General features: G+C 61.0%; 38 protein-coding genes and 2 tRNA genes. 21 read left to right on the top strand and 19 right to left on the bottom strand.

The genetic code is table 11. The features are described from left to right. Window positions 1–222 precede the first annotated feature (222 nt). Genes RGM2987_RS10125 through RGM2987_RS10135 form a run of 3 tightly spaced genes read left to right on the top strand, consistent with a single transcriptional unit; the run spans window position 223 to window position 3,788 of the window. Entirely contained in the window at window positions 223–882 is a 660-nt protein-coding gene (locus tag RGM2987_RS10125; RefSeq protein WP_245140385.1) for a paraquat-inducible protein A, read from the top strand. Continuing rightward, a complete protein-coding gene (locus RGM2987_RS10130; protein ID WP_245140465.1) occupies window positions 869–1,492 on the top strand; it encodes a paraquat-inducible protein A in 624 nt (207 codons plus the stop codon). The genes RGM2987_RS10125 and RGM2987_RS10130 overlap by 14 nt, the downstream gene beginning before the upstream one ends. Next, entirely contained in the window at window positions 1,485–3,788 is a 2,304-nt protein-coding gene (locus RGM2987_RS10135) for an MlaD family protein (RefSeq protein WP_245140388.1), read from the top strand. Before RGM2987_RS10130 ends, RGM2987_RS10135 begins: the two co-directional genes overlap by 8 nt. A 227-nt stretch (window positions 3,789–4,015) precedes the next feature. Here RGM2987_RS10135 and mksF read toward each other — a convergent pair whose 3' ends face one another. The 3 genes from mksF to mksB are packed head-to-tail and all read right to left on the bottom strand — an operon-like array spanning window position 4,016 to window position 8,824. Beyond that, entirely contained in the window at window positions 4,016–6,856 is a 2,841-nt protein-coding gene (mksF, locus tag RGM2987_RS10140) for an Mks condensin complex protein MksF (protein ID WP_245140390.1), read from the bottom strand. Continuing rightward, a complete protein-coding gene (gene mksE, locus RGM2987_RS10145) occupies window positions 6,853–7,554 on the bottom strand; it encodes an Mks condensin complex protein MksE (protein ID WP_245140392.1) in 702 nt (233 codons plus the stop codon). The genes mksF and mksE overlap by 4 nt, the downstream gene beginning before the upstream one ends. Next, window positions 7,544–8,824 carry an Mks condensin complex protein MksB gene (gene mksB / locus RGM2987_RS10150; RefSeq protein WP_245140394.1) on the bottom strand — a complete coding sequence of 427 codons (1,281 nt, stop codon included), beginning with the start codon at window positions 8,822–8,824 and terminating at the stop codon, window positions 7,544–7,546. The genes mksE and mksB overlap by 11 nt, the downstream gene beginning before the upstream one ends. A 180-nt stretch (window positions 8,825–9,004) precedes the next feature. Between mksB and RGM2987_RS10155 the strand changes: the two genes are divergently transcribed. Next, complete coding sequence (locus tag RGM2987_RS10155) at window positions 9,005–9,790, top strand: energy transducer TonB (protein WP_245140396.1); 786 nt, start codon at window positions 9,005–9,007, stop codon at window positions 9,788–9,790. Further along, window positions 9,783–10,235 (top strand): ribosomal protein S18-alanine N-acetyltransferase, encoded by a 453-nt coding sequence (gene rimI / locus RGM2987_RS10160; protein WP_245140399.1) that lies wholly within the window; start codon window positions 9,783–9,785, stop codon window positions 10,233–10,235. The genes RGM2987_RS10155 and rimI overlap by 8 nt, the downstream gene beginning before the upstream one ends. Window positions 10,236–10,360: 125 nt before the next feature. On the opposite strand, the gene RGM2987_RS10165 is transcribed toward rimI, so the two are convergent. Further along, complete coding sequence (locus RGM2987_RS10165; protein ID WP_245140401.1) at window positions 10,361–10,765, bottom strand: serine kinase/phosphatase; 405 nt, start codon at window positions 10,763–10,765, stop codon at window positions 10,361–10,363. A gap of 132 nt (window positions 10,766–10,897) precedes the next feature. Between RGM2987_RS10165 and can the strand changes: the two genes are divergently transcribed. Then, entirely contained in the window at window positions 10,898–11,542 is a 645-nt protein-coding gene (gene can / locus RGM2987_RS10170) for a carbonate dehydratase (protein ID WP_041023284.1), read from the top strand. A gap of 10 nt (window positions 11,543–11,552) precedes the next feature. On the opposite strand, the gene RGM2987_RS10175 is transcribed toward can, so the two are convergent. From RGM2987_RS10175 to RGM2987_RS10185, 3 genes are all read right to left on the bottom strand, one after another. Then, window positions 11,553–12,080 carry a lysine methyltransferase gene (locus RGM2987_RS10175; protein WP_245140404.1) on the bottom strand — a complete coding sequence of 176 codons (528 nt, stop codon included), beginning with the start codon at window positions 12,078–12,080 and terminating at the stop codon, window positions 11,553–11,555. 176 nt (window positions 12,081–12,256) lie between these two features. Continuing rightward, a complete protein-coding gene (locus RGM2987_RS10180; protein ID WP_245140406.1) occupies window positions 12,257–13,417 on the bottom strand; it encodes a hypothetical protein in 1,161 nt (386 codons plus the stop codon). 111 nt (window positions 13,418–13,528) lie between these two features. Beyond that, entirely contained in the window at window positions 13,529–14,947 is a 1,419-nt protein-coding gene (locus RGM2987_RS10185; RefSeq protein ID WP_245140409.1) for a TIGR00366 family protein, read from the bottom strand. Window positions 14,948–15,169: 222 nt separating this feature from the next. On the opposite strand from RGM2987_RS10185, the gene RGM2987_RS27540 reads away from it, so the two are divergent. The 3 genes from RGM2987_RS27540 (at window position 15,170) to RGM2987_RS10205 (ending at window position 17,375) form a co-directional block, all read left to right on the top strand. Then, window positions 15,170–16,486, top strand: a complete 1,317-nt coding sequence (locus RGM2987_RS27540; protein ID WP_280639884.1) for a PAS domain-containing methyl-accepting chemotaxis protein — start codon at window positions 15,170–15,172, stop codon at window positions 16,484–16,486. Between the two features lie 93 nt (window positions 16,487–16,579). After that, window positions 16,580–17,134: a DUF2975 domain-containing protein gene (locus RGM2987_RS10200; RefSeq protein WP_245140412.1), complete on the top strand. Its 555-nt coding sequence runs from the start codon at window positions 16,580–16,582 to the stop codon at window positions 17,132–17,134. Between the two features lie 7 nt (window positions 17,135–17,141). Then, on the top strand, window positions 17,142–17,375 hold the full coding sequence (locus RGM2987_RS10205) for a helix-turn-helix transcriptional regulator (protein ID WP_245140415.1): 234 nt from the start codon (window positions 17,142–17,144) through the stop codon (window positions 17,373–17,375). Here RGM2987_RS10205 and ggt read toward each other — a convergent pair. From ggt to RGM2987_RS10220, 3 genes are all read right to left on the bottom strand, one after another. Further along, a complete protein-coding gene (ggt, locus tag RGM2987_RS10210) occupies window positions 17,357–19,201 on the bottom strand; it encodes a gamma-glutamyltransferase (RefSeq protein WP_245140418.1) in 1,845 nt (614 codons plus the stop codon). The two genes, RGM2987_RS10205 and ggt, sit on opposite strands and share 19 nt — an antisense overlap. Window positions 19,202–19,362: 161 nt before the next feature. After that, window positions 19,363–19,439, bottom strand: a tRNA-Met gene (locus RGM2987_RS10215). A 103-nt stretch (window positions 19,440–19,542) separates the two neighbouring features. After that, complete coding sequence (locus tag RGM2987_RS10220; RefSeq protein ID WP_245140420.1) at window positions 19,543–21,600, bottom strand: methyl-accepting chemotaxis protein; 2,058 nt, start codon at window positions 21,598–21,600, stop codon at window positions 19,543–19,545. Window positions 21,601–21,931: 331 nt separating this feature from the next. Here RGM2987_RS10220 and RGM2987_RS10225 point away from each other — a divergent pair, with 331 nt between their 5' ends. Next, window positions 21,932–23,149, top strand: coding sequence for an MFS transporter (locus RGM2987_RS10225; RefSeq protein WP_245140422.1), 1,218 nt, complete (start codon window positions 21,932–21,934; stop codon window positions 23,147–23,149). A gap of 304 nt (window positions 23,150–23,453) precedes the next feature. Next, window positions 23,454–25,025 carry a TerC family protein gene (locus RGM2987_RS10230; protein WP_245140424.1) on the top strand — a complete coding sequence of 524 codons (1,572 nt, stop codon included), beginning with the start codon at window positions 23,454–23,456 and terminating at the stop codon, window positions 25,023–25,025. Here RGM2987_RS10230 and gcvA read toward each other — a convergent pair. Beyond that, window positions 24,973–25,872, bottom strand: coding sequence for a transcriptional regulator GcvA (gene gcvA / locus RGM2987_RS10235; RefSeq protein ID WP_245140426.1), 900 nt, complete (start codon window positions 25,870–25,872; stop codon window positions 24,973–24,975). The two genes, RGM2987_RS10230 and gcvA, sit on opposite strands and share 53 nt — an antisense overlap. Window positions 25,873–25,990: 118 nt before the next feature. Here gcvA and RGM2987_RS10240 point away from each other — a divergent pair, with 118 nt between their 5' ends. The 4 genes from RGM2987_RS10240 to RGM2987_RS10255 all read left to right on the top strand — a co-directional run bounded on the left by RGM2987_RS10240 (window position 25,991) and on the right by RGM2987_RS10255 (window position 29,935). Then, on the top strand, window positions 25,991–26,599 hold the full coding sequence (locus tag RGM2987_RS10240; RefSeq protein ID WP_245140430.1) for a LysE family translocator: 609 nt from the start codon (window positions 25,991–25,993) through the stop codon (window positions 26,597–26,599). A gap of 94 nt (window positions 26,600–26,693) precedes the next feature. Beyond that, window positions 26,694–27,137: a DUF3592 domain-containing protein gene (locus RGM2987_RS10245; protein ID WP_245140432.1), complete on the top strand. Its 444-nt coding sequence runs from the start codon at window positions 26,694–26,696 to the stop codon at window positions 27,135–27,137. Window positions 27,138–27,140: 3 nt separating this feature from the next. Beyond that, window positions 27,141–27,728 (top strand): hypothetical protein, encoded by a 588-nt coding sequence (locus RGM2987_RS10250; protein ID WP_245140434.1) that lies wholly within the window; start codon window positions 27,141–27,143, stop codon window positions 27,726–27,728. 143 nt (window positions 27,729–27,871) lie between these two features. Then, the gene (locus RGM2987_RS10255; protein WP_245140436.1) at window positions 27,872–29,935 is read left to right on the top strand and encodes a calcium-binding protein; all 2,064 of its coding nucleotides are present in this window, start codon (window positions 27,872–27,874) and stop codon (window positions 29,933–29,935) included. Window positions 29,936–30,087: 152 nt separating this feature from the next. On the opposite strand, the gene ychF is transcribed toward RGM2987_RS10255, so the two are convergent. The 8 genes from ychF to RGM2987_RS10295 all read right to left on the bottom strand — a co-directional run bounded on the left by ychF (window position 30,088) and on the right by RGM2987_RS10295 (window position 37,006). Beyond that, window positions 30,088–31,188, bottom strand: coding sequence for a redox-regulated ATPase YchF (ychF, locus tag RGM2987_RS10260; protein WP_245140438.1), 1,101 nt, complete (start codon window positions 31,186–31,188; stop codon window positions 30,088–30,090). 21 nt (window positions 31,189–31,209) lie between these two features. After that, the gene (gene pth / locus RGM2987_RS10265) at window positions 31,210–31,794 is read right to left on the bottom strand and encodes an aminoacyl-tRNA hydrolase (protein ID WP_122564708.1); all 585 of its coding nucleotides are present in this window, start codon (window positions 31,792–31,794) and stop codon (window positions 31,210–31,212) included. 166 nt (window positions 31,795–31,960) lie between these two features. Further along, window positions 31,961–32,563 carry a 50S ribosomal protein L25/general stress protein Ctc gene (locus tag RGM2987_RS10270; RefSeq protein WP_245140440.1) on the bottom strand — a complete coding sequence of 201 codons (603 nt, stop codon included), beginning with the start codon at window positions 32,561–32,563 and terminating at the stop codon, window positions 31,961–31,963. 142 nt (window positions 32,564–32,705) lie between these two features. Beyond that, window positions 32,706–33,647: a ribose-phosphate pyrophosphokinase gene (locus RGM2987_RS10275; RefSeq protein ID WP_003171603.1), complete on the bottom strand. Its 942-nt coding sequence runs from the start codon at window positions 33,645–33,647 to the stop codon at window positions 32,706–32,708. Window positions 33,648–33,694: 47 nt separating this feature from the next. Beyond that, window positions 33,695–33,769, bottom strand: a tRNA-Gln gene (locus RGM2987_RS10280). A gap of 37 nt (window positions 33,770–33,806) precedes the next feature. After that, complete coding sequence (gene ispE, locus RGM2987_RS10285) at window positions 33,807–34,658, bottom strand: 4-(cytidine 5'-diphospho)-2-C-methyl-D-erythritol kinase (protein WP_245140443.1); 852 nt, start codon at window positions 34,656–34,658, stop codon at window positions 33,807–33,809. Window position 34,659: 1 nt separating this feature from the next. Beyond that, window positions 34,660–35,277: a lipoprotein insertase outer membrane protein LolB gene (lolB, locus tag RGM2987_RS10290; RefSeq protein WP_245140445.1), complete on the bottom strand. Its 618-nt coding sequence runs from the start codon at window positions 35,275–35,277 to the stop codon at window positions 34,660–34,662. Between the two features lie 4 nt (window positions 35,278–35,281). Beyond that, the gene (locus tag RGM2987_RS10295; protein WP_245140448.1) at window positions 35,282–37,006 is read right to left on the bottom strand and encodes a tetratricopeptide repeat protein; all 1,725 of its coding nucleotides are present in this window, start codon (window positions 37,004–37,006) and stop codon (window positions 35,282–35,284) included. 172 nt (window positions 37,007–37,178) lie between these two features. On the opposite strand from RGM2987_RS10295, the gene hemA reads away from it, so the two are divergent. The 6 genes from hemA (at window position 37,179) to RGM2987_RS10325 (ending at window position 42,560) form a co-directional block, all read left to right on the top strand. Beyond that, on the top strand, window positions 37,179–38,468 hold the full coding sequence (gene hemA / locus RGM2987_RS10300) for a glutamyl-tRNA reductase (protein ID WP_245140450.1): 1,290 nt from the start codon (window positions 37,179–37,181) through the stop codon (window positions 38,466–38,468). Beyond that, the gene (gene prfA / locus RGM2987_RS10305) at window positions 38,465–39,547 is read left to right on the top strand and encodes a peptide chain release factor 1 (RefSeq protein WP_245140452.1); all 1,083 of its coding nucleotides are present in this window, start codon (window positions 38,465–38,467) and stop codon (window positions 39,545–39,547) included. Before hemA ends, prfA begins: the two co-directional genes overlap by 4 nt. Before the next feature lie 14 nt (window positions 39,548–39,561). Then, window positions 39,562–40,392: a peptide chain release factor N(5)-glutamine methyltransferase gene (prmC, locus tag RGM2987_RS10310; protein ID WP_245140455.1), complete on the top strand. Its 831-nt coding sequence runs from the start codon at window positions 39,562–39,564 to the stop codon at window positions 40,390–40,392. Further along, window positions 40,386–41,141, top strand: coding sequence for a molybdopterin-synthase adenylyltransferase MoeB (locus RGM2987_RS10315; protein ID WP_245140458.1), 756 nt, complete (start codon window positions 40,386–40,388; stop codon window positions 41,139–41,141). Before prmC ends, RGM2987_RS10315 begins: the two co-directional genes overlap by 7 nt. After that, window positions 41,134–41,925, top strand: a complete 792-nt coding sequence (murI, locus tag RGM2987_RS10320) for a glutamate racemase (RefSeq protein WP_245140460.1) — start codon at window positions 41,134–41,136, stop codon at window positions 41,923–41,925. Before RGM2987_RS10315 ends, murI begins: the two co-directional genes overlap by 8 nt. Before the next feature lie 116 nt (window positions 41,926–42,041). After that, window positions 42,042–42,560 carry an acyloxyacyl hydrolase gene (locus tag RGM2987_RS10325; protein ID WP_245140462.1) on the top strand — a complete coding sequence of 173 codons (519 nt, stop codon included), beginning with the start codon at window positions 42,042–42,044 and terminating at the stop codon, window positions 42,558–42,560. The last annotated feature ends 81 nt before the right edge of the window (window positions 42,561–42,641 follow it).

Consider the following 42,641-nt stretch of genomic DNA (forward strand, 5'->3'; position numbering starts at 1 on the left):
CGAACTCAGAAGTGAAACGATGCATCGCCGATGGTAGTGTGGGGTTTCCCCATGTGAGAGTAGGTCATCGTCAAGATTAAATTCCGAAACCCCTATCTGCTGATGCAGGTAGGGGTTTTGTTTTGCCTGCTATAAACATGCGAAAGTTCGTGACAAATTTGCACACTTATTTTTGAGCCGCAGCACTAGAATAGCCCCACCTTAGTTGAGCCAGAGCGCTATATGTCCGATCCGTCAGACGTTGATAGGTTGTCAGATCTGCCCCTGAACGATCTGGTGGCCTGCCATGAATGCGACCTGTTGATGCGCAAGCCCCACCTGGCTCGCGGCGAGAAGGCCGAATGTCCTCGTTGTGGGTATGAGCTTTATGCTCACCGTCACAACGTAGTCGAACGCAGCCTTGCCTTGGTCATCGCTGCTCTTCTGTTATACGTGCCAGCCAATTTTTTACCCATCATGCAACTCAACCTGCTCGGACAGTCCTCCCAGGACACCGTGTGGAGTGGCGTGGTCGGCCTGTTCGATACGGGCATGCAAGGCGTATCGGTGGTGGTGTTCCTGTGCAGCATGGGCGTTCCGCTGCTCAAGCTGCTTTGTCAGTTGGCGGTGCTGCTGGCTATTCGCCTGGGTGTCGGCCTTAGCTACGGTTTATTGCTGTATCGCATTTATCATCATTTACGAGACTGGGGCATGCTTGAGGTGTACTTCATGGGCGTGCTGGTGGCCATCGTCAAGCTGGCCGATATGGCCTCCATCACCGTAGGTCTTGGCCTGGTGTGCTTTGTCAGTTTATTGCTGATCCAGGTTTGGCTCGAAGTGGTGATGTCACCGCATCAGATCTGGCAGGCGTTATCAGGAGAGGATGCCCATGCGGGCAATTGATGCGGGCATTCTGGTTTGTACCGAATGTCATGAGTTGAATCGACGGGATCCCGAGCTCGACCGCCAGACCTGTACTCGCTGCGGCGCACGGGTTCATCCTCGGCGCCCGAACAGCTTGATGCGCACCTGGGCGCTGTTGCTCACTGCGGCGATTCTTTATATCCCGGCCAATCTGCTGCCGATCATGACCATCAACTCGCTGGGCCAGGGCGCCCCGAGCACCATCATGGCCGGTGTCATCGAGCTGGTACACCACGGCATGATTCCTATCGCCGCCGTCGTGTTCATCGCCAGTATCCTGGTGCCCACTTTCAAACTGGTGGGCATCGCGTTGCTGCTGTTTTCCGTGCAGCGACACCAGCCCATGTCGGCGCGTCAACGCATCCTCATGTACCGTTTCATCGAGTTCATCGGCCGGTGGTCGATGTTGGATATTTTCGTGATCGCCATTCTTGTGGCCGTGGTGAATTTTGGCCGGCTCGCCAGTGTCGAAGCCGGGCTCGGCTCGATTGCTTTTGCCAGCGTAGTGATTTTGACAATGATTGCCGCAGTAACCTTTGATCCCCGACTGATTTGGGATAACACGGAGTCGGATAACGACCATGACTGAATTGCCTACCGCTAAAACCCGACCGGCTTCGAACTGGTCGGCCATCTGGGTCCTGCCGCTGATTGCCTTGATCATCGGCGGCTGGCTTGGCTGGCGGGCTTATAACGACACCGGAATCGAGATCAGTGTGCGCTTTGAGAGCGGCGAAGGCATTCAAGTCAACAAGACTGAAATCGTCTACAAGGGCATGACCGTCGGTAAGGTGAAGAATCTGACGCTCGATGACGAAGGTAGCACCAAAGGGGTGATCGCCACTGTCGAGATGAACAAGGACGTCGAACAGTACCTCAAGACCGGTACCCGTTTCTGGCTGGTCAAGCCGAGCGTCTCGTTGGCCGGGATCACTGGCCTGGAGACCCTGGTCTCGGGCAACTACGTGGCGATCAGCCCGGGCGAAGGGGAATCGACGCGCAAGTTCAAGGCGCTGGCCGAAGAGCCGCCGCTCTCGGACGCCAAGCCAGGATTGCACCTGACCATCAAGGCCGATCGCCTGGGCTCACTGGACCGTGGCAGTCCGGTGTTCTACAAGCAGATCCAGGTCGGTCAGGTGAAGAGCTACACCTTGTCCGAGGACCAGAGTACGGTTGAGATCAAGGTCTTCATCGAACCGACCTACGCCAGCCTGGTGCGTAAACACACGCGTTTCTGGAACGCCAGCGGCATCAGCATTGATGCCAACCTGTCGGGCGTCAAAGTGCGCAGTGAGTCGCTCGCCAGTATCGTGGCCGGTGGTATCGCGTTTGCCACGCCGGAAAGCCGCAAGGACAGCCCGCCCACCGACCCGAGCCTGCCGTTTCGTCTTTATGAAGACTTCGACGCCGCCGCTGCCGGGATCCGCGTGAAGGTCAAGCTCAGCGACTTCGAAGGTTTGCAGGCCGGCCGCACCCCGGTGATGTACAAAGGCATCCAGGTGGGTAGCTTGAAAAACCTCAAGGTCGACCCGGACCTGTCCAGCGCCACTGCCGAATTGACGATGGACCCACTCGCCGAAGATTACCTGGTAACGGGCACGCAGTTCTGGGTCGTCAAGCCATCGATTTCTCTGGCTGGCATCACAGGCCTGGAAGCCTTGGTGAAGGGCAACTACATCGCCGTGCGCCCGGGTGACAAGGGCAGCGCACCGCAGCGCGAATTCGAAGCCAGGGCCAAGGCGCCACCGCTGGATTTGCGTTCACCGGGGCTGCACCTGGTCCTGCTCACCGAGAATCTTGGATCGCTGGAAGTCGGCAGCCCGATTCTCTATAAGCAGGTCAAGGTCGGCTCGGTGCAAAGCTACCAGTTCTCCCGCAAGAAAAAGCAGCTGATCATTGGCGTGCACATCGAGAAGGAATACGAAGGACTGGTGAATGGCTCGACACGCTTCTGGAACGCCAGCGGCATCACCCTCACCGGCGGTTTGACGGGCGGGATCCAGGTCAAGAGCGAATCGCTGCAGAGCCTGATGGCCGGCGGCATCGCCTTCGAAACGCCGGAGCCCAACGTGCCGCTGAAACGGCGTATCCCCAGGTTCCGGCTGTTCGAGGATCGTGAAGCCGCGCAACAGCGTGGCACCGTTGTGACGATCAAAGTCGACCGCGCCGACGGCTTGCGCAGCGGTACGCCAATCCGTTTCAAAGGGCTGGATGTGGGCAAGATAGAGGACGTGGATCTGAGTGCCGATATGCAATCGGTCCTGGTCACGGCGCGTATCACCGAGGTGCCGGAGCGCATCGCCCGGGTCGGTTCGCTGTTCTGGGTGGTCAAGCCGGAACTGGGCTTGATGAAGACCTCCAACCTGGAGACCTTGGTCACGGGCCAGTACATCGAAGTGCAGCCTTCGGCGAAGAACCTGGGGCCGCAGAAGAACTTCGTGGCGCTGGACAATCCGCCGCAGAGCGCGGTGCCGGAGGCAGGCCTGAGTTTGGTGCTGAGCGCGGCTCGCCGTGGTTCGTTGAAGATCGGTGTGCCGGTGACTTATCGCGAGATTACCGTGGGCAAGGTCACCGGGTATGAGTTGGGCCAGACGGCGGACCGCGTGCTGATCCATATCCTGATCGAGCCCAAGTACGCGCCATTGGTACGTAGCGGCACGCGATTCTGGAACAGCAGCGGTTTCGGTCTGGACTTCGGTCTGTTCAAGGGGGCGACCGTGCGGACCGAATCGCTTGAGACCTTGATCCAGGGCGGTATTGCGTTCGCGACGCCGGATGGCGAAAAGATGGGCAACCCGGCACGACCGGAGCAGACGTTCCCGCTGTTCGATAAATTCGAGGATGAATGGCTGACCTGGGCGCCGAAGATCAAACTCGATAAATAAAGCTGGAGGCGCTATTTGTGCCTGTCCAGGGACCGCGTCGCCGCCTTCGCGAGCAAGCCCGCTCCCACACTGATTCTTCAGTGGAAACAAAGGTCTGCGCACACCGCAGATCTACTGTGGGAGCGGGCTTGCTCTCGAAGAGGCCAGTGAAATCAACAAACAGTCGGCATAAATGAAAAAGGCCGCGATCCATCTGGATCGCGGCCTTTTCATGCCCGGCTTTCAGCTTACACAGAATCCAGTTCCGGCTCATCGGCCTGCACATTCACCGTGGCTTTCACTGCATCGTGACGACGGATGTATTTCCAGTCCGCTTCGTCGATGTAGATGCCGTTCGGTCCGCTGCCGCCTTCCAGGTCGATGGCAACACTGGCGCAGACCTGCGGCTTGACGCTGGCGAGGATCGGCACGAAGCCCAGTTGCAAGCTGGTTTCCAGCAACGCTGCCTGGTTCTTCTCGTCGATGTCCGCGGCTTCGTCCAGGTAGTACGGCAGACGCACGCGGCCGGCCTGTTCGCGGTCCATCAGGTGCAGCAACAAGTACATGTTGGTCAGCGCCTTGATGGTCATGGTGGTGCCGTTGGATGCCGCGCCGTCGATGTCGGTGTGGATCACCGGCTGGCCGTTGACCTTGGTGATCTCGAACGCCAGTTCGAACAGGTCCTTGAGGCCGAGCTGGTTGTGGTTCGCCGCCACCAGCCGCGCCAGGTACTCCTTGGCTTCTTCGTTCTTGTTGTCCTGCTCGGCGCTCTGGCTGAGGTCGAACACCGACAGGGTCTCGCCTTCCTCGTACTGGCCGGCGCTGTGGATGATCTGGTCGATGTGCTTGAGCGCTTCTTTGTTCGGCGCCAGGACGATGCGGAAGCTCTGCAGGTTGGACACCTGGCGTTTGTTGATCTCGCGGTTGAACAGCGCCAGTTGGTGCTCGAGGCTGTCGTAGTCGCTGCGAATGTTGCGCAGGGTCCGGGCGATGTCGGTGACCGCCGCACGGCGTGCCTTACCCAGGGTCAGGGCTTCATCGGTGCGGTGGGCGTAGGCGTTGATCAGCAGTTGCAGACGCCGCTCCATGTCGTCTTCGCTGTCGAACTTGGCCACGCCCTTGAGACGTACCTGGGCGTACAGCGCTTCGATCTGGCCGTCGATGCGCAACAGGCCTTGCCAGCTGTCCTGGTAGTCGTTGAGCAATGGCAGCAGGTTGTCCATGGAGTCGTCGACCGGGTCCATGAATGGCGTGCCGAACGGCAGGTCCGCCGGCAGCAGTTGCCGACGGCGCAAGGCGTCGTCGAGGGTGCGCTGCTTGGCTTCCATGTCGGCGATCTGCCGGCCAACCAGCTGCAACTTGGCGGACAGCTGCTGGACGCGTTCGGTGAAGGCGTCGCTGGAGCGCTTGAGTTCGTCCTGGGCCGCTTCCATCTGCGCCAGTTGCTCAAGCTTCTCGCCTTCTTCGGCGCTCAAGGTCTGGGTGCGACGGAAATCTTCGAGGGCTTTCTGCGCGTCCAGTACCTGCTGGTACAGCGCTTCGGTCTGGGTCTTGCTCGCCGCGCGGTCGGCGGCCACGGCTTGCTGGGTCTTGAGCTGCTTGAGTTCTTTTTCCAGGCGTTCCTTCTGGTCCCGCAGGGCGGCGCGGTCGGCCAAAGCTTGCAAGGCGGGCGGCTCAATGTGAGACAGGTCGATGGACAGGCCCGGCACTTCGAAACGCTCACCTTTAAAGCCGTCGAGGATCAGTTCCATGGACTTGACCCACTCGCCGTTCTCGTCCAGCGCGATGCCATGCTCGCCCAGTGGCAGGCTGAACAGGGCGCTGTTGAACAGGCGCATCAGGCGTTCGACGTCCTGCTGCGAGAACTCTTCGCGCAGGCGGGCGTAGCTGTTGTTGTCGGCGTGATCGAGTTGCTGCTTGACCGACTTCAGGCGTTTTTCCAGATCCCGCAGGCGCTCCTCCAGGTCTTCGGCGCTGAACTGCCGGGACTGGGCCAGGGCGCCGGCCAGTTCGTCGTGGGCGTCCTTGGCGGCAAGCAATTGTTGCTCCAGGACTTTCACGTCATCGACCAGGGCGAAGCGATGCTTGAGCACCGACAGTTCGCCGAGCCAGCGCTGGATGCCGCTGATTTCCCGTTCCAGGCGCATCAGTTCCTGAGTGCCGCCGCGCTGGTCGTTCTGCAGCGAATCCTGTTCGTTGCGGTAGTGTTCGGCCTGGATGGTCAGCTCTTCCTTGCGCGCACTGGCGTAGTCCGACCAGGTGCCCAGCAGCGAGTCGAGCAGCGGCGACAGGCGATGCAACTTGCCGCGCAGGATATCGCGCTGCTTTACGCCGTTGGCCAGGGCTTCCACCAGCGGACCGGCCGCGACCAGAGAGTTGTAGTCCTGCTCCATGCGTCGTACGTCGCGGAAGGCTTCTTCGCACGCGGCGATGTAGTCCACGCTGCCGGAACGCAAGCTGTGCTCGAAGGCATCGAGGAACAGTTGCTTGAGCTTGGCCGCGGTGATTTCGCGCATGTGCAGCAGGTTGATGAACAGCGCACGGAACGTCTTGAGGCTTTGTTCGCTGGTGGAGCGCAGCGGAATCAGCGTCAGGTCCAGTGGGATTGAGGTGTGGCCACCCACCAGCAGGCGTCGCAGTTCATCGGGCTTGAGCTCATAGGCCTTGAGGCCTTCGCGCTCAAGGTTGGTGAACAGTTCTTTCTGACGCAGGCAGGTGTCGTTTTTCTGGTAATGGGCCAGGTCCAGTTTGCCGGCGTAGGCAAAGAACTGGTGACCGAAACCGCCGCCGGGGCCGCGTCCGACCACGCCAATCACATGAGGACCGTGGGGCAGGGCGACTTCCACCAGGATGTAACTGGTGTCCGAGGCAAAATAGAACCGCCGGGACTGTTCCAGGCTGTACTTGCCGAAGCTCATGTCTGACATGCGCGCCAGGATCGGGAACTGCAAGGCGTTGATCGACGCGGATTTACCCAGGTTGTTCGCACCGTACACCGACAGCGGTTCTTCCAGCGGGAACAGGCCGAGGCTGTAGCCGGCGGTGTTCAAAAGGGCAAAGCGGCGGATGCCGTAGCGTTCCTTGCTCATGCGTCGGTCTCCTGTTCTTCGGCAATGGCGCGGGCCAGTGCGTCTTCTTCGCTTTCGTCTTCAAAAGGTGCCAGGTCGAGCGGGTCGTCGGTTTGCAGCAGGTTCTCGTCGCTGTCTTCGTCGATGATTATCGGCGCCGGCAATGGCAGGACGCTGTGCACGCTGGCGGCCAGGTCGCGGTCCTGCTGGACCGACAGGCAGACGTCGAGGAAGCGGTGCATCGGCGGCAGGAAACGGTACACGCCGTTGTCTTCGCTGGCGAAGCCCAGTTGAGTCATGCGGCGCATGATTTTTTCTTCCAGCTCTTCCTGGGTCTGCACTTCGGCCTGGATGAACAGGTCGCGGTACTTTTCCAGTAGCGACGGCAGTTCGTCACGGCCCAGGCTGCCACCGTCGAGCACGGCAATCGGGTCGCGACCCTGGTCGGCCAGGTGTTCGACAAGGATGAAGGTGAACAGCGCCAGGCGCTGGGCGGTCTTGTTCACCGCGGCGGCGGCCAGGTCCGGCACGAAGTAGTAGAAACCACGGGTGTCGCACACCAGTTCGAAACCCAAGGCCTTGAACAGTGTGCGGTACTGGTCCTGGAAGTTCGACAGTTGCGCGTACAGCTCCGGGTCGCGGCGGCTGACGTGGTAGCCCTTGGACAGCTCGCGAAAGATCGGCGCCAGTTGGGACAGTTCGGAAAGATCAAGATGCATTTGGGATGCTCGCAGAATCCTCGGCGGCGCTGTCGCGGGCCGAGAGCAGGGCGAAGGAGCGCAGGCTGACCTGATGCTCGTGAGTGTGATAGTCGCGGCGTTCCAGACGCTCGCGCTTGAAACGTTTTTCCCGCGACAGGCGCGAGAACCAGTACAGCAATTCGTCGGTGGCGCCGTCCGGCTCCTGCTCCAGCAGCCAGGTCATCAGGTCCGGCATCGGCAGGGCGTCTTCGCAGCGCTCGACCATCTCGCGCACGGTGCGCGGCGCCCGTGGGGCTTCGCCGCCCTTGTGGGTCTTGTGGGCTTTGGGGAAGCGCGCCGGTTTCGGTTCGAAACGGGCCAGGGCGTAGACGTAGGCCTCAACCTGGCTGGCACTGCCGAGGAAGGTGCTTTGCGGCCGGGTGAACAGCGGCATGGCTGCCTGCGGCACGGCATCGATGCCTTTGCGGCGAATGGCGGCTAGGGCCAACGCCGCGCCACGGGTCACGGCGTTGTGGCGACGGGCTTCCTCGCGCAGGGGCAACAGCAGTTCACGGGCATGGCGCAGAGTCAGTTGGGCACTGGTCTGCATCTCGAGGATGCGGGCGTGGGTGCGCAGCAGCATGTCGTCGTCCACCAGGTGGCCGAGGCGCTGCTGCTCGGTGAGCATGCGCAATAGCACGTTCTCGACCTTGCGCACGCCTTGCTCGAATGCGCCGTCGGCGTTCACCAGTTGGATCATCGGTTCGACGTATTCGTCCCAGGTTGCCAGGACTTCGGCGTAGCGCTGACGCAGCGGGATCTGCCGGTCGCTGGTCTTGGCCCGTTCAGCCACGGCCACCAGGGCCTGCTCGTCATTGGCGAGTTTCTTCAGGACGTCGCGCACGCGCATGTCCAGCAGGCGCAACTGGCGGGCGAGGTCGTTGCCGTCGCGCACGTCAAACGCATCCTGGATGTAGCCGGCCAGGCGCTCGAGGTGACGCAGGTAGGCTTCGATCTCCAGGCACAGGCCCAGGCGGTGTTCGCGGCGCAGGTAGGCGAGGAAGTCATGGATCTGGGCGTTGAGCTCGAAGCGGTTCGGGCTTTTCGCCACCGGCACCAGGATGTCCAGGCGGATCCACACGTCCAGCAGGCTGGTGATGTCCTGGGGCGTGCTGTCCAGTTGTTGGGCGGCCAATTGTGAACGCAATTCGTTGAGGCTCAGGGTGCCCTGGTCGAAGTGCTCGCACAAAGGTTCCAGCAATGCCCAGTGTTCAGCGAGGGCGCGCAACACGCGCTTGGGTTCGATCATCGCAGTGGCCGTCGGGTTGGCAATTAAAAGCGGCGATTGTACTGCATCGGGCCGGTTGCGATTCACCCCTGAGACGGACTGTCGTCGCTATCGGCCAACTATTGATTCAACAGGGAAGCGATCCGCGTCGAAGGACGGTAGAATCCCTCCCACTTTCAGTTATCCACAAGTGGCCGACCCTTGCTTATCGAGTCCCGTCGCCGCGCCTATCTGACCGCCATGCAGGTGGTCAACTGGCTGCCGCGCACCGAATTGCCGTTCGCCGCCCCGTCGCGGCCCGAGCTGCTGGTTATGCCCGAGCCGGTGGAGACCGTCCCGATTCCGGCGGTGCCGGTGGCCCGGACCGTCGCCGAGCCGTCGGCGCCTGCGCCTGAGCGGCCGAAAATCGAAGTGCCGCGGCCAAGCCTCGCTTCGACCCGGACCAATGCCAAACCGGTGGAAGAGGCCGAGCCGGAGCCGGCCCCGGTCAAGGTCCCCCACATCCCGCCGCCGCGCTTCGCCCTGCAGCTGCTGCGGGCCGGGCGTTGCCTGCTCCTGGTGGAGTTGCCCACGGGCGAGCCGTTCCAAAGCCGCGATCCGGCGTACTTGCTGCTCAAGGACATGCTGCGCGCCGCCGGCCTGCCAGACAGCCCGCAGATCGTCGGCGAGCCGGTGCGCTGGCCGCTGTTGTCCCGCGGCACTATGGATCAGGGGCCGGAGGCGGCGCGGGATTTCGTCCAGGGTTTTGTCTCGGCGCGGCTCGAAGACGAGCCCTGCGTATGCCTGTGGCTGATCGGCCTGCCGGCGGTGAAGTTCGCCGGCGAGGCGGATGCCGAAGCGTTCAACCGCGAACTGCAGGTCGAAGGCCTGGGCTCGGCCTGGGCGCTGCCCGGCCTGGAACTGTTAATGGAAACGCCACAGCACAAGGCTGAAGTCTGGCAAGCCATGCGCCGGCTGATGGCGCGTTGGAAAGAATCGAATGAGTGACGCTGTATCGTTCCGCCCGATGACCGAGGCGGACCTCGACGCTGTGCTGAAGATCGAATTAGCGGCCTACAGCCATCCCTGGACCCGGGGGATCTTCCTCGACGGACTGGGCAAGTACCAGATCTGGTTGATGTTCGAAGGCCAGCAGCAAGTGGGCCATGGCGTGGTGCAGATCATTCTCGATGAAGCGCACCTGCTCAACATCACCGTCAAGCCGGAGAACCAGGGCCGTGGCCTGGGTTTGCGCCTGCTGGAGCACCTGATGTCGATTGCCTACAAGGCCGAGGCCCGGGAGTGCTTTCTCGAAGTGCGCGACAGCAACCGCAGCGCGTTCCGCCTGTATGAACGCTACGGTTTCAATGAGATCGGCCGGCGACGCGATTACTACCCGGCGGTGGGTGGGCGTGAAGATGCGGTGGTGATGGCCTGCACTTTGGTGGACTGAGTTTCGCCCCTGTGGGAGCGGGCTTGCTCGCGAAGGCGGCGTCACATGTTGCAAAGATGCAAGCTGACCCACCGTTTTCGCGAGCAAGCCCGCTCCCACAAAGGATTTGCTGCGACTGTCGGAATCTAGCGCTTGCCATCCAGCGGGTCGAGATCCGCCAGTTCCGCCTCGTCCAGCCCGTCACCCCCACCGATATCATTCTCATCGACGATACTCAGGTCCCAATCGGCCTGTTCATCATCACCGGCCTCGTGGGCATCACGGGCGCCGTCTTCGCGGATCAGGGTTTCCGGGCTCAGGTCGTCGTCGGTCGGTTGCCGATCGTCCATGGACGCACCCGTCAGGCCTGCTTCGCGTACCCGTTCAGGCGGCATCAATTGCTCGCGTTCGTCTTCCGGCAACTCGTCACCGATCTTTGCGCTGGGCTGTTCGTCGTCGAACTCCAACTCATGCATCGAGCCCATGCGGTCCTCGTTGTCGTCGATCGGTTCCGGCTGCGTGGCATCGAAGGGGCGTCGTGAATCATTCATGGTAATTCCTCTGACTATGGGCCTTACTGGGTGGACCCGCAGCGCTGCCAGGAATTCCAACGACGTCATCGAAGTGACCTCGGCAGACGGTCCGTTGTCAAAGTTGCGCACTATTCTCGAGGGCTAGACAGCATGAACGAATTACAAGATCTGATTGATAACAACGCGCGCTGGGCCGATGCGATCAAGCAGGAGGATCCTGACTTCTTCGCCAAGCTGGCTCGCCAGCAAACCCCGGAATACCTATGGATCGGCTGTTCCGATGCGCGAGTGCCGGCCAACGAAATCGTCGGCATGCTGCCGGGCGACCTGTTCGTGCACCGTAACGTGGCGAACGTGGTGCTGCATACGGACCTCAACTGCCTGTCGGTGATCCAGTACGCCGTGGACGTGCTCAAGGTCAAACACATCCTGGTGACCGGCCACTATGGCTGCGGTGGCGTGCGTGCGTCGATGCAGGACCGTCAGTTGGGCCTGATCGACGGCTGGCTGCGCTCGATTCGCGACCTGTACTACGAACATCGCGAGGCGCTGGCCCAACTGCCGACCGAAGAGGAGCGCGTCGACCGCTTGTGCGAACTCAACGTGATCCAGCAGGTGGCCAACGTCGGGCATACCAGCATCGTCCAGAACGCCTGGCATCGCGGGCAGAAGCTGTCGATCCATGGCTGCATCTATGGCATCAAGGACGGACGCTGGAAAAGCCTGGACACCACGATCAGCGGCTTCGAGCAATTGCCGCCGCAGTATCGGCTACGTCCGGTCGGCGCGCCCTGAGTCCGTTTGATCAGTCGCGGTGACACTGATGACGCCAGTGCCGCAGGAATTTCATCCCCTGTTCGTTGGGCGGCTCGTCATAGCCGGTGATCCAGCCATGACAGTTGGACGAGCCGCACCGGCAAGCGAACTGCCGGTATAACTTCTGTTCGGTACTGGCGTAATCCATCGTCAGGCAGTCGCCTTTGTGGATGTGGGTCAATGCCCACAGCCACAATTCGCTCATGTCCAGGAAGACATTCGGGTTGCAGGAGTGGCGAAGCAACCCGGCGAAGCGTGGGTCATACATGTGGATGTCCGGCAGGATCTGCACCGTGTACAGACGCCGTCGGCTCACGAGCAGCCCGGAGACCCGGCACATCCGCTCCATGGCGGCGAATTTTTTCAAAGCCACGATCCCGACGCTGCGCCCGTTGGCTGCGTGCAATATTTCGAAATTGTGCACGGACGGATAACCCAGGCGGGTGCTGAGCTGTTTTTCCGGATAGATGCAGTCCGGGTCCAATGAACTGGCTGTGTCGGTCACATAAGCGGTCATGACGGTCCCTGTCGGTGCTGGACACTCGACTTGCTGACGTTGGCGTCCTGCCAACGTGGGTGATTGACCCCATTAGCTTCATCCAAGTCGGGCGCGACATCTACTGTCAACTCTGACAGGCGCCGAAAGCGCTTTCCCGCGTGAGCATAGGCTTACGCGGGAAACACCTCTCAGGATCAGACCGCTTCAGCGGGCAACGGCATCGGCACTTTCAATTGTGGAAGTTGCGACTTGATGGACGGTGTCTCGCATTTTTTCGTCGCGTCAGCCGGCGAAAGGTCGCGGATCGAGGTGTAGAACAACTCGCAAGTCTGTTCCTTTTGCGTGACCTGCCAAGTCTGCGTGCACTGGTTCAACAAGGTGCTCGGATCGGTGCCCGGCTTGCTGCCCATGCCCGCCTGCCAGCAGGCGGCGCTCAAGTCCTGGCCCATGACTTTCAAGCCGGCGGCGTCAGCCTTGGCTTCGTCCCCATCGTAGTTGGTCTTGTCCGCTGCGTACCAGATATAGCTCGGGTGGTTCGAACCCAGCACCGGAACCTTGACGCCGCCGGCCGGAGTGATGGTCGCCAGGCCGAGCACGCCAACGGTCTGGCCATACTGGGTCTTGATCCAGTTACGCACCGGTGCTCCGAACGCCACCATCGGCAAGGCGGCCCCGCTGGCGTTCTGGGTGACCTGCTTGACCATGGTGGTCTGGTAATCGTTGAAGTAATCGTAGAGCCCTTCCAGCGTCTGGCCGGCATTGGACGGGGCGGCAATCGGGGCGATGTCGATGATGGTCTGGTAGCCTGGCGTCTGGTCGGCGGCAATGCCGTTGGCGGTCAGCAGTGTGGCCCAGCGGTCGGTGGTGGCTGACTCCAGGTAGTCCTGGGCCTGGGTCAGAGAATAGTCCGGCGGGAAATGCAGCAGTTCGACGCTCTTGCGGTTTTCCAGGGCCATGCCCAACGGCAGGAACAGGTACCAGTTGTACGACCATTTTTTGTCGCTGTTGAGTTTGGTCGCGCCGTTGTACGCCAGGTCCCCGGCGTTGAGCAGCGCAGTCAGCGGTTGACCGTAGCTCTTCGGCACACCGCTGATGCTGGCGTAGACAATGTTGTTGTCGGTCTTGACGCTGACCTTGGCGGCGCCGTAGCCGTCGCGCTGCACGCTTTGGGTCAGGTAATGCTCGACGGTCTGTTCCAGGGTCCAGTTACGAAAGCAAATGACGTTGCAGTTGTTGGGATAGGCGAAGAGGCGGGTAACGCGTTCGGTGCTGCCCAGCTGGACATCGATGTCGTTGGCGTGTGCGGCGGCACTGAAGGCCAGCGCGGCAAAAGACAGTACGGCGAGTTTGGACATGCTCAGTTCCTTTTCAGCGTGTGGACCCCTCGAACAGGGTGTATCCATACTGAAACAGTCTGAGCCGAAGAAAAAGTGGGCCGACAGAAATATCGGCCCTTTTTTATGGCTTTATGGCATCACTGGCGGCAAATAGCTCAACGTTGTTCCCAGTGCCCACAACAACGCCAGCACCAGAGGCGTGTGTACCAGCAACTGTACGAAGGAAAAGCCGATCAGGTCCCTGGCTTTGAGCCCCAGCACACCGAGCAGCGGCAGCATATAGAACGGATTGATCAGGTTCGGCAGCGCCTCGGCGGCGTTGTAGATCTGTACCGCCCAGCCCAGGTGATAGTTGAGGTCATTGGCCACCTGCATGACATAGGGCGCCTCGATGATCCACTTGCCGCCGCCCGAGGGAATGAAGAAGCCCAGCACCGCCGAATAGATGCCCATCAACAAGGCGTAGGTGTCATGGGATGCGATCTGTACGAAAAAGGTCGAGATGTGGTGGGCCAGTGTCTGCGCGTCGCTGCCCTTGACCGTGGTCAGCAGCGCGGCGATCGAGCCATACAGTGGAAATTGGATCAACACGCCGGTGGTGGTCGGCACCGCACGGGCCACGGCATCCAGGAAGCTTCGCGGGCGCCAGTGCAGCAGCGCACCGAGCATCAGGAACAGGAAGTTGTAGGTGTTGAGTCCGGAGATGGCGCTGATCGCAGGCTTGGTCGAGAACTCATGGAACAGCCAGCCGGCCGCCAGCAATACCAGGGCGATGGTCAGCAGCGGGCTGTGCTCCAGCCATTCGCCGGGTCGGGTGCGCGGTTGCAGGGCAGGCATGCTGAAGCTGGGATCGATCCCGCAGGCCGTCGCATCTCGGGCGCTGTTCGGCCCCGGGGCGGTGGCGTAGGCGATGATCACGGAAATCACGATCAGGGCCAGCAGCATTACCCCGGACTGCCAGAGGAAAATGGTCTGGGTGAACGGAATGACACCGGTGATCGACAGGATCGATGGCGGCAGGCTCGCCGGGTTGGCCTGCAATTGCGCCGCCGATGAAGACAACCCCAAGGCCCACACCGCGCCCAGGCCCAGATAGGCGGCGGCGCCGGCGGCGCGATAATCCATCTTCAGATCGGTACGCCGGGCGAGGGCGCGCACCAGCAAGCCGCCGAATACCAACGATAGGCCCCAGTTGAGCAATGACGCGACCATCGAGATCAACGCCACCCAGGCCACCGCAGAACGGCCATTGCTTGGGATGCGCGCCAGGCGATCGATCAGCTTGACCGCCGGTGGCGAGCTGGCGACGACGTAGCCGCCGATCACCACGAAAGCCATTTGCATGGTGAAGGGGATCAGGCTCCAGAAGCCGTCGCCGAACGCCATCGCGGCCGCCGTCGGCGTTGCGCCGATCAGTTGGGTCGCCACGGCGACCACCAGCACCGCCAGCGCGGCGAACACCCAGGAGTCGGGGAACCATCGCTCGGCAAAACTGGAACAGCGCAAGGCAAAGCGGGCGGAACGGCTGTCTTCGATGTCGGTGGTCACGGCAATTACCTCGTTCTTATGGTTATGGGTATAGGTAGCGGCAAGGCTTCGGCGCTCACTTGCCAACGATAGGACAATCCCAATGACCCTGGCAGCGGATCGGGGTTCGAACTCCCCATCGGATTATTTCCTGGCTGACCCGCCACGCGCTTAAGAAAACTTCGGCAGGGCCGATGGCAAGGGAACAGCCCCCTTTAATTCTCCTGCTGTCGGAGCATGTCCATGTTCAATACCCGCTTGAAGCAGGAGCTCTTGGCTCTTCGCCAAGAACTGTCGAGCCTTGTACAAGTAAAAGAAAGCCTGGACCGCGAAATGCTTGGTCTGACACTGGACGCTGATGGGCGGATCCAGTCGGTCAATCAGAATTTTCTCGACGAATTACACTACAAGAGCCAGGACTTGATTGGCCGGTCAGTCGAAGAACTGGTCCCCGCCTATTTGAGAAGCAACGAATTCCAGCAGCGCTTCAGAACGGCAGTGACCCGTGGTGAGCATTTCTCCGGCGCCGTGCGCCTGCTGCGCGGTAACGGCAAGGAAGCCTGGCTACGTTCGATCCTGCAGCCAGTGCGCAATGCCGAGGGGCGCATTCGCTATTTTTCAATGTATTCCAACGACCTGACCCGTACGATCGAGAATTCTCGCGAGCACGAAAACCTTCTTGGCGCGTTGGTACGTTCGACGGCGGTGATTGAGTTCGACCTGTCCGGGCATGTGCTGACGGCCAACGACCGCTTCCTCAACGCGATGGGCTATAGCCTGGCGCAGATCAAGGGTAAGCATCACCGCACGTTTTGCGACCCCGAAGAATACAACAGCGCCGCTTACCAGCAATTCTGGAAGCGCCTGAACAGTGGCGAGTTCGTCGCCGGGCGCTTCAAGCGGATCGACAGCAATGGCCGGGAAGTGTGGCTGGAGGCTTCCTACAACCCGGTGGTCGACGCCAATGAGCGTTTGTACAAAGTGGTCAAGTTCGCCACCAATATCACCGACCAGGTCAACCAGGAAAAAGCCGTCGCCGAAGCGGCCAACATCGCCTACAGCACCTCGTTGCTAACCGATAACAGCGCTCAGCGCGGCACCACGGTGGTGACCCAGGCCGTGGATGTCATGCGCGACCTCGCCCGGCACATGCAGACCGCCGGCGAGGGCATCGAGGCCCTGAACGAGCAATCGCTGGTCATCGGTACCATCGTCAAGACCATCAGCGGCATCGCCGAACAGACCAATCTGCTGGCGCTCAACGCTGCCATCGAAGCCGCCCGGGCCGGCGAGCAGGGGCGCGGCTTCGCGGTGGTCGCCGATGAAGTGCGGCAACTGGCGTCGCGTACCAGCCAGGCGACGGATGAAATCGTCGGCGTGGTCCGCCAGAACCAGGACATGGCCCGCAACGCCGTGGCCCTGATGACCGACGGCCAGCACCAGGCCGAACAGGGCCTCGCCCTGGCAGCCGAGGCGGGAACGGTGATCGTGGAGATCCAGGACGGGGCGAAGAAGGTGGTGGATGCGGTGAGTCAGTTTGCCAATCAGCTATCGACTTGAATCCTGGCGTTATTGTTTTTTACATATTAATTATTGTTTTGCGATAATTTCAGGCCTATGTTTTGCGCTCCTATCATTCTGCTGGAGCTTCACATGGGCACGAATCGTCTCGCTTTGTACAGCCAGCGCATGGCTGCCGTAACGCTTGTTTTCATCGTCGCGATGATGGGCGTCAACGCCGCAGCCTGGCTCTTTCCGGAATTTGCATCACAGTACGGCCTGGGTTTTTCGCTGACCGAGCGGCAGCTGTCGAGCCTGTCCGAAGGGGCACTGCGCCTGGCCGGTTGGCAGAGCCTGGGCGCGATCCTTCTGACGAGTATCCCTTTGCTGGCGTTGGCGGCCGGGCTGGCCAACCTGCGGCAGTTGTTCATGCGCTATGCCCGGGGCCAGTATTTTTCCAGCGAAGCTGCGGTCTATCTGGGCCGGGCGGGCCATGCCGTCGCGCTGTGGGTATTGCTGGATTTCCTGTGCGAGCCGCTGCTCAGCGTGCTGGTGACGATCAATGAGCCGGTGGGCCAGCGATTGATTACCGTCAGCATCACCGCGCCGTCCTTCGTCGCTTTGTTTCTCGCGGCCTGTATTGCGATCATTGCCCGGATACTGTCCCAGGCCAGTGAAGTCGATTCAGAAAACCGGACCTTTGTTTGAGATTCCCATGCCTATCGTGATCCAACTTGATGTGATGCTGGCGACGCGCAAGGTCAAGTCCAAGGACCTTGCCGCCGCCATCGGCATTACCGAAGCCAACCTTTCCCTGTTGAAGCAGGGAAAGGTCAAGGGCATTCGGCTGGCGACCCTCGAAGCCATTTGCAGCTACCTGCAATGCCAGCCTGCGGACCTGCTGGTTTACCAGCCCCAGGGCGAACCGGATCAATCGCCCAGCGCCTGACCTTCACGCCGTGGGTCGGCCCCGCCGGCCAGTGAGACTTTACCTTGCGCGTCCCGTACCCGAACGATCGCCTGGGTCCCGCTGGTCATGTCGATCTCGCTCACGGTATGGCCCTTGTCTTTGAGCGCCTGGATCAACGCCGGGCTGAACTGCCCTTGCTCCAGTTCGGTGGGGCCGTTGCGGCTGCCGAAGTTGGGGAGGTTGATGGCGGTTTGTGGGTCCAGGTTCCAGTCGAGCAGGCCGATCACGGACTTGGCGACGTATTCGATAATCTGCGAACCGCCTGGTGAGCCGACTGTCGCCAGCAGTTCGCCGCTCTGGCGATCGAAGATCAGGGTCGGTGCCATGGACGAGCGCGGGCGTTTGCCGGGTTCGACGCGGTTGGCGACTTTCTGCCCGTTCTCTTCGGGAATGAAAGAGAAATCAGTCATCTGGTTGTTGAGCATGAAACCCTGGACCATCAAGTGCGAGCCGAACGCCGACTCCACCGTGGTGGTCATGGACACAGCGCCGCCCAGGTCATCCACGGCCACCACCTGCGAGGTGGAGATGCGCAACGGCGAACGGTCCGGCGCATAGGCCACTTGCACACCCGGCGGTGTCCCGGGCTTGGCGACGCCCATGCTGCGTGGGCCGATCAGCGCGGCGCGGCTGGTCAGGTAACCCGGGTCGACCAGGCCTTTGACCGGTACAGGGACAAAATCCGAGTCCGCGACATACTGGGCGCGGTCGGCGTAGGCCAGGCGCTCGGCCTCGGCGATCAGGTGCACCGCTTCGGGCGCGGGTTCCAGGCCCGCGGGTTTATCGGTCTTGAGCGGCTTCAAGGGCGCCAGGGCTGCATGACTGTCGCGCTGTTCCAGGTTCTGAAGTGTGCCGAGGATCTGCGCCACGGCGATCCCGCCCGAAGAGGGGGGCGCCATGCCGCAGACTTGCCAGCGCTTGTAATCGGTGCATAACGGCGCGCGCTCCCGGGCGCTGTAGCCCTTGAGGTCGCTCAAGGACAGGCTGCCCGGGTTGGCATGGCCTTGGACCTTGGCGACGATCTCCTCGGCCACTGGTCCTTGGTACAACGCATCGGCGCCCTCGTTGGCAATTCGTTTGAGCACGCCGGCCAGGGCAGGGTTTTTCAGCAGCGTGCCGACCGCTTTCGGGCTGCCATCACGGTTAAGGAAATAGGCCGCCATGTCCGGCGAGCCCGGCAGGGACGGATCGGCAGCGATCATCGAATGCAGCCGGGGCGAGATCGCGAATCCCTGTTCCGCCAGCGTGATGGCCGGCTCGAACAGCGTCGCCCATTTGAGACGGCCATGTTTGCGATGCGCCAGTTCCAGGGCGCGCATGACGCCGGGCGTTCCCACTGAACGGCCGCCAATCTGTGCGGCGGTAAAGGGCATGGGCTTGCCGTCGGCTTGCAGGAACAACTTCTCGGTGGCCCCGGCCGGCGCCGTTTCGCGTCCGTCGTAAGTGCGCACCGCCTTGCCATCCCACAGCACAATGAACGCACCACCGCCGATGCCGGACGATTGCGGTTCCACCAGCGTCAGCACCGCTTGCATCGCAATCGCCGCATCAATGGCCGAGCCGCCACGGCGCAACATCTCCCGCCCAGCCTCGGCCGCCAGTGGGTTGGCTGCGGCTGCCATGTGTCTGGCGGCGTGTTGGGTTTGCAGGTCGGTGCGGTAGCCGGAAGCGATTTCCGGGGCGGTGGGCAATGTGGGGGTGGCGGTGGAGGAGGGCGGTGCCTTACAGGCAGTGAGTGTCAGGGCAACAGCCAGCAGCGAAACGGCTGACAGGCGAAGAAGATTCGGTTTGAGGTCTGTAGGCACGTGTCGCTCCATCCGTGGCGTGGAATAGGGATCGACTGTAGCGATGCAGGATGCCTGGCGCAAATAAACACCGGATCGAACAAACCTTGCTGTACCCGTCAGAGTGCTTTTGCGCAGGCATAAAAAAACGGCTTATCTTTCGATAAGCCGTTTTTCGTACTTGGTGGCTACACAGGGACTTGAACCCCGGACCCCAGCATTATGAATGCTATGCTCTAACCAACTGAGCTATGTAGCCAAGTGGCGCGCATTATTCGCTGGTAACGAAGATGTGTCAAGCGCAAATCTGAAATATTTCTCTGCGCTTTCAACCGCTTATCCATCCTCGCCGCAAATACCTGTCAGCCGAGTTGAAATCTCCCCGTATTGGCACTCAGGGCCTGGCTTCCCTGGCTCAAGGTGTCCGCTGCCAGGTTCACGGCCCGGGCGCCATCGAGCAGGCGCATGGCCGCCTGGTCGACCTGCTGGATATTGCCGCTGACCTCATCGGCGGTGCTGGCCTGTTCGTCCACCGCCGTGGCGATTTGCGCCAAGGTGTCGGTCACGCTTTGTACGGCGGTGGCGATTTCACCCAGGCGTTCACCCAGGCCGGTGACGGCCTGGGCGTCGGTCTGGGCCTGGCCGCAGGCGGCTTCCATCAGGTTCACCGCTTCGGTCACGGTGGCGCGCAGGCTGTCGACGGTACTGGCAATCTGTTGAGTGGAGGATTGGGTGCGTTGCGACAGGCTGCGCACCTCATCGGCCACCACCGCGAAACCACGGCCCTGTTCCCCGGCGCGCGCCGCTTCGATGGCGGCGTTGAGGGCCAGCAGGTTGGTCTGCTCGGCCACGCCACGAATGGTGTCGACCACCAGCTGGATCTGTTGCCCCTGCTCGCTGACCCGGCCCAATGCGGCGGCGGTCTCGTTGAGCCGCTGGTTGAGTTGCTGGATGCTCGCCGTGGTGCGTTGGCTGTCACGGCTGCTGTCGGCGGCGATGCGGCGGGTCTGCTGGGCGCTGTCGGCAGCCTGTTCGCAGCTTTTGGCGACGCCTTGGGAAGTGGCGGCCAGTTGGGTCGCGGCGGCTGCGATCTGGCTGATCTGCATCTGTTGGGCTTCGACTTCTCCCAATGCACCACTGGAATGGGTATTGAGGGTGCGCACGGCATCGCTCAACTGCAGTGTTTCGTGATCGACCCCCAGCAGGCTGTTGCGCAGTTGCACCACGGCGACGTTGAGAGCCGTGCTGATGGCCGCCAGTTCGTCGCGCCCTTGTACCGGCACTTGCAGGCTCAGGTTGCCGTCACGCAGGGCCTCGGCCAGCAGCGTGATGCCGCTGGCGCTGCGCCGGATCGAGGCTTGCAGGCAGACGAACAGGTAGAGCGCCGCCAGCACCAGGCAGCCCAGCACGGTTGCGACCAAGGTGAACTGGCGAATCGCCGTGGCGTGGTAGTGATCCAACCGAGTGTCCAGCGCCACCAGCGACTGCTGCCGCAGCGTCGCCAGATCGCCCAGCAGGGCATCCATGTGTTTCTCGAAGGCGTCCGGCTTGAGCGTGATCGAGCCACCGAATACCCCGTCATCCAGCACCTTCAGGCCCGCATCGAGATGCTTGAGGCTGCCCTGGTACTGGTCGGCCCAGGTTCGCAGGTCGCTGGGCAGGCGCGTTTCCAGCAGCGCGCCGGTCTTGACCAGTTGGTCCCGGGCATCGCCAATACGGCTGCGCAGGTCCCGCAATTGCAGGCGGCTCTGCAAGGTAAATTGGCCTGATACCACCGAGGCCTGGCCGACGCTGGCCAGGCGGCCGACCCGTTCGATCAGGTCCGGCGTCTGCTGGGTCGCAATCTGCGTCAGCAGATAGGTCTCCAGCCAGGAAGCCAGGGTCAGGCGGTTGTCCATGACCATCTGCTCGCGCAGGGCTTGTAAGGCGCTGAGGGCCGCGGTGAAACGATCATAACCGTCTGGCCACCAGCCCACGGCGCCCAGACTTTTGGAGTCGAGGCCGTTGAGGCTGGTTTGCAAGGCCTGATAACGGGCGAGAGTGTCGGCTTCGGCACCTTCGGCTTGCAGGGTAGCGCCCAGGTCATTGGCGGCCTGGTTGAGCGACGGTTGCACGGCGTCGAACGCGGCCATCGCGGCCAGGGTAGCCGGCGTCGGTTGTCGATTGGTTTCCGTAGCGCGCCAGCGGGCGGCGCGGTCGCGCTGGGCGGTGAGCAGGTTGTCCAGGTTGTCCAGGGCCAGCAGTTGGCGCACGCCAGCGCGCTCTCCGGAAACCAGGTTGAGTTTGTCGCGGTAATCCTGGCCGATGAGCCACAGGCTGCCCATCAACGGCAGGATGAACAACAGGAACAGCAATTGAAACTTACGGGCGAAGCCGAAACGTCCCAGCCATCTGATTCCCGGTGATAGAAAAGCCTGCATGCCCATACTCCCCTGAACACCCGCGCACTGTTTTTGTGCGTTTCTACACAAGTGCCGAAACGGATGTCCTTTTAAAAGGCCTCGAAAGTTTGTCCAAATCGGCGCGGTAGGCCAGCTCTGTAGCGAAACTTCCCATTCTCGGTCCCCTTTGTAAGGGGCCGCGTTATAACGGATTTACAAGGCAAGATTCAGACCATGGCGTTGCGCTATCACCTTGGTTTCCGACAATTTTCACGGTCGATAGCAAGCTAAGGGGATAGCCTAGCTGCACTGAAAAATGGCACATTGACGCACCTGCCGCGCGCACCCATTTGTCGTATGGAAACTCCTCATGGCTATCAGCAATACCCAGGCCGAAGCACCGTCCATTCCCGCCACTGCCCAAAGCAGCCCGTTGGTGATGCGAATCATCGGCGCCGTGGCGCTGGCGCACCTGATCAATGACTTGATCCAGGCCGTGCTGCCCTCGATTTACCCGATGCTCAAGGACAGTTACGGCCTGACCTTCACCCAGGTGGGCCTGATCACGCTGACGTTCCAGCTTACGGCTTCTTTGTTGCAACCCTGGGTCGGTTACCACACCGACCGGCACCCCAAGCCCTGGTTATTGCCATCCGGCACGGTGTGCACATTGATCGGCATTGTGATGATGTCAATGGTCGGCAGCTTCGCCTTGATTCTGCTGGCGGCGGCCCTGATCGGCATCGGCTCGTCGACTTTCCATCCGGAAGCTTCGCGGGTGGCGCGCCTGGCCTCGGGCGGCCGTTACGGGCTGGCGCAATCGACGTTCCAGGTCGGCGGTAACGCCGGCTCAGCCTTCGGCCCCCTGCTCGCGGCTGCGATCATCATTCCCTACGGCCAGGGCAACGTGGCCTGGTTTGGGTTGTTCGCCTTGTTTGCGCTGTTCGTGCTCTACCGAATCAGTCGTTGGTACGCCAACCACCTCAACCTGTTCAAGCTCAAGCAAGGCCAGGCGGCGACCCACGGTTTATCCAAGGGACGGGTGCTGAGTGCCCTGGTGGTGCTGGGGCTGCTGGTGTTCTCCAAGTATTTCTACATGGCCAGTTTCACCAGTTATTTCACCTTCTACCTGATTGAGAAGTTCGACCTGTCGGTGGCCTCGTCCCAGCTGCATCTGTTCCTGTTCCTCGGCGCGGTGGCGGCGGGCACGTTCTTCGGGGGGCCGATTGGCGATCGCATCGGGCGTAAGGCGGTGATCTGGTTCTCGATCCTGGGCGTTGCGCCATTCACCTTGATCCTGCCCCATGTAGATCTGCTGTGGACCAGCATTCTCAGTGTCGTCATCGGCTTCATCCTCGCCTCGGCGTTCTCGGCCATCGTCGTGTACGCCCAGGAGCTGGTGCCGGGCAACGTCGGCATGATCGCCGGAGTGTTCTTTGGCCTGATGTTCGGTTTCGGTGGGATCGGTGCCGCGTTGCTCGGGCACCTGGCGGACATTCGTGGCATCGAGTATGTGTATTGGTTGTGCTCATTCCTGCCATTGTTCGGGGTACTGGCGATTTTCCTGCCGCGGACTAAAAAAGCTTGATCCGGGGAACAGCCCGAAGACGGAGCGCAATGGCCTGATACAGACGTAACGGGAGCTGCTTCAGCCCTACAGGGCGGGGCGACGTTTCGCTAAATCCCCTCGCCGCAGTTTCTGTAGCGGGGGAGGTTTCTGTCAGATCCGGTAATACTTCGCTTCGTATGACACGGCCTGAAACGTTGTAGGATTTTTCCCCCAATTACTTTCAGGCACCTATGAGCACCCCCCAGGAACCTCCCAGTCGCAGTTTCCCATTCTTACTTCGCGCTAACCCGGCGATGACCTCGGAAGGGAGTAACTGACTCCCATGGAATGGATCATCGACCCCACGGCATGGCTTGGCCTGCTGACCCTCATCGTGCTGGAGCTGGTGCTCGGCATCGATAACCTCGTGTTTATTGCGATCCTGGCGGACAAGCTGCCACCCGAGCAGCGCGACCGTGCCCGGGTCATTGGCCTGTCCCTTGCGTTGTTGATGCGCCTCGGCCTGCTGGCGAGCATCTCCTGGATGGTGACCCTGACCGCGCCGTTGTTCGAGGTCTTTGACAAGACGTTTTCGGGCCGCGACCTGATCATGCTGTTTGGTGGTGTGTTCCTGTTGTTCAAGGCCACCATGGAATTGCATGAACGACTTGAAGGGCATGTCGCGCAACGTTCAGGCAATGCGGCTTATGCGCTGTTCTGGCCGATCGTGGCGCAGATCGTGGTGCTCGATGCGGTGTTCTCGCTGGACGCGGTGATCACCGCCGTGGGCATGGTCGAACACCTGTCGGTCATGATGATTGCGGTGATCTTTTCCATCGGCCTGATGATCGTCGCGAGTAAACCTCTGACCAAATTCGTCAACGGGCACCCGACCGTCATCATGCTGTGCCTGGGCTTCTTGATGATGATTGGTTTCAGCCTCACGGCCGAGGGCCTGGGTTTCCATATTCCCAAAGGCTACCTCTACGCTGCGATTGGCTTCTCGATCCTGATCGAAGTGTTCAACCAATTGGCCCGCTCGCGCCGCAAGAAGAGCCTGCAAGGTCAACGCCCCATGCGTGAGCGCACCGCCCATGCGGTTCTGCGTCTGCTGGGTGGTCAGAAACTGGATGCCGAAGAAGTCGGTGAGGAAATTGCCGACATGCTCGCCGGTGATGAAGTCGAGCAGGTCTTCGATCGGCGAGAGCGGGTCATGATCAGCGGCGTGTTGCAGTTGGCGGAACGCCCGATACGCACGGTGATGACCCCGCGTGCCGAAATCGACCACATCGACCTGGCCAACTCGGCGGAGGAAATTCGCACGAAGCTGATGCACTCGTCTTATTCAAGATTACCGTTGATCCGCGAAGGACGGGTGGATGAGCCCTTGGGGTTCGTCCATAAGAAGGAGTTGTTCAAGGAATTGTTGGCCGGCAACGAACCCAACCTGGAGGTCATGGCCCGTAAGGCCATCAACCTGCTGGACAGTTTCACCATCCTCAATGCGTTGGAGCAGATGCGCAAAGCGTCGACTCACATTGCGTTCGTGGTGAACGAGTTCGGTGATTTCATCGGTCTGCTCACCATGACTGACATCCTGGAATCCATCGCCGGTGAGTTGCCTGATGCCAGTGAAATAGAGGGCCCGAATATCGTGGCCCAGGCGGGCGGGTTTCTCATCAACGGAGCCCTGAACCTCAGCCAGGTTCGGGAACAGACCGGCTTCCAGGCGAAAGCCACCGATGACTACCAGACCCTCGCCGGATTGGTCATGAGCTTGTTGGATCGCTTGCCGGTCATGGGTGACAAACTCCATTGGCAGGCCTGGAGCATGACCGTTGTAGAGGTCCAGGAGCGTCGGGTTACGAAGGTGTTGTTGCGTCCTGATGGATATGAGACAGCATCCAGTCGATAAACACCTGCGTCTGAGCGGGTGCGTCCTGGGAGACACCGTAGTAGTAACGGGTCAACGGCATGCGCAACGAGGGAAACGGGCAGTTCAATCGCCCTGTGGATAAGTCCCTGGCCAGCAATGAGACAGGGCACAGGGCCACGCCAAGGCCATCGATGGCGGCTTGCAGCACCAGGTGCATGTGGTCGAACTGCAAGGTCGGTTGGGCGCGCAGTTGAGCTATGCCCACGTGCCGGGTCCAGTCCTGCCAGTCGCTGCTGCGGGTCCTGCCGGCCAGCAGCGTGTGATCGGCCAGATCGCTCGGGCTGTCCAGCGGCTGGCTTTGCAGCAGCGACGGTGCGGCGACCAGTACCAGCTCATCTTCCAACAGCAGGTGCGGTTGAACATTGCCTGACCAGCCAGACTGTCCGCGGCGAACCACGACGTCAAATGCCTCGCGCGATTGATCCGGTGGCAGGGTGCTGGTGATGACCTCAGGCTGGATATCCGGATGCAGCGCCATGAAGTTCGGCAATCGCGGGATCAGCCAGCGCACTGCAAAGGATGGACGTACATTGATCTGCACTTTGCGCGGCATGGCGCTGCGGCTCAAGGCAGTCGCGGCGTTGGCGATCTGTGCCAGGGCCATGCTGACCTGTTCGTAAAATGTCTGGCCGGCGGGCGTAAGCAACGACTGACGGGGTCGACGTTCGAAAAGCAGGACCCCCAAGTGTTCTTCGAGCAGCTTGATGTGACGGCTGACTGCGCTGTGGCTGACATGCAGGTCTTCGGCCGCTCGACTGAAGCTCTGATGGCGAGCGGCAGCGGCGAAAGCGCGGACGGCGTTCAAGGGGGGCAGGTTCGGGATCATGTGTCTAATTTAGTCACATCAGCGGCGCAATTAAAGCGTTTGTCGGTGTGGCCGCTTCACGCCAACCTGAAGGCCAAGACAGGGCCGCTAATCTGCCCTGCATTAATGGAATGACTTCATGGCCGATTACGGACTGTTTCTGATTCTGGCGAGCCTGACTGTGCTCAGCCCAGGCCCCGGAGTGGTGCTGACCCTTTCTAACTCGCTGCGACATGGTTGGAGCGGAGCACTGCCAGGGATCTTCGGCATCGCATTGGGTGCTTTCGTCGTAGCGGGTCTCTGCGCCAGCAGCCTCGGATTGGTCCTGGCCACCTCGGCCACGGCATTTACCCTTCTCAAATACCTCGGTGCGCTGTACTTGTTGTATCTGGGATTCAAGATGTGGCGGTCCAGCACTTTTATCCCCGTGCTCAAGGCCACGTCGGCGCGCCCGTGGCGTCGCTTCATCGAGGCGCTGTCGATCCAATTACTGAACCCCAAGGCAGGATTTTTCTTTCTCGCCGTGTTCCCTCAGTTCATCAAGCCGCAGGATGACTACTACAGCCAGTTCTTCCTGCTCGTGTCGTCCTATGGCGCGCTCGTCGTACTGGTACATGGGGGATATGCCCTCATGGCAAACAGTGCCAGAGGTTGGTTATCCACGAACAAGGGCGCCAGAGTTGTCGGCAGATTGTCAGGTACCACCTTTTTTTGCTTTGGGGTGCTGATGGCTTCTGCCAGCAAATAAGCCGGCGCATTGATTTGTTCACGAGAGTGATGGCCGCTGGCGGTTTTTTGCTATCCTGTTTGCCCTTTTTTCATGGACGAAAGCCGAGAACATCATGGCTAACGACACCCCATCACCCATCGGCAAGATTCTGCTGGGCCTGCTTTTCGCGTTGATTGGTCTTGGCCTGCTGGCCATCGCCGCCAATCTGATCCTCGAGCGTCGGGACTTCCTCGCCCACGCACAAACCGCCGATGGCATCGTCAGCCACTTGAATGCTGGCGGTTCGCATCCTGAAATTGCCTTCACCACCGGCACCGGCGAAAAAATCTCCTATCCCCAGGGTGGCCTGATATTCGGCTACCAACAGGGTCAGTCGGTCCGCGTTCATTACTTGCCGGAGCAGCCGGCCGGCAGTGCTGTCATCGATGATTCAGGTGCGCTATGGGGGCCTTCCGGGTTGCTGGCGGGCCTGGGTCTCATATTCGCCTTCGCCGGTTTGGCAAAAGTCATCCGCCAACGCGGCCGCGGTGCAGTTCATTCACATAAAGGACTTTGAAGCATGAGCTACAACATTCCGATCCCGGTCAATGCCAGTCGCTGGGAGTACCAGACCGCCAGCGGCGGCGGTCTCACCGTGGCCCTGGTGGCGGGCAGTGGCGGTTCGATCATCCTGCGTTCGCCAGAGGGCAAGGACGTCAGCTACCGCTATGGCGGTGTCGGGGTGGGAGCCGGGTTCGGCGCCCGGCTGCCGCGTCTGGGCAAGATCAATATCCAGGTCAAGGGCAAGAGTGTCGGGGCGGCCGGCGCGGCAGAAGCTTTCCCCAGCTTCGGCAAGGTGTTCGTCAGTGATGCACTGGCCAGCCGAGACCTGACCGAAGACGACATTACCGGGCCCTGCATGTACACCGAAGTGGCCGCAGGCCTGGTAGTCGGCGGTTCGGCGACCGCGCTGTTGTTCGGGCTCGATCCGAAGCTGCTGGCGTTGTCGGTGGCCCTGAACGCCAGCCCGGCGACTTCGATCATCGCTGCCAGCACAGTCAATCGGCAACTGCTGCAGTCGGCCAAGGGCGCGGTGGTGATGGCCGGTATGAATGCCGGCGTGCAGGCCGGTGGTGGCGCGGCGATCTACCTGGGCTATCTGTTCTAGGACACACCGCTCCACAAGGGCCATCGCTCAGGGATAGAGCGCGCCCTTGGTCGGACGCAACTCGTGGGAACCATGGGCAAGCGAGCAAGTCCCAATTGCTCTACTGGAGCGACGGATCCAGGACTTCTTAAAGGACTATCCCCATGGCAAACACCGATAGCACGACGGCAAGTACCCACACCGTAAGAACTGGCCCGGGCACTGTTCAGGTCGACCTCACCGGCCAGTTCGACGCTAACCAGAGCATCATTATCCAGCCGGACGGCAAGATCCTGGTGGGCGGCTATACCGAGTACCTCGCATGGGGCTACCCCGGGGCCCCCGGCGAGGAGAGCTACGGCTACGAACAAAACCATTCGGTCATCCGCCTGAACTCGGACGGTACGCTGGACACCGGCTTTCATGAAGGTGGCGTCGACATTATTCCCGCCGCGATAGCCCCGGCGTCGCGCTACGAACTGACCGCGGTGCAGTCCGATGGCAAGGTGCTTGTCGCCGTTGCCCTGGACACCGGCGTACAGGTGGAGCGCTACAACAGCGACGGGACACGCGATGCTGCCTTCGGTCAAAATGGCGTCATTACAGTCGACATCAACCACAGCTTCAAGGACATCGACCTGACGGCCAATACCGATGGCACCTTCCAGATCAGCGCCCGCGGGTTTGACCAGGCTACCGTGACCAAGCTCGGCGATAACGGCACTTTGGTCGAAGGCTTCGGCGACGGTGGCGTGCTGACGGTCAACATTCCCACCGACGAATACTACAACGGAGCGATTTCGACAGCGGTGCACGCCGATGGAAGCGTGGTGGTCGGGGCGGCCTACAATGCCGCCGGCTTGGGTGATCCAACGTTTGCCCTGCAACGCTTCAATCCCGATGGTCAGCTGGATACCCGCTTCGGTGACGACGGTGTCCTCCAATTGAGCCCAGCCATGGGTTTCGGCGAAGACTCCGTGGTTACCCTGCAAGCCGACGGCAAGATCATCGTCATGGGCCATGGCGAAGGCGATGCGCGGGTTACCGTTGCCCGGCTTAACGCTGACGGCTCCTTCGATACCACCTTTGGCTCCAGTGGCACGGTGAACTTCGAGGCCGATACGCCCGTGGCCTTGACCGTGCAAGCCGATGGCAAAATCCTGGCGGCCGGCACGAACAGCGGCGATTTCAGCATCGTCCGTTTTAACGCTGATGGCAGTGTCGATACCGGCTTCGGCAGCCAGGACGGCAAGCTTCACGTGGACGGCTACGCCGGCGATGAAATTTTGCAGGGTAGCGATGCCGGCGAAATAATCCACGGCCTGGCGGGGGATGATGTGCTCCAAGGCAACGGCGGCCGCGACCTCCTGCAAGGTGGTGTTGGCGCTGACATTTTCCGATTCGACGAACTGAGCGACAGTTTCCGCACTGCTACGCAAAGCAGCAGCGACCGGATCCTGGATTTCGACGTCGCCCAAGATCGCATTGACCTGATTGGTCTGGGCTTCACCGGCATTGGCAACGGCCATGACGGCACCTTGGCGATCCAGGCCAGCGCAGACGGCACGCGCATTTACCTCAAGAGCTACGACGTCGATGCTTCGGGGCAACGCTTTGAACTGGCCTTGGACGGCAACCTGGTGGGGCAGTTGGACAATACCAACCTGGTGTTCACCGCGCCTACCGTCGAAGGTACGTCCGCCAGCGATACGCTGACCGGCTCTGCGTTGTCGGAAATCATCCAAGGCCTGGACGGCAATGACCGTATCAATGGCGGTGCCGGCGCGGATGTCATCATGGGCGGCCGGGGCGCTGACCGCCTTAACGGTGGAGATAGGTCCGACATCTCGTTGTGGACGGATAATCGGCAAAATGCCGATGTGTTTCGCTACACCTCTACCGAGGACAGCTACCGGACGGACAGCCATAGCTCCGTCGACCTTATCGAAGGCTTCACGGTCGACGACAAGATCGATGTATCGGCCTTGGGCTATACCGGCCTTGGCGATGGTACGGACACGACGCTGAAGATGGTTTACAACCAGGCCCTGGACCGCACCTACCTGACGGATATGCAGGCAGACGCCCAAGGTCACTGGTTCCAGATTGCGCTGGCCGGTGACTGGCGGGAAAGCCTGGATGACGACAACCTGATCGTGGCACCTGACGCTGGGGTAGGACTGATCGGGGTCGCGCCGGAGGTCGATCCAGGGCATCTGTTGGGCTGATACTTGATTGGAATCCGCGTGGATGTGACTCACCACCACGTGCATGTCCAGTCCTTGTGGGAGCGAGCAGGCTCGCTCCCACAAGGGGCATTGCTGATTCTTCGCCCACAAAAAAGCCGCGAATCAACGCGGCTTTTTTAATATCAGCGACTTCAGACGTTAAAGCGGAAGTGCATCACGTCGCCGTCTTTGACGATGTATTCCTTGCCTTCCAGACGCCATTTGCCGGCTTCCTTGGCACCGGCTTCACCCTTGAACTGGATGAAGTCGTTGTAGGCGATGACTTCGGCGCGGATGAAGCCTTTCTCGAAGTCGGTGTGGATCACGCCGGCGGCTTGCGGGGCGGTGGCGCCGACGCGTACGGTCCAGGCGCGGACTTCTTCGACACCGGCGGTGAAGTAGGTCTGCAGGTGCAGCATTTCGTAGCCGGCACGGATCACGCGATTCAGGCCTGGCTCTTCCAGGCCCAGGGCCTCGAGGAACATGTCCTTCTCTTCACCGTCGTCCAGCTCGGCGATTTCCGCTTCGATCTTGTTGCACACCGGAACCACCACGGCGCCTTCTTCTTCGGCAATGGCCCGGACCACATCCAGGTGCGGGTTGTTCTCGAAACCGTCTTCGGCGACGTTGGCGATGTACATCACAGGCTTGGTGGTCAGCAGGTGGAAACCCTTGATCACCTGTTTCTCGTCGCTGCTCATGTTCTTCATCAGGCTGCGCGCAGGCTTGCCTTCGGTGAAGTGGGCAATCAACTGTTCCAATAGGCCTTTCTGGACCACGGCGTCCTTGTCGCCACCCTTGGCGTTGCGCGCGACTTTCTGCAGTTGCTTCTCGCAGCTGTCGAGGTCGGCGAAGATCAGTTCCAGGTCGATGATCTCGATGTCGCGTTTCGGGTCGACGCTGTTGGAGACGTGAATCACGTTCTCGTCTTCGAAGCAGCGCACCACGTGGGCGATGGCATCGGTTTCGCGGATGTTGGCAAGGAACTTGTTACCCAGGCCTTCGCCTTTTGACGCGCCGGCCACCAGGCCCGCGATGTCGACGAATTCCATGGTAGTCGGCAGGATGCGCTTGGGATTGACGATGGCCGCCAATGCTTCCAGGCGCGAATCCGGCATCGGCACGATGCCGCTGTTCGGCTCGATGGTGCAGAAGGGGAAGTTCTCGGCCGCGATACCGGATTTGGTCAGGGCGTTGAACAGGGTGGACTTGCCGACGTTAGGCAGGCCGACGATGCCGCAATTGAATCCCATGGTGTTTCCCCTCGGTAAGAGTCAGGCCTTCTGGCTGTGCAGGTTTTTCATCGCGCGGTTCCATTCACCGGCGAGGATATCCGGCAGCACGCCGAGGGCAAAGTCGATGCTGGCATCGAGTTTCTCCTGTTCGGCGCGAGGCGCACGACCCAGGACAAAATTTGACACCATGCTGGCAACGCCCGGGTGGCCGATGCCGAGCCGCAGGCGGTGGAACGTATTCTGATTACCCAGCTGCGCAATGATGTCGCGCAACCCGTTGTGACCGCCGTGGCCGCCGCCCTGCTTGAGCTTGGCAACGCCCGGGGGCAGGTCGAGTTCGTCGTGGGCCACCAGGATTTCTTCAGGCGTGATGCGAAAGAAACCGGCCAATGCCGCCACGGCCTGGCCGCTGCGGTTCATGTAGGTGGTGGGAATCAACAGGCGAACATCCTGACCCTGGTGCGAAAAGCGCCCGGTCAGGCCGAAATATTTGCGATCGGCCGCCAGGCTGACGCCTTGTGCGTGCGCGATGCGCTCAACAAAAAGGGCCCCTGCGTTATGCCGGGTCTGTTCGTATTCAGCGCCTGGATTTCCCAAGCCAACGATCAGTTTAATGGCAGTCACGATAGGGGCCCTTCCTGGAGTGTGGATAACAAGGTCGCAATCAGGCGGTGTTGCGACAGTGGACGAAAATGGCGGATCTACCGTTAAGTAAACTTCGCGTTCTCGCCCGCTGTCTCGCTACGTTCCAGTCCGCGATGTTTCCGGTCACTCCGGCGACAGAGTGAAATTACTCTGCAGCGCCTTCTTCGGTGGCTTCTGGAGCAACACGTGGAGCGTGGACGTTGGCAACAGCCTTGTCATCGCCGTGCGCCAGGGCAACAAACTCAACGCCTTTAGGGGCCTTGAGGTCGGACAGGTGAACGATGGTGCCGATTTCAGCGTCAGCCAGGTCGACTTCGATGAACTCAGGCAGGTCTTTCGGCAGGCAGGACACTTCGATTTCCGAAGTCACGTGCGAGATTTCGCCGCCTTTCTTGACCGGAGCAGCTTCGTTGATGAAGTGCACTGGAACAACAGCAGTCAGCTTCTGACCGGCAACTACGCGGACGAAGTCAGCGTGCATCACGTGGCCTTTGGCCGGGTGACGTTGCAGGGCCTTGATCACGACGTTCTGCTTGGTGCCACCTACGTTCAGCTCGATGATGTGGCTGTAGGCCGCTTCGTTTTCGAGCAGTTTGGCAACTTCCTTGGCCAGCATGCTGATGGACTCAGGGGCTTTGTCGCCACCGTAGACTACAGCTGGAACCAGGCTTGCGAGACGACGCAGGCGGCGGCTCGCACCTTTCCCCAGGTCGGAACGCACTTCAGCATTCAGGGTAAAATCGTTCATGTTGTATCTCCAAAATAACCACATTCGCCCAGCGTTTGCGACCAGCGCTAAAGGCGATATGGGCAAAAAAGCCCCGCCCCGACAGTGAATGCCGGGGCGGGGCGCTTTTCGTCAACGAGATGTCATCGAAAGGGCAGGGCCCTTAACGGAACATCGCACTGATCGATTCTTCATTGCTGATGCGGCGGACCGCTTCGGCAACAACCGGTGCGATATCCAGTTGACGGATACGCGCACAGGCTTGTGCTGCTGCGGACAGCGGGATGGTGTTAGTGACCACCAGCTCGTCCAGCACGGAATTTTCAATGTTCTCGATCGCCCGACCCGACAGCACAGGGTGTGTGCAGTAGGCAAAGACCTTGGCCGCGCCATGTTCTTTCAGGGCCTTGGCCGCGTGGCACAGGGTGCCGGCGGTGTCGACCATGTCGTCAACCAGGATACAGGTACGCCCTTCGACGTCGCCGATGATATGCATCACTTCGGAGTGATTGGCTTTCTCACGACGCTTGTCGATGATGCCCAGATCCACGCCCAGGGATTTGGCTACCGCACGTGCACGCACGACGCCGCCAATGTCCGGGGACACGATCATCAGGTTTTCGAAGCGCTGATCTTCAATGTCATCCACCAGGACCGGGGAGCCGTAGATGTTGTCCACGGGAATATCGAAGAAGCCCTGGATCTGGTCAGCGTGCAGGTCAACCGTGAGAACACGGTCGATGCCGACTACGGTGAGCATATCAGCCACGACTTTCGCGCTGATGGCCACACGTGCGGAACGCGGACGGCGATCCTGGCGGGCATAACCAAAGTAGGGAATAACAGCAGTGATACGAGTAGCCGAGGAGCGGCGGAAGGCATCAGCCATCACGACGAGTTCCATCAGGTTATCGTTGGTCGGAGCGCAGGTCGGCTGAATAATGAAGACGTCTTTACCGCGAACGTTTTCATTGATCTCCGCAGTGATTTCGCCGTCGGAGAACTTACCGACAGAAATGTCACCGAGAGGGATATGCAGCTGACGTACGACACGCCGAGCCAGATCGGGGTTAGCGTTCCCCGTAAAGACCATCATCTTGGACACGCGCAGTACCTGAAGGCTGAGGGTATACCTGGATGAGTATAGGAAAATGGCAGGGGCGGCTGGATTCGAACCAACGCATGGCAGGATCAAAACCTGCTGCCTTACCGCTTGGCGACGCCCCTGTATCTGTTGCTGCGAGTGCCCAGCACTCGATTCCGTTTAGAGCAGGCTTTGCAGCTTGCGATGCAACATCGAAACGTTGCTTCCCTTTGCTACAAACCCCGTAAGGGTCTCTGTCAGAAGGGCCGAGACTTTATCAGCTTCAGCTTTGCTTGGGAAGCCCCCAAACACACAACTTCCAGTTCCGGTGAGTTTTGCTTCGGTAAATTTACCTAGCAAATTCAAAGCGTTACGAACATCTGGATAACGCCTCGCTACCACCGGCAAGCAGTCATTTCGACTGTTTCCCTTGGGAACGGGGCGCACTTTAATGGGAGGAGAGTTACGTGTCAACAGCGGATCTGAAAAAATTTCTGCTGTACTTACAGAGACTTGCGGCACGAGCACCAGGTACCAGGGTTCCTCGGGTTCCACCGGCGTGAGTTTCTCCCCGACGCCCTCGGCAAAAGCGGCGTGCCCACGCACGAAAACCGGGACGTCGGCCCCCAGCGTCAGGCCCAGCGACGCCAGCTGATCCGCGTCCCAGCCCAGTTGCCAGAGGTGGTTGAGCCCGAGCAAAGTTGTTGCCGCGTTCGAACTGCCGCCGCCGATGCCGCCGCCCATGGGCAGGATTTTTTCGATCCAGATGTCGACGCCCAGAGCACAGCCGGATTGCTCCTGGAGTTTTTTCGCGGCCTTGACGATCAGGTTGCTGTCGTGGGGCACGCCGGCGAATTCGGTGTGCAGTTGAATCACACCGTCGTCGCGCACGGCGTAGGTGATTTCGTCGCCGTAGTCCAGGAACTGAAAAATCGTCTGCAACTCGTGATAACCGTCCGGGCGACGCCCGAGGATGTGCAGCATCAGGTTGAGCTTGGCCGGGGAGGGCAAGGTCAGGCGCGCAGCGGTCATGTCATTGCCCCAGCTTGCGCGGCTGCCATTGCTTGATCACCAGCGTGACGTCGAGGTTGCTGCCGTGCAGCTTGATGCGTTCGGGCAACCAGTAGCCGTTCTGTTGGGCGTAGCTCAAGTATTCGATCTGCCAGTCATCCTGTTCCAGGTTGGACAGGCGACTGTCGGCGTCCAGGGTCAGGCGACTTTTACTGTCCGGTGCCGGCAGCCCGCGAACCCACCAGGTCAGGTGGGAGACCGGCAGCTTCCAGCCCAGTTGTTCTTCCAGCAAGGCTTCGGGCGTCGGCGCTTCATAGCGTCCCTGGTTGGCGACTTCCAGGGCCACTTGCCCCGGCCGACCGGTCAACCGCGCCGCGCCGCGCCCCAGCGGGCCCGACAGGCGAATGTCGTAGTAGTCCTGGCGTTGCAGCCAGAACAGTGTGCCGCTGCCCGAATCCTTCGGGGCGCGGATGCCGATCTTGCCGTCGATCTGCCAGCCGTCGAGGCCGCTCAGTTGTTCCTTGTGCTCACGCCACTGGGTCGGGTTGCCATGGCCCTGGACGGATTCACGGGCGCCGAAACCCGCGCAACCGGCGAGCAGGGCAATGAAGCTGAAAACGATAAAGTGGCGCAAAAACATAAGCTTAAAGGGTCTCTGATCCGGTCAGGCGTTTGATGGTGCCACGCAAAATCGGGCTGTCGGGCTGGTCCTTGAGGAACCTGCTCCAGATCTGCCGGGCCTCGCGTTGCTTGCCGTTGGCCCACAGCACTTCGCCCAGGTGAGCGGCGACTTCCTGGTCGGGAAAACGCTCCAGGGCCTGGCGCAACAGGCGCTCGGCTTCGTCGAGGTTGCCCAGGCGGAAATTCACCCAGCCGAGGCTGTCGAGTACCGCAGGGTCCTCCGGATTGATCTGGTGGGCCTGCTCGATCAGTACCTTGGCTTCGTCGTAGCGGGTGGTGCGATCCGACAGGGTGTAGCCCAACGCATTGAGGGCCATGGCGTTGTCCGGGTCGCGCTGGATGATCAGGCGCAGGTCTTTTTCCATCTGCGCCAGGTCATTGCGTTTTTCGGCCTGCATGGCACGGGTGTACAGCAGGTTCAGATCGTCCGGGTACTGATTCAAGGCTTGTTGCAGGACATTCCAGGCCTTGTCGCCCTGGTTGTTGGCCGACAGGGTCTCGGCTTCGATCAGGTACAACTGGATGCCGTAGTCCGGCTGGGCATCGCGCTGGACGGCGAGGCGGCTCTGGGCTTCGGCGGCCTTGCCATTGCCGATCAGGATATCGGCCTGGCGCAACTGGGCCGGCAGATAGTCATTGCCCGGGCCGACCTGGGCGTACTCGATCAGTGCACTCTCAGGGTCATTGCGTTCCTCGGCGATGCGGCCAAGGTTCAGGTGGGCCGAATCGACGTGGCTGTCCCGGGCGATCAGGTCTTCCAGGTAGCCCTTGGCCTCGTCCCAGGCCTTGGCTTCCAGGCAGACCAGCGCCAGGGAATAGCGCAGGTCATCGTCTTCCGGGTACTGCTGGACCAGGCTGGAGAACTCCACCTTGGCATCGTCCATGCGGTTGTTTTCCACCAGCATGCGGGCATAGGTGAGGCGCAGGCGTTTGTCGTCCGGGTATTTCTTGATGCTTTTTTCCAGCAGCGGCAACGCTTCGTCGCCACGGTCCAGGCCCTGCAACAGACGGGCGCGCAACAGGATTGGCGCCACTTCGCCGGCTTCCGGCGGGTTGTCTTCCAGCAACCTGAGGGCGACTTTGCTGTCGCCGTCCTGTTGCAGCAGCAGGGCCTTGCCGAAAATCAGCTGGCCGTTGTTCGGGTGACGCTGCAGCAGGCGGTCGAAGCTTTTCATCAAACCGTTGCGGGTTTCCTGGTCGGTGTCGGCGGCCGACAGCGCGAGGAAATCGAAATGGGTATCGCCCTTGCCCAGCAAGACCTTCTCCATATAGACCATGGAGTCGTCGTAGCGCCCGGCCCGCGCCAGTTGCACGGCGGCGGCGCGTTGCGCTTCCAGGTCGTCCGGGGCATTTCTTGCCCAGATCAGCGCGGTATCCAGTGCAGGCTGGTCGGCGCCCAGGTACTCGGCGATGCGAAACGCCCGCTCGGAGATGCCCGGATCCTGAGTGTTGATGGCCTGGGTCACGTAGTTGTCCAGCGCAATGTCGAAGCGATTGCGCTGGCCCGCCAGCTCGGCGCTCAGCAGGCTGAAGATGGTTTCTTCACTGAACGAGCCGTAGACCTTGGGTTTTTCAGGTGCCGGGGTGCTGTCTTCGACCGGCGGCGTACCGTCCGTCGAAACGGGGGCCATGGACTGGCAGCCGCTGAGCAAGGCTAAAGCGAGGAGCAACGCGGAAGATCTATTCATATAGGAAGAGGACGACTAACCTGCGGTCGGATCATCATGACACAAGCCTTGGGTCAAACATAACCGCCCCGTCGATTTACGCTGTTGGCCGGGGCGATAGAGATCGGGTGGTTGTTCTGAATCTGGCGAAGTAGGACAATTGCCGGCTTCACGTCACCATCAGCGACCTTGAATGGCCTTCCTTGCACTTGGTATCAACCACAAGACTGCTTCAGTAGATGTCCGCGAGCGCGTGGCCTTTACGCCTGAGCAGCTGGTGGAGGCCCTGCAGCAGCTCTGCCGACTCACCGACAGCCGCGAAGCCGCGATCCTCTCCACCTGCAATCGCAGCGAGCTTTATATAGAGCAGGATCACGTTTCGGCCGATTCGGTGCTGCGCTGGCTGGCCGATTACCACAATCTGAGCCTGCAAGAGCTGCAAGCCAGTGCCTATGTGCACGAGGACGATGCGGCCGTTCGTCACATGATGCGCGTAGCCTCGGGGCTCGACTCACTGGTACTGGGCGAGCCGCAGATCCTCGGCCAGATGAAGTCGGCCTACGCCGTGGCCCGCGAGGCCGGCACCGTCGGCCCGTTGCTGGGGCGGCTGTTCCAGGCCACCTTCAATGCCGCCAAGCAGGTGCGCACCGATACGGCCATCGGCGAAAACCCGGTGTCCGTGGCGTTTGCCGCCGTCAGCCTGGCGAAACAGATATTCAGCGACCTGCAACGCAGCCAGGCATTGCTGATCGGCGCCGGCGAAACCATCACCCTGGTCGCTCGCCATCTCCACGACCTGGGGGTCAAACGCATCGTCGTCGCTAACCGGACCCTGGAGCGCGCCAGCACCCTGGCCGAGCAGTTCGGCGCCCATGCAGTGCTGCTGTCGGACATTCCGGCGGAGCTGGTGCACAGCGACATCGTCATCAGTTCCACCGCCAGCCAGTTGCCGATCCTGGGCAAGGGCGCGGTGGAGAGCGCCTTGAAGCTGCGCAAGCACAAGCCGATCTTCATGGTGGACATCGCCGTTCCCCGGGATATCGAGCCGGAAGTCGGCGAACTGGATGACGTTTATCTCTACAGTGTCGATGACCTGCACGAAGTGGTCGCCGAGAACCTCAAGAGCCGGCAAGGCGCGGCCCAGGCGGCCGAAGAGATGGTCAACGTCGGCGCCGAGGATTTCATGGTGCGCCTGCGTGAGCTGGCGGCGGTGGATGTGCTCAAGGCGTATCGTCAGCAGAGCGAACGCTTGCGCGACGAGGAATTGCAAAAGGCCCAGCGCCTGCTGGCCAACGGCGGCAACGCCGAGGAAGTGCTGGTGCAACTGGCGCGCGGGCTGACCAACAAGTTGCTCCACGCCCCCAGCGTCCAGCTCAAGAAGCTGACCGCCGAGGGGCGTCTCGATGCGCTGGCCATGGCCCAGGAACTCTTTGCCCTCGGTGAGGGTTCACCGGATAGTTTTTCGGATAAAAAACCGCAATGAAAGCGTCACTGCTCAATAAACTGGATGTCCTCCAGGACCGTTTCGAAGAACTGACCGCCTTGCTCGGCGATGGCGAGGTCATTTGCGACCAGAACAAATTCCGCACCTATTCCAAGGAATACGCGGAAGTCGAACCGATTGTAGCCACCTATAAACAGTTGCTCAAAGTGCAGGGAGACCTTGAAGGTGCCCAGGCGCTGCTCAAGGACAGCGACCCGGACCTGCGTGAAATGGCCGTCGAGGAAGTTCGCGAAGCCAAGGAGCAATTGGTCGAGCTGGAAAGCAACCTGCAACGCATGCTGCTGCCCAAGGACCCGAACGACGGGCGCAACGTGTTCCTCGAAATCCGTGCCGGCACCGGCGGCGACGAGGCGGCGATTTTCTCCGGCGACCTGTTCCGCATGTATTCGCGCTACGCCGAACGGCGTGGCTGGCGCGTGGAGATCCTTTCGGAAAACGAAGGCGAACACGGTGGCTATAAAGAAGTCATCGCGCGGGTCGAGGGCGACAACGTCTACGGCAAGCTGAAGTTCGAATCCGGCGCGCACCGTGTGCAACGGGTGCCGGCCACCGAGTCCCAGGGACGCATCCACACCTCGGCCTGCACGGTGGCGGTATTGCCCGAGCCGGACGAGCAGGAAGCCATCGAGATCAACCCGGCGGACCTGCGCATCGATACCTACCGCTCCTCCGGCGCGGGCGGCCAGCACGTCAACAAGACCGACTCGGCGATCCGCATCACTCACTTGCCTTCAGGCATCGTGGTGGAGTGCCAGGAAGAACGTTCCCAGCACAAGAACCGCGCGCGGGCCATGGCCTGGTTGTCGGCCAAGCTCAACGACCAGCAGACCAGCGCCGCCGCCAATGCCATCGCCAGCGAACGCAAACTGCTGGTGGGCTCGGGCGATCGCTCCGAGCGGATCCGCACCTACAACTTTGCCCAGGGCCGGGTCACCGACCACCGCGTCAACCTGACCCTGTATTCGCTTGACGAAATTCTTGCCGGCGGTGTCGATGCGGTCATCGAGCCGTTGCTGGCCGAGTACCAGGCCGACCAGTTGGCTGCGATTGGCGAATAAGCAGAGGTGAATCCATGACCATCATCGCCAGTCTGCTGCGCGCCGCCGAGTTGCCGGATTCGCCCACAGCGCGCCTGGACGCCGAGCTGCTGCTGGCGGCTGCGTTGGGCAAATCCCGCAGTTTCCTGCACACCTGGCCCGAGCGCATCGTGCCGAGCGAGGCGGCGTTGCTGTTTTCCGAATACCTGCGGCGTCGGCGTTCCGGTGAGCCAGTGGCCTACATCCTCGGGCAACAGGGCTTCTGGAAACTCGACCTGGAAGTCGCGCCCCACACCTTGATCCCGCGTCCCGACACCGAGCTGCTGGTGGAAACCGCGCTGGCCTTATTGCCGGCGACCCCGGCCCGGGTCCTCGATTTGGGCACCGGCAGCGGCGCGATTGCCCTGGCGCTGGGCAGCGAGCGACCGGCCTGGAAGGTCACGGCGGTCGACCGCGTGCTCGAAGCGGTGGCCCTGGCCGAGCGCAATCGCCAGCGCCTGGACTTGCGCAACGTTACGGTGTCGAGCAGCCATTGGTTCAGTGCGCTGGATGGCGAGCGCTTCGAGTTGATTATCAGTAACCCGCCCTACATCGCCGCCACGGATCCGCATCTGGCCGAGGGTGACGTACGTTTCGAACCGGCCAGTGCGCTGGTGGCGGGGCAGGACGGCCTGGATGATCTGCGCGAGATCATCGCCCACGCGCCGGCTCACCTTGCGCCGGGGGGCTGGTTGATGCTCGAACATGGCTACGATCAGGCCGAGGCGGTGCGTGATTTGCTTCGCGCCCAAGGAATGATGGAAGTCCACAGTCGCCAGGACCTGGGTGGTCATGAGCGCATCAGCCTGGGGTGCATGCCGTGCTGAACGATCAGGAGCTGTTGCGTTATAGCCGGCAGATTCTGTTGCAACACGTCGACATCGACGGCCAGTTGCGCCTCAAGCAGGGCCGCGTGCTGATCGTCGGCCTGGGCGGTCTAGGCGCCCCGGTGGCCTTGTACCTGGCGGCGGCTGGTGTCGGCGAGTTGCACCTGGCGGATTTCGACACGGTCGACCTGACCAACCTGCAACGCCAGATCATTCATGACACCGACAGCGTTGGCCTGAGCAAGGTCGATTCGGCGATGCGTCGCTTGACGGCGATCAATCCGCAGATTCGGTTGGTGCCTCATCCAGCGGCCATGGACGAGGACAGCCTGGCCGCCGCGGTCGCGGTCGTCGATGTGGTGCTGGACTGCTCCGATAATTTTTCCACTCGCGAAGCAGTGAATGCGGCGTGCGTTGCGGCGAGCAAACCTCTGGTCAGTGGCGCGGCGATTCGCCTGGAAGGGCAATTGTCGGTGTTCGATCCGCGCCGCGCCGAAAGTCCTTGCTATCACTGTCTCTATGGCCACGGCAGCGAAGCCGAGTTGACCTGTAGCGAAGCAGGTGTGCTCGGGCCGCTGGTAGGCTTGGTGGGCAGTCTGCAAGCATTGGAAGCGTTGAAATTGCTGGCCGGTTTTGGTGAGCCGCTGGTGGGGCGTCTGTTGCTGATCGATGCTTTGGGCACACGGTTCCGAGAACTGCGAGTCAAGCGTGACCCGGGTTGCAGCGTGTGTGGTGGCGCGCATGAGTGAAGCGCCGGTCGGAGTACTCGACTCGGGTGTCGGCGGGCTTTCGGTGCTGGGCGAGATCCGCCAGTTGCTGCCCAATGAGTCGCTGCTGTATGTCGCGGACTGTGGGCACATTCCCTACGGTGAGAAAACTCCGGAATACATCCGACAACGCTGCGCGGTCATCGCTGACTTTCTTCTGGGGCAGGGTGCCAAGGCCCTGGTGGTGGCTTGCAATACCGCGACGGTTGCCGCTGTGGCCGATCTGCGGCGCGACTTTCCCGACTGGCCCATCGTGGGCATGGAGCCGGCGGTCAAGCCGGCGGCTGCCGCCACCCGCAGCGGCATCGTCGGCGTACTCGCCACCACCGGCACCTTGCAGAGTGCCAAGTTTGCAGCCTTGCTCGATCGTTTCGCCACCGACGTGCGGGTCATCACCCAGCCGTGTCCCGGCCTGGTGGAGCTGATCGAAACCGGGGACCTGCACAGCCCGGCCCTGCGCCAACTGTTGCAACATTACGTCGAGCCCCTGCTGGCAGCCGGCTGCGACACGTTGATCCTGGGCTGTACTCACTACCCGTTTCTCAAGCCTTTGCTCAAGCGGATGATCCCCGAGCACATCAGCCTGATCGACACCGGCGCTGCCGTGGCTCGGCAACTTCAACGTTTGCTGGCCGAGCGCGGGGCGCTGGCCGAAGGGCCGGCCAGCGAAACCCATTTCTGGAGCAGCGCTGATCCAGCACATTTAGGAAAAATCCTACCCCTGCTATGGCATTCGTCTGGCAGTGTGCGAAGCTTCGATCTGTAGGCAAAATGTGAAAATTATGTAAAACGAGCTGAACTTCTGCTTAAACGCGGATTTCTATAGCTCAGTCTGTTGTAACAAAAAACTAACTAAAGTCTGTACGGAAAAGGATGTTTCTGATGAAGCGCTTATTCTGCTTTGCCGCATTTGCGGCTGCATTGTTGGGGCACACTTACACCGCCCAGGCGGCGGGTGTGGAGTTCGGGGTCGGCCAGACCAGCGACTCGACCATGACCTATCGCTTGGGCCTGCAGTTTGACTGGGACAAGAGTTGGTTGCAGAGCGACGTGGGCCGCTTGACCGGCTACTGGAGCGGGGCCTACACCTACTGGGATGGCGATGACAAAGCCAGCAACCACAGCCTGTCGTTCTCGCCAGTCTTTGTGTATGAGTTTGCCGGCCAGAACGTCAAGCCTTACGTCGAAGCCGGTATCGGTGTCGCGTTATTTGCCAATACCGAAGTGGAAAGCAACAAGCTCGGCACGGCGTTCCAGTTCGAAGACCGCATCGGTTTCGGCCTGCGCTTCAATGGCGGACACGAAGTTGGCATTCGCGCCACGCACTATTCCAACGCCGGCATCAAGTCGACCAACGACGGTGTAGAAAGCTTCGCGTTGCACTACACAATGCCGCTGTAATACCCAAACCTGTGGGAGCGGGCTTGCTCGCGAAAGCGTCGGATCAGCCAATACCGAAGTGACTGACCCGCCGCCTTCGCG

This window comes from Pseudomonas sp. RGM2987 (assembly GCF_022952855.1).
Classification (GTDB): domain Bacteria; phylum Pseudomonadota; class Gammaproteobacteria; order Pseudomonadales; family Pseudomonadaceae; genus Aquipseudomonas.

What these genes read in the sequence shown, in the direction of transcription:
- RGM2987_RS10125 (WP_245140385.1), top strand. Translation starts at nt 223, where the DNA reads ATGTCCGATCCGTCAGACGTTGATAGGTTGTCAGATCTGCCCCTGAAC.
- RGM2987_RS10130 (WP_245140465.1), top strand. Translation starts at nt 869, where the DNA reads ATGCGGGCAATTGATGCGGGCATTCTGGTTTGTACCGAATGTCATGAG.
- RGM2987_RS10135 (WP_245140388.1), top strand. Translation starts at nt 1,485, where the DNA reads ATGACTGAATTGCCTACCGCTAAAACCCGACCGGCTTCGAACTGGTCG.
- mksF (WP_245140390.1), bottom strand. Translation starts at nt 6,856, where the DNA reads ATGAGCAAGGAACGCTACGGCATCCGCCGCTTTGCCCTTTTGAACACC.
- mksE (WP_245140392.1), bottom strand. Translation starts at nt 7,554, where the DNA reads ATGCATCTTGATCTTTCCGAACTGTCCCAACTGGCGCCGATCTTTCGC.
- mksB (WP_245140394.1), bottom strand. Translation starts at nt 8,824, where the DNA reads ATGATCGAACCCAAGCGCGTGTTGCGCGCCCTCGCTGAACACTGGGCA.
- rimI (WP_245140399.1), top strand. Translation starts at nt 9,783, where the DNA reads ATGAGTGACGCTGTATCGTTCCGCCCGATGACCGAGGCGGACCTCGAC.
- RGM2987_RS10165 (WP_245140401.1), bottom strand. Translation starts at nt 10,765, where the DNA reads ATGAATGATTCACGACGCCCCTTCGATGCCACGCAGCCGGAACCGATC.
- can (WP_041023284.1), top strand. Translation starts at nt 10,898, where the DNA reads ATGAACGAATTACAAGATCTGATTGATAACAACGCGCGCTGGGCCGAT.
- RGM2987_RS10175 (WP_245140404.1), bottom strand. Translation starts at nt 12,080, where the DNA reads ATGACCGCTTATGTGACCGACACAGCCAGTTCATTGGACCCGGACTGC.
- RGM2987_RS10180 (WP_245140406.1), bottom strand. Translation starts at nt 13,417, where the DNA reads ATGTCCAAACTCGCCGTACTGTCTTTTGCCGCGCTGGCCTTCAGTGCC.
- RGM2987_RS27540 (WP_280639884.1), top strand. Translation starts at nt 15,170, where the DNA reads ATGTTCAATACCCGCTTGAAGCAGGAGCTCTTGGCTCTTCGCCAAGAA.
- RGM2987_RS10200 (WP_245140412.1), top strand. Translation starts at nt 16,580, where the DNA reads ATGGGCACGAATCGTCTCGCTTTGTACAGCCAGCGCATGGCTGCCGTA.
- RGM2987_RS10205 (WP_245140415.1), top strand. Translation starts at nt 17,142, where the DNA reads ATGCCTATCGTGATCCAACTTGATGTGATGCTGGCGACGCGCAAGGTC.
- RGM2987_RS10220 (WP_245140420.1), bottom strand. Translation starts at nt 21,600, where the DNA reads ATGCAGGCTTTTCTATCACCGGGAATCAGATGGCTGGGACGTTTCGGC.
- RGM2987_RS10225 (WP_245140422.1), top strand. Translation starts at nt 21,932, where the DNA reads ATGGCTATCAGCAATACCCAGGCCGAAGCACCGTCCATTCCCGCCACT.
- RGM2987_RS10230 (WP_245140424.1), top strand. Translation starts at nt 23,454, where the DNA reads ATGGAATGGATCATCGACCCCACGGCATGGCTTGGCCTGCTGACCCTC.
- gcvA (WP_245140426.1), bottom strand. Translation starts at nt 25,872, where the DNA reads ATGATCCCGAACCTGCCCCCCTTGAACGCCGTCCGCGCTTTCGCCGCT.
- RGM2987_RS10240 (WP_245140430.1), top strand. Translation starts at nt 25,991, where the DNA reads ATGGCCGATTACGGACTGTTTCTGATTCTGGCGAGCCTGACTGTGCTC.
- RGM2987_RS10245 (WP_245140432.1), top strand. Translation starts at nt 26,694, where the DNA reads ATGGCTAACGACACCCCATCACCCATCGGCAAGATTCTGCTGGGCCTG.
- RGM2987_RS10250 (WP_245140434.1), top strand. Translation starts at nt 27,141, where the DNA reads ATGAGCTACAACATTCCGATCCCGGTCAATGCCAGTCGCTGGGAGTAC.
- RGM2987_RS10255 (WP_245140436.1), top strand. Translation starts at nt 27,872, where the DNA reads ATGGCAAACACCGATAGCACGACGGCAAGTACCCACACCGTAAGAACT.
- ychF (WP_245140438.1), bottom strand. Translation starts at nt 31,188, where the DNA reads ATGGGATTCAATTGCGGCATCGTCGGCCTGCCTAACGTCGGCAAGTCC.
- RGM2987_RS10270 (WP_245140440.1), bottom strand. Translation starts at nt 32,563, where the DNA reads ATGAACGATTTTACCCTGAATGCTGAAGTGCGTTCCGACCTGGGGAAA.
- ispE (WP_245140443.1), bottom strand. Translation starts at nt 34,658, where the DNA reads ATGACCGCTGCGCGCCTGACCTTGCCCTCCCCGGCCAAGCTCAACCTG.
- lolB (WP_245140445.1), bottom strand. Translation starts at nt 35,277, where the DNA reads ATGTTTTTGCGCCACTTTATCGTTTTCAGCTTCATTGCCCTGCTCGCC.
- RGM2987_RS10295 (WP_245140448.1), bottom strand. Translation starts at nt 37,006, where the DNA reads ATGAATAGATCTTCCGCGTTGCTCCTCGCTTTAGCCTTGCTCAGCGGC.
- hemA (WP_245140450.1), top strand. Translation starts at nt 37,179, where the DNA reads ATGGCCTTCCTTGCACTTGGTATCAACCACAAGACTGCTTCAGTAGAT.
- prfA (WP_245140452.1), top strand. Translation starts at nt 38,465, where the DNA reads ATGAAAGCGTCACTGCTCAATAAACTGGATGTCCTCCAGGACCGTTTC.
- prmC (WP_245140455.1), top strand. Translation starts at nt 39,562, where the DNA reads ATGACCATCATCGCCAGTCTGCTGCGCGCCGCCGAGTTGCCGGATTCG.
- murI (WP_245140460.1), top strand. Translation starts at nt 41,134, where the DNA reads ATGAGTGAAGCGCCGGTCGGAGTACTCGACTCGGGTGTCGGCGGGCTT.
- RGM2987_RS10325 (WP_245140462.1), top strand. Translation starts at nt 42,042, where the DNA reads ATGAAGCGCTTATTCTGCTTTGCCGCATTTGCGGCTGCATTGTTGGGG.